The organism is Mesorhizobium sp. B2-9-1 (genome assembly GCF_006439455.1).
Lineage (GTDB): Bacteria > Pseudomonadota > Alphaproteobacteria > Rhizobiales > Rhizobiaceae > Mesorhizobium.
In genome coordinates, this window is the sequence record NZ_VFTP01000016.1 from 1 (window position 1) to 54051 (window position 54051).

58 protein-coding genes and 2 pseudogenes (1 of these 60 only partly in view) are annotated in these 54051 nt (G+C 64.0%); 25 read left to right on the forward strand and 35 right to left on the reverse strand.

What is annotated here, in order from left to right:
* Nucleotides 1-161: 161 nt before the first annotated feature.
* The 6 genes from FJW05_RS21980 to minC all read right to left on the reverse strand — a co-directional run bounded on the left by FJW05_RS21980 (nt 162) and on the right by minC (nt 5329).
* Nucleotides 162-695: a hypothetical protein gene (locus FJW05_RS21980; RefSeq protein ID WP_140635649.1), complete on the reverse strand. Its 534-nt coding sequence runs from the start codon at nt 693-695 to the stop codon at nt 162-164.
* A gap of 372 nt (nt 696-1067) precedes the next feature.
* On the reverse strand, nt 1068-1577 hold the full coding sequence (locus tag FJW05_RS27495) for a hypothetical protein (protein ID WP_181165032.1): 510 nt from the start codon (nt 1575-1577) through the stop codon (nt 1068-1070).
* Nucleotides 1578-1964: 387 nt separating this feature from the next.
* Entirely contained in the window at nt 1965-2852 is an 888-nt protein-coding gene (locus FJW05_RS21990) for a DMT family transporter (RefSeq protein WP_246673591.1), read from the reverse strand.
* Nucleotides 2853-3191: 339 nt separating this feature from the next.
* The gene (minE, locus tag FJW05_RS21995; protein ID WP_042638296.1) at nt 3192-3464 is read right to left on the reverse strand and encodes a cell division topological specificity factor MinE; all 273 of its coding nucleotides are present in this window, start codon (nt 3462-3464) and stop codon (nt 3192-3194) included.
* A complete protein-coding gene (gene minD, locus FJW05_RS22000; RefSeq protein WP_095770099.1) occupies nt 3461-4276 on the reverse strand; it encodes a septum site-determining protein MinD in 816 nt (271 codons plus the stop codon). The genes minE and minD overlap by 4 nt, the downstream gene beginning before the upstream one ends.
* A gap of 162 nt (nt 4277-4438) precedes the next feature.
* Nucleotides 4439-5329 (reverse strand): septum site-determining protein MinC, encoded by an 891-nt coding sequence (minC, locus tag FJW05_RS22005; RefSeq protein WP_140635653.1) that lies wholly within the window; start codon nt 5327-5329, stop codon nt 4439-4441.
* Between the two features lie 347 nt (nt 5330-5676).
* Between minC and FJW05_RS22010 the strand changes: the two genes are divergently transcribed.
* Together FJW05_RS22010 and FJW05_RS22015 are read left to right on the forward strand one after the other, a co-directional pair.
* Entirely contained in the window at nt 5677-6024 is a 348-nt protein-coding gene (locus tag FJW05_RS22010; protein ID WP_140635655.1) for a hypothetical protein, read from the forward strand.
* Between the two features lie 341 nt (nt 6025-6365).
* Entirely contained in the window at nt 6366-6614 is a 249-nt protein-coding gene (locus FJW05_RS22015) for a DUF982 domain-containing protein (protein ID WP_095770102.1), read from the forward strand.
* 203 nt (nt 6615-6817) lie between these two features.
* Here the strand turns inward: FJW05_RS22015 and FJW05_RS27500 are convergent, their stop codons facing one another.
* From FJW05_RS27500 to FJW05_RS22040, 6 genes are all read right to left on the reverse strand, one after another.
* Nucleotides 6818-6967, reverse strand: coding sequence for a hypothetical protein (locus FJW05_RS27500; protein ID WP_181165033.1), 150 nt, complete (start codon nt 6965-6967; stop codon nt 6818-6820).
* A gap of 118 nt (nt 6968-7085) precedes the next feature.
* On the reverse strand, nt 7086-7268 hold the full coding sequence (locus FJW05_RS22020; RefSeq protein ID WP_140635657.1) for a hypothetical protein: 183 nt from the start codon (nt 7266-7268) through the stop codon (nt 7086-7088).
* Between the two features lie 79 nt (nt 7269-7347).
* Nucleotides 7348-7620 (reverse strand): DUF1488 domain-containing protein, encoded by a 273-nt coding sequence (locus FJW05_RS22025; protein WP_140545019.1) that lies wholly within the window; start codon nt 7618-7620, stop codon nt 7348-7350.
* On the reverse strand, nt 7617-7946 hold the full coding sequence (locus FJW05_RS22030; RefSeq protein ID WP_140635659.1) for a hypothetical protein: 330 nt from the start codon (nt 7944-7946) through the stop codon (nt 7617-7619). Before FJW05_RS22030 ends, FJW05_RS22025 begins: the two co-directional genes overlap by 4 nt.
* Nucleotides 7943-8179 carry a hypothetical protein gene (locus tag FJW05_RS22035; RefSeq protein ID WP_140545023.1) on the reverse strand — a complete coding sequence of 79 codons (237 nt, stop codon included), beginning with the start codon at nt 8177-8179 and terminating at the stop codon, nt 7943-7945. Before FJW05_RS22035 ends, FJW05_RS22030 begins: the two co-directional genes overlap by 4 nt.
* A gap of 63 nt (nt 8180-8242) precedes the next feature.
* A complete protein-coding gene (locus FJW05_RS22040; RefSeq protein WP_140545034.1) occupies nt 8243-8599 on the reverse strand; it encodes a hypothetical protein in 357 nt (118 codons plus the stop codon).
* 681 nt (nt 8600-9280) lie between these two features.
* Here FJW05_RS22040 and FJW05_RS27505 point away from each other — a divergent pair.
* A complete protein-coding gene (locus tag FJW05_RS27505; protein ID WP_181165034.1) occupies nt 9281-9457 on the forward strand; it encodes a hypothetical protein in 177 nt (58 codons plus the stop codon).
* Here the strand turns inward: FJW05_RS27505 and FJW05_RS22045 are convergent.
* Together FJW05_RS22045 and FJW05_RS22050 are read right to left on the reverse strand one after the other, a co-directional pair.
* Nucleotides 9415-10272 (reverse strand): BA14K family protein, encoded by an 858-nt coding sequence (locus tag FJW05_RS22045; RefSeq protein WP_140545025.1) that lies wholly within the window; start codon nt 10270-10272, stop codon nt 9415-9417. The genes FJW05_RS27505 and FJW05_RS22045 overlap by 43 nt on opposite strands.
* A gap of 403 nt (nt 10273-10675) precedes the next feature.
* Nucleotides 10676-11779, reverse strand: a complete 1104-nt coding sequence (locus FJW05_RS22050; protein ID WP_140545027.1) for a KamA family radical SAM protein — start codon at nt 11777-11779, stop codon at nt 10676-10678.
* Between the two features lie 257 nt (nt 11780-12036).
* Between FJW05_RS22050 and FJW05_RS22055 the strand changes: the two genes are divergently transcribed.
* Together FJW05_RS22055 and FJW05_RS22060 are read left to right on the forward strand one after the other, a co-directional pair.
* Nucleotides 12037-13695 carry an acyl-CoA synthetase gene (locus FJW05_RS22055; protein WP_140635661.1) on the forward strand — a complete coding sequence of 553 codons (1659 nt, stop codon included), beginning with the start codon at nt 12037-12039 and terminating at the stop codon, nt 13693-13695.
* 90 nt (nt 13696-13785) lie between these two features.
* On the forward strand, nt 13786-14679 hold the full coding sequence (locus tag FJW05_RS22060; RefSeq protein ID WP_140635663.1) for a hypothetical protein: 894 nt from the start codon (nt 13786-13788) through the stop codon (nt 14677-14679).
* A 107-nt stretch (nt 14680-14786) separates the two neighbouring features.
* Here FJW05_RS22060 and FJW05_RS22065 read toward each other — a convergent pair whose 3' ends face one another.
* From FJW05_RS22065 to FJW05_RS22085, 5 genes and pseudogenes are all read right to left on the reverse strand, one after another.
* Nucleotides 14787-16211 carry a hypothetical protein gene (locus FJW05_RS22065; RefSeq protein WP_140635665.1) on the reverse strand — a complete coding sequence of 475 codons (1425 nt, stop codon included), beginning with the start codon at nt 16209-16211 and terminating at the stop codon, nt 14787-14789.
* Between the two features lie 442 nt (nt 16212-16653).
* Nucleotides 16654-17097 (reverse strand): annotated as a pseudogene (locus FJW05_RS22070) (Hsp20/alpha crystallin family protein); the annotation flags it as partial.
* Nucleotides 17098-17194: 97 nt separating this feature from the next.
* A complete protein-coding gene (locus tag FJW05_RS22075; RefSeq protein WP_140635669.1) occupies nt 17195-17671 on the reverse strand; it encodes an Hsp20 family protein in 477 nt (158 codons plus the stop codon).
* A gap of 243 nt (nt 17672-17914) precedes the next feature.
* Nucleotides 17915-18187 carry a protein usg gene (locus FJW05_RS22080; protein WP_140546471.1) on the reverse strand — a complete coding sequence of 91 codons (273 nt, stop codon included), beginning with the start codon at nt 18185-18187 and terminating at the stop codon, nt 17915-17917.
* A 13-nt stretch (nt 18188-18200) separates the two neighbouring features.
* Nucleotides 18201-18548, reverse strand: a complete 348-nt coding sequence (locus FJW05_RS22085) for a hypothetical protein (RefSeq protein WP_246673593.1) — start codon at nt 18546-18548, stop codon at nt 18201-18203.
* A gap of 330 nt (nt 18549-18878) precedes the next feature.
* On the opposite strand from FJW05_RS22085, the gene groES reads away from it, so the two are divergent.
* From groES to htpG, 6 genes and pseudogenes are all read left to right on the forward strand, one after another.
* Complete coding sequence (gene groES, locus FJW05_RS22090) at nt 18879-19193, forward strand: co-chaperone GroES (RefSeq protein WP_140546472.1); 315 nt, start codon at nt 18879-18881, stop codon at nt 19191-19193.
* Nucleotides 19194-19254: 61 nt separating this feature from the next.
* On the forward strand, nt 19255-20883 hold the full coding sequence (gene groL / locus FJW05_RS22095) for a chaperonin GroEL (RefSeq protein WP_140635671.1): 1629 nt from the start codon (nt 19255-19257) through the stop codon (nt 20881-20883).
* 66 nt (nt 20884-20949) lie between these two features.
* Nucleotides 20950-21171 (forward strand): hypothetical protein, encoded by a 222-nt coding sequence (locus tag FJW05_RS22100; RefSeq protein WP_140635673.1) that lies wholly within the window; start codon nt 20950-20952, stop codon nt 21169-21171.
* A gap of 61 nt (nt 21172-21232) precedes the next feature.
* Entirely contained in the window at nt 21233-21631 is a 399-nt protein-coding gene (locus FJW05_RS22105) for a helix-turn-helix transcriptional regulator (protein WP_140635676.1), read from the forward strand.
* Between the two features lie 91 nt (nt 21632-21722).
* Nucleotides 21723-21914, forward strand: a pseudogene (locus FJW05_RS27980) (DUF982 domain-containing protein); the annotation flags it as partial.
* A gap of 60 nt (nt 21915-21974) precedes the next feature.
* Entirely contained in the window at nt 21975-23867 is a 1893-nt protein-coding gene (gene htpG, locus FJW05_RS22115; RefSeq protein WP_140635677.1) for a molecular chaperone HtpG, read from the forward strand.
* A gap of 58 nt (nt 23868-23925) precedes the next feature.
* On the opposite strand, the gene FJW05_RS22120 is transcribed toward htpG, so the two are convergent.
* The 6 genes from FJW05_RS22120 to FJW05_RS22145 all read right to left on the reverse strand — a co-directional run bounded on the left by FJW05_RS22120 (nt 23926) and on the right by FJW05_RS22145 (nt 29769).
* A complete protein-coding gene (locus FJW05_RS22120) occupies nt 23926-25548 on the reverse strand; it encodes an ABC-F family ATP-binding cassette domain-containing protein (RefSeq protein WP_140635679.1) in 1623 nt (540 codons plus the stop codon).
* 131 nt (nt 25549-25679) lie between these two features.
* Entirely contained in the window at nt 25680-26423 is a 744-nt protein-coding gene (locus tag FJW05_RS22125; RefSeq protein WP_140635681.1) for a 2OG-Fe(II) oxygenase, read from the reverse strand.
* Between the two features lie 210 nt (nt 26424-26633).
* Nucleotides 26634-27197: a hypothetical protein gene (locus tag FJW05_RS22130; RefSeq protein ID WP_140635683.1), complete on the reverse strand. Its 564-nt coding sequence runs from the start codon at nt 27195-27197 to the stop codon at nt 26634-26636.
* 5 nt (nt 27198-27202) lie between these two features.
* Nucleotides 27203-27625 carry an OsmC family protein gene (locus tag FJW05_RS22135; protein ID WP_140635684.1) on the reverse strand — a complete coding sequence of 141 codons (423 nt, stop codon included), beginning with the start codon at nt 27623-27625 and terminating at the stop codon, nt 27203-27205.
* Nucleotides 27626-27682: 57 nt separating this feature from the next.
* Nucleotides 27683-28132 carry a hypothetical protein gene (locus FJW05_RS22140; protein WP_140635686.1) on the reverse strand — a complete coding sequence of 150 codons (450 nt, stop codon included), beginning with the start codon at nt 28130-28132 and terminating at the stop codon, nt 27683-27685.
* A 104-nt stretch (nt 28133-28236) separates the two neighbouring features.
* The gene (locus FJW05_RS22145) at nt 28237-29769 is read right to left on the reverse strand and encodes an acid phosphatase (protein WP_140635688.1); all 1533 of its coding nucleotides are present in this window, start codon (nt 29767-29769) and stop codon (nt 28237-28239) included.
* 204 nt (nt 29770-29973) lie between these two features.
* Here FJW05_RS22145 and FJW05_RS22150 point away from each other — a divergent pair, with 204 nt between their 5' ends.
* Nucleotides 29974-31278 (forward strand): cytochrome c peroxidase, encoded by a 1305-nt coding sequence (locus tag FJW05_RS22150; RefSeq protein WP_140635690.1) that lies wholly within the window; start codon nt 29974-29976, stop codon nt 31276-31278.
* 119 nt (nt 31279-31397) lie between these two features.
* Entirely contained in the window at nt 31398-31649 is a 252-nt protein-coding gene (locus FJW05_RS22155; protein WP_140635692.1) for a hypothetical protein, read from the forward strand.
* A 52-nt stretch (nt 31650-31701) separates the two neighbouring features.
* On the opposite strand, the gene FJW05_RS22160 is transcribed toward FJW05_RS22155, so the two are convergent.
* The gene (locus FJW05_RS22160) at nt 31702-32289 is read right to left on the reverse strand and encodes a dihydrofolate reductase family protein (protein ID WP_140635694.1); all 588 of its coding nucleotides are present in this window, start codon (nt 32287-32289) and stop codon (nt 31702-31704) included.
* A gap of 15 nt (nt 32290-32304) precedes the next feature.
* On the reverse strand, nt 32305-33192 hold the full coding sequence (locus FJW05_RS22165) for an NmrA family NAD(P)-binding protein (RefSeq protein ID WP_140635696.1): 888 nt from the start codon (nt 33190-33192) through the stop codon (nt 32305-32307).
* A 98-nt stretch (nt 33193-33290) separates the two neighbouring features.
* On the opposite strand from FJW05_RS22165, the gene FJW05_RS22170 reads away from it, so the two are divergent.
* Nucleotides 33291-33707: a helix-turn-helix domain-containing protein gene (locus FJW05_RS22170; protein ID WP_140635698.1), complete on the forward strand. Its 417-nt coding sequence runs from the start codon at nt 33291-33293 to the stop codon at nt 33705-33707.
* A gap of 47 nt (nt 33708-33754) precedes the next feature.
* Here FJW05_RS22170 and FJW05_RS22175 read toward each other — a convergent pair whose 3' ends face one another.
* From FJW05_RS22175 to FJW05_RS22190, 4 genes are all read right to left on the reverse strand, one after another.
* Nucleotides 33755-33970, reverse strand: coding sequence for a hypothetical protein (locus FJW05_RS22175; RefSeq protein WP_140541104.1), 216 nt, complete (start codon nt 33968-33970; stop codon nt 33755-33757).
* A 537-nt stretch (nt 33971-34507) separates the two neighbouring features.
* Nucleotides 34508-34654 carry a hypothetical protein gene (locus tag FJW05_RS22180; RefSeq protein ID WP_140541103.1) on the reverse strand — a complete coding sequence of 49 codons (147 nt, stop codon included), beginning with the start codon at nt 34652-34654 and terminating at the stop codon, nt 34508-34510.
* A gap of 207 nt (nt 34655-34861) precedes the next feature.
* Entirely contained in the window at nt 34862-35056 is a 195-nt protein-coding gene (locus FJW05_RS22185) for a hypothetical protein (protein WP_348639831.1), read from the reverse strand.
* 525 nt (nt 35057-35581) lie between these two features.
* Nucleotides 35582-36124 carry a phosphatase PAP2 family protein gene (locus tag FJW05_RS22190; protein ID WP_140635699.1) on the reverse strand — a complete coding sequence of 181 codons (543 nt, stop codon included), beginning with the start codon at nt 36122-36124 and terminating at the stop codon, nt 35582-35584.
* 81 nt (nt 36125-36205) lie between these two features.
* Between FJW05_RS22190 and FJW05_RS22195 the strand changes: the two genes are divergently transcribed.
* From FJW05_RS22195 to FJW05_RS22215, 4 genes are all read left to right on the forward strand, one after another.
* Complete coding sequence (locus FJW05_RS22195) at nt 36206-36646, forward strand: DUF2127 domain-containing protein (RefSeq protein WP_348639832.1); 441 nt, start codon at nt 36206-36208, stop codon at nt 36644-36646.
* Nucleotides 36647-36967: 321 nt separating this feature from the next.
* On the forward strand, nt 36968-38824 hold the full coding sequence (locus FJW05_RS22205; RefSeq protein WP_140635703.1) for a DUF4396 domain-containing protein: 1857 nt from the start codon (nt 36968-36970) through the stop codon (nt 38822-38824).
* A gap of 466 nt (nt 38825-39290) precedes the next feature.
* Complete coding sequence (locus tag FJW05_RS22210; protein WP_246673595.1) at nt 39291-40820, forward strand: tlde1 domain-containing protein; 1530 nt, start codon at nt 39291-39293, stop codon at nt 40818-40820.
* Nucleotides 40821-41051: 231 nt separating this feature from the next.
* On the forward strand, nt 41052-42299 hold the full coding sequence (locus tag FJW05_RS22215; protein ID WP_140635707.1) for a glycosyltransferase: 1248 nt from the start codon (nt 41052-41054) through the stop codon (nt 42297-42299).
* A 2-nt stretch (nt 42300-42301) separates the two neighbouring features.
* Here the strand turns inward: FJW05_RS22215 and FJW05_RS22220 are convergent, their stop codons facing one another.
* Nucleotides 42302-43060, reverse strand: coding sequence for a DUF4239 domain-containing protein (locus tag FJW05_RS22220; protein WP_140635709.1), 759 nt, complete (start codon nt 43058-43060; stop codon nt 42302-42304).
* Between the two features lie 338 nt (nt 43061-43398).
* Between FJW05_RS22220 and FJW05_RS22225 the strand changes: the two genes are divergently transcribed.
* Both FJW05_RS22225 and FJW05_RS22230 read left to right on the forward strand, forming a co-directional pair.
* Nucleotides 43399-44184, forward strand: coding sequence for a ThuA domain-containing protein (locus FJW05_RS22225; RefSeq protein WP_140635711.1), 786 nt, complete (start codon nt 43399-43401; stop codon nt 44182-44184).
* Nucleotides 44185-44284: 100 nt separating this feature from the next.
* Entirely contained in the window at nt 44285-45343 is a 1059-nt protein-coding gene (locus FJW05_RS22230; protein WP_140635713.1) for a Gfo/Idh/MocA family oxidoreductase, read from the forward strand.
* A 216-nt stretch (nt 45344-45559) separates the two neighbouring features.
* Here the strand turns inward: FJW05_RS22230 and FJW05_RS22235 are convergent, their stop codons facing one another.
* The 3 genes from FJW05_RS22235 to FJW05_RS22245 form a co-directional block, all read right to left on the reverse strand.
* Nucleotides 45560-46282, reverse strand: a complete 723-nt coding sequence (locus tag FJW05_RS22235) for a 3-keto-5-aminohexanoate cleavage protein (protein ID WP_140635715.1) — start codon at nt 46280-46282, stop codon at nt 45560-45562.
* A 166-nt stretch (nt 46283-46448) separates the two neighbouring features.
* A complete protein-coding gene (locus FJW05_RS22240; RefSeq protein ID WP_140635717.1) occupies nt 46449-47381 on the reverse strand; it encodes a dimethylarginine dimethylaminohydrolase family protein in 933 nt (310 codons plus the stop codon).
* Nucleotides 47382-47415: 34 nt separating this feature from the next.
* The gene (locus tag FJW05_RS22245) at nt 47416-49008 is read right to left on the reverse strand and encodes an amidohydrolase (protein ID WP_181165035.1); all 1593 of its coding nucleotides are present in this window, start codon (nt 49006-49008) and stop codon (nt 47416-47418) included.
* 82 nt (nt 49009-49090) lie between these two features.
* On the opposite strand from FJW05_RS22245, the gene FJW05_RS22250 reads away from it, so the two are divergent.
* From FJW05_RS22250 to FJW05_RS22270, 5 genes are all read left to right on the forward strand, one after another.
* Nucleotides 49091-49978 (forward strand): LysR substrate-binding domain-containing protein, encoded by an 888-nt coding sequence (locus tag FJW05_RS22250; RefSeq protein ID WP_140635721.1) that lies wholly within the window; start codon nt 49091-49093, stop codon nt 49976-49978.
* 367 nt (nt 49979-50345) lie between these two features.
* The gene (locus tag FJW05_RS22255; RefSeq protein ID WP_140635723.1) at nt 50346-51440 is read left to right on the forward strand and encodes an ABC transporter ATP-binding protein; all 1095 of its coding nucleotides are present in this window, start codon (nt 50346-50348) and stop codon (nt 51438-51440) included.
* Nucleotides 51441-51511: 71 nt separating this feature from the next.
* Nucleotides 51512-52627: an ABC transporter substrate-binding protein gene (locus FJW05_RS22260; protein ID WP_140635725.1), complete on the forward strand. Its 1116-nt coding sequence runs from the start codon at nt 51512-51514 to the stop codon at nt 52625-52627.
* A 118-nt stretch (nt 52628-52745) separates the two neighbouring features.
* Nucleotides 52746-53579, forward strand: a complete 834-nt coding sequence (locus FJW05_RS22265; protein WP_140635727.1) for an ABC transporter permease — start codon at nt 52746-52748, stop codon at nt 53577-53579.
* 5 nt (nt 53580-53584) lie between these two features.
* Nucleotides 53585-54051: the 5' portion of an ABC transporter permease gene (locus FJW05_RS22270; RefSeq protein ID WP_140635729.1), read on the forward strand. It continues 340 nt past the right edge of the window; only the first 467 of its 807 coding nucleotides appear in the window; its start codon is at nt 53585-53587; its stop codon lies beyond the right edge, outside the window.

Consider the following 54051-nt stretch of genomic DNA (forward strand, 5'->3'; position numbering starts at 1 on the left):
CTGGGGAACTGGGGAACTGGGGAACTGAAGAGCCCTCTCTTCTTTAATTCTTCAATTCTTCAATTCTTCAATTCTTCAATTCTTCAATTCGTCAGTTCTTCAGTTCCTCATTTCCCCAGTTCCTCAGTTCTTCAATTCCCCAGTTCTTCAATTCTCAACCCTCACAAGTTCAGCAGGCGCGACAGGTCCTCCTCCGTCGCTTGCCGTTCGATGATGGTGCGGCCTTGCGCATCCGTCATCTCGAAACGGCCGTTCCGGACCTGCTCCTTCATACCGTTGCGATGAATGACGGTGACCTTATCGCCGTCGATCGAAAGCGTGTCGCCGGTCGCGGCGTTGGTGTAGCTATTCTTGCCGCCGGGATTGGTGTTGCCCTTGCCGCTGTTGTTGCCCGGCCCGGCATTGGGGTTGCTCCCGCCGGCATTGCTGTTGCCGTTGTCGCCCTGGCCATTGCTGTTGCCGTTGTTGCCACTATTGCCGGAATTCGAGCCGCCGGCCGATCCCGAATTGCCGCCGTTGCCGCTTCCACCACCGCCGTTCCCCCCGTTACCGCCGTTGCCGTTGCCGGCGGCGGTGGCTGCGGCAATCCTCGGCGCGCCGTCAAAGGTGATGTGCCAGGGCGCAAACGTCAGCGCCAGCGCGCTAAACACACGCAGCGCGAGCCAGGCGAGCCTGCTGAAGGGGCGGTTTCGCATATCTTCTCTTCGTTCCGGTCCCACTTCCGCATGGCTGAAGCTCCGCTCACGGCACAGACGAGGCGGAACCGGTGTCTTGACCTGGGCAAGAATTCATATCCGGCGGGGCGACGAAAGCGGCCCACGACCCTTGCCCCCACCCGTCGGACCATTTTCAGGCGCCATGGCTGACCAATGTCGCAGCGGACAGGCTTTGCCGGCGCAAAAAATTACCCCCGCACGAAGGCGGGGGCAAGGTGAGTAGCCAAGTTCTATCGCAAGACGATCAGGACCGCAGAGACGAAGCAAAAGGTGGCAACCTGATTTTGCAGCGCTGACCTTCGGTCCCTTAAGATCTAATCCGGATAAAACCTCACTCCCACAAACTCTGTCTCACAAATTCTTCAGGCGATTGAGATCGGCCATGGTGGCCCTGCGGTCGACGATGGTGCGTCCGTACTTGTCTTCCATCCTGAACCGGCCGTTCTCGATCGTCTCCTTCATTCCATTGCGGTGCGTGACCTGGATGCTGCTGCTGGTGGCCTCGACCTTGTCGCCAGTAACGGCGTTCACATGGCTATCGACATCCGCGGTGCTTGCCGCGCCGGCGCTGCTGCTCGTGCCGTTATTGCTCTTGCCGTTGTTGCCGCCGCTATTGCTGTTTCCGTTGTTGCCGCCGCTATTGCCGCCACCGTTGCCGCCGCTATTTCCGCCACCGTTCCCGCTGTTGCCGCCGCCGCTTCCGTTTCCACCACCGCCGCCGCCATGACCACCGCCGCCTTTGTCGGCATAGGCCTTGGCCACGACGAGACCATCGACGGAGAGACTGACAGGCGCGACGACAAGCGCCAACGCAGCCAGCGCTGGCAAGACTAGCCTGCAGCCCCCGCGCGATGCGCGCATTCGGTTCTCCCCATGCCAGCCCTTCAGCCCGTCGGCCAAACTACCCACCGGCAATGTCGCAGCATAAGCATCCCCAATCAGCAGCGCATAAGGAAGTGGCCCACGACCCTTGTCTTGTCCACTCGGACCTATTGTAATTTTGTTATAGGACTTAAGTCGTATTTCAACCACCGGATGCGGTCGGATGTTGCCCGCCACGGGGGTGTTTTTGCGAAGCCAACCAATCCCTTAACGAGCTGCGGGTGCCGAAGCGGTTCACCGTTTCACGGAAACGGCAAACCATCGCACGTCCTTGCTTCGAAGCAGCTCAGGATGGATTACGGCGGCGAGGCGCCGAGCCTGCCGTTTCGCGCATTTTCCGAGATTGCCCCGGTCCGAAAGATGGATTCAGGCCGGCAAAGGCACCGGCCGCCGCGCCGCGACCGCCGTGCCGAAGGCGGCGGCAATGACAGCGGCGACGCCCGCGCATTGCAAAAGGTTGAGCTTCTCATGCAGAAACAGGAAGCCGGTCAGCGCGCCGCCCGCCGGCTCCAGGCAAACCAGCATGCCGTAGACCTTGGCCGGCATGCGCGCCAGCACCAGCATTTCCAGATAGAAGGGCAGCGCGCTGGAGAACAGGCCGACCACGGCCGCGCCCGCCATGATGTGCGGGTCGGTGAGATAGGGTTGAGCGGCGCTGAAGCCGAAAGGCAGCGCCAGCATGGCGGCGATCGCCATGCCGTAGGCGGAGGTGCGCACGCCGAGCTCGGCGCCGGCCTTCTGCGCGAAGATGATGTAGAGCCCCCAGCAGGCGCCCGCTGCGAGCGCCAGCACCACCCCCAGCGGATCGAGCCCGCTTCTGGCATCGGCAAAGGGCGAGAGCAGCACGATGCCGGTTATCGCCAGCGCCACCCAGACGAGGTCGAGCAGGCGCCGGGAGCCGAGCATGGCGACGAACAGCGGCCCGGTGAATTCGAGCGCCACGCAGATGCCGAGCGGAATGCGCTGGAGCGCCGCGTAGAACAGCATGTTCATGGCACAGACCGTGATGCCATAGGCGGCGAGCCAAGGCAGGGTTTTCCGCGAGGGCAGCACCTTCCAGGGCCTCAGCACCGCCGCCAGCATCAGCGCGCCGATGGCGAGCCTCAGCATGGTCGTGCCTTCCGAGCCCAGCACCGGGAACAGCCCCTTGGCAAAGGCGGCGCCGACCTGAACCGACAGGATGGCGCCGAGCAGCCCCAGGACGGGCATTGCGCCGACGTGGGTTTCCGGCTTCGCGGTCTGCGTCGAGGTCAATCCTGGCTCCATCCCTGGTTCGGGAATGGAGATAGGGCGCGGGCACCGCGCTGTCGTGAGGCAGTGCGGGGCGGATGGTGGGACAAGAGAGTGAGGTTTATCGCTTTGGTCATCCTGGTGCGGAGCAAGGAGCGAAGCGAGCAGGCCGAGGGTCATGCCATAGCGCTAAAGCCTTGCAACGCGTATGGAGTTCTGTACCGCCGCGCTCCAAGTCGAAGGCAACGGCGTGGATCCTGGGGTCAAGCCGAGGATGACGAAGCGTTGGCGCAGGCCTCCACTCCGGCCGCAGCGCGGCCACCTCTCCCCCGCCTTTGGCGAGGGAGAGAAAATGCGCCGGCGTTATCCCGCCATGGCGAGCGGCGCGGCGCTCTTGTTGGGGATCTGGATGTCGATCTCCAGCGTCGACATGGTCGCGCCGCGGTCCATCGAGACCTGGAGGTAGTCCTGATCGATCTGCACATGCTTGGCGATGACCGCCATGATCTCCTCGCGCAGGATGGAGACGAGATCCGGCTGGCCGCGGCTCTGGCGCTCATAGGCGAGCAGCAGCTGCAGCCGCTCGCGCGCCACCGGCGCGCTGGTGCGCCGCTTGAAGAGATCGAGGATGCTCATGCGGCCCTCCTTCCGAGAAGCCGGTCGAGGAAGCCCTTGCGTTCGAAGGGGACGACCACCGGCAGGTCCTCGCCTTCCAGGCGTCTTGCCGCTTCGAGGTAAGCCTTTGCGGCACCATTGAGCGGCTCCGAGAGCGTGACGGGCGAGCCGAGATTGGAGGCCCGCAGCACATCCTGGCTTTCCGGGATGATGCCGAGCAGCGGCGTCGAGAGTATCTCCAGCACGTCGTCGATCGACAGCATCTCGCCGCGCGCGGCGCGCGCCGCGTCATAGCGCGTGACCAGCACGTGTTTTTGCACCAGCTCGCCTTGCTCGGCCTTCATGGTGCGGGCGTCGAGCAGGCCGATGATACGGTCGGAGTCGCGCACCGACGAGACTTCCGGATTGGTGACGATGACCGCCTCGTCGGCGAAGCGCATGGCGAGCTGGGCGCCGCGCTCGATGCCGGCAGGGCTGTCGCAGAAGACATAGTCGAACACCGATCGCAGCCGGGCGATGACTTCCGCCACGCCCTCTTCGGTCAGCGCGTCCTTGTCGCGCGTCTGCGAGGCGGGCAGCAGATAGAGCGTCTCCAGCCGCTTGTCGCGGATCAGCGCCTGCGAAAGCTTCGCCGTGCCCTGGATGACGTTGACGAGGTCGAACACCACGCGGCGCTCGGCACCCATGATGAGGTCGAGGTTTCTCAGGCCGACGTCGAAATCGACCAGCGCCACCTTCTTGCCTGTCCTGGCCACGGCGGCGCCGAGCGCGGCCGTCGAGGTTGTCTTGCCGACGCCCCCCTTGCCCGATGTGACCACGACTACCTTGCCCATATATCCAGCCTCCATTGGCGGTTTTTATTCTCTGGCCGTGCCAGGCACGGCGGGATCTTTCGCTTTTGGTGCATGCCGTTCTCCCAAAACCGCTGCACTTTGGGGCGACATGCACCGATAACCTTCGCACGCGAAACCGGTCCGAAGCTTGCGGCCAAGAACTCAGCCGAGCGGCACCACGCACAACGCATCATTGTCGAGGAAGGCCTGCACGGCCTTGCCGCGCGACACCCCTTCCATCTCCTCGGCCGTGGTGTACCAGCCGTCGACGGCAAGCAGCTCGGCCTCGTTCTTGCGGCAGAAAATGCGCGCCGAAATATTGCCTTCCGAGCCGGCGATCGCCCGGCCGCGCAGCGTGCCATAGACATGGATCGAGCCGCCGGCGACGATTTCCGAGCCGGACGCGACCGAGCCCAGCACGATCACGTCGCCATGCGGATGGAAGACCGACTGCCCGGAGCGGATCGGCGCCTTGATCATCAGCGTGCCGGAGGCAGGCGCCGGCACGGCGCCCTGCCCTGGCTTTTCCGGTTCGGCCTGGGCCGGCTCGATCCTGACCGCTTCCAGCCTTGCCAGTTCGGGATCCACCGGCTCATCGCCGGTCGCCTGCAGAACCTCGGCAGGCGCCGCCGCCTGGATCGTTTCCCGGGTCACCTCGGCCCGCTCCCCGGCGGCGGCCATTTCCAGCTCTTCCGCCCGCGCCTTGCGCGCGGCCCGGCCAAGCAGGCCCTCGGCGGTCGCCTCCTTGGCGCCGGCCAAGAGCGGCGGCAATTCGGACCCGAGCTCGGCGCCTTCGAGCTCGATGGCATAGACGCGGATGCCGCGCGAGCCGAGCACGCCGACAAGTGCTGCGATCTCCTCCGGCCCCGGTTGCAAGGTGTTCAAATCCAGCACCACCGGGCGCCCGTTGAAATAGCCGGGCGAATTGGCGATCCAGTGATCCAACCCCTCCAGCCAGTCGGCGATCGGCGCTTCCGGCGTCAACGTGAAAGCGACGAAGGAACGGGCGCGAAAGCGGATCGATTTGTTGTGCAAAGGGGCGGCGAAGGTCACGTCCGAGCGAATCCTTACTCAATGATTAAAGGGTGCCGGGCTAATGGTTAACAAAAGGTTAATTTCGCGGGTGGCGACCGTTAAGGATATGGCGCGGCTAAGTTTTGTGGCGGGGCGGTCACAGGCTCCGCGTGGGCGGTCGCGAATGCTGGCAGCGCCATGCGCGGACGAGTCGGGCGTGTGAAGCGGCTAATATACGCAGATATGAGCAGCGGGCATCCTCCGGACCGAGACTTTCTACTCTTTCCAAGCCAAGGGGGATGAGCATGGGCTTCAATCGGCAAGACAGCAAGCGAGCAGGCGCGACAACCGCGACAATGGCGGCGCTGATGCTGCTTGGAGGATGCATGACGCATTCGCCGAGCGGACCAGCGGTCAGCCGCGACGAATGGCTTACAACGTCCGATGCGGACAAGGTGGTCAGCGCGATGAGCGCCAAGGGAATGATGCCGGCGACCATCGACTGCCGGTTCGACAACACCGCGCCAGGCCAGGTGGCCTACCGCTCGAAATTCACCTGGAAGCAGGCGCCTGCCAACACGCGCTACCACTGGGAAGTCGGCGACCCGACCTACCTCGCAAGCAAGGACGTCGCATCCAACAGGGCTGGTCTGAGGCGGGTGTTCGCGAAGACCGTGCGGGATGCGGCGACGGGACAGAAAGTCGGCTGCTCGATCTGGGCGAGCAGCAGCTAGAGAGAAGCGACTTGCCGATTGGCGATCGAACCTCTGCACAAGTCGCGGTCGGCAGCTCAACGGCTCTCATTTGCTGCGGTTTCGCTGGCCAGACAGGAAACAAAGGCGCACGATACGATCTCGCTGGTGCGGCGAGGACAGTCCGGCTTGATCTCTTGCTGAATAGGTCGGGCTGTCCAGGAGCCTCTCCTTGGTCTTGCATGCGAACGGAGCTTTTGCTTGCGGCTGGTTTCCCGCCGGCTGCCTAGACATCGCCCATTCAAGCCACTTCCCGTTCGCCCACCCGTTCGCCCACAACAAACAGTGCTTGCTATGTTGCGCGCCCCGGCCTAAGCGCAGTGATGGCAAATGAAAAATTCGACCAGTCGGTGACGATCATCGTTGATCCGGCCGGCGGACGGGAGGCAATCGGCGATGCCGCCGCCTGCCTGGATTTCCTGCTTCGAAGATGGCGCGGCAAGCGAAGCGACAAGCACCGTGCAGCCATTCAGGCCTGCACGGATGTAAATAGCGGGCGCCGACCGGCTTCATTCGCGCGCAAGGCGTTCATAGCGGCCGCCCGCGAGGCGGCCATTCTTGTGACGCCTTAAGGCTGCTCGCGCGGTCTGAAATTCTTGCTTTCGATGTCGATGATCTCGCCGCAATTTTCACACTCCATCTGGGTGTGAGTGCGTATCCAGCCCACACGCGTTTTCGCCTGGTGATGGCACCGCGGGCACTCCACATCGATTTCGAAGTGATCGGACTCTCGTTGTGTCATTGCGGTTCCAAGGCCGGCCTGCCTAACGCGACATCATCGGTTGTCAGCGCTCCCCTCCCGCTCGTCTTCCGGATCCACCACTTTCTCTTTCGCCACCTTGGCCGCGAGCTTCGCCTCTTTCTTTGCCGCCTTCGCCTGATCGCGTTTGCTGCGCTCGTATCGGTAGTTGGGTTTCATCGCCATGGTGTTTCTTCCGGTTTAGGCAATTTGCGCCTTGGGATTGGACATGCCCAGGAGCGGGAAAGACAGTTCGCGAGACACAAGGCCCAAAATAAGAGGCACTTGTCAGGTGGCCATCATGTCAAATGAGGCGATTGCGTTCTGCGATCTGACGTGCCCGCCGCAAGGTGCCGTCAGTGTCGGCGAGCTTGCGCCTTGCTGCCTCGTCCTTCCTGACCGTCAGCCGCGCGGACATGATGGTTGAGGACCTGACGATCGGCTTGATCACGGCGGACGGCGTCTCGGGGGTTTTCATGGAACGCATCGGCATTATCCTTTCTTGTAGCAGCCAGGGCTAAGGCTATTCGCGGCTGCGCGCTTTCCCTACGACATTGGCTTCCTGCCTATCGGAAGCCGGAAGCCGTGAGCGTGTAGGAGTTTCGGCGCTCGCGCGCATATGCTTTGCTGGCGGCATCCTGGATGGAGCTGCGCAAGGCGTCGAATGCCGAAAGGTATGCCATCTCGGCCGTTTCCTTGCTCCCAGCATCGCCAAATGTCCCAAGGACCTCGACCTCGACGAAGAAGCGGACCTGGAACATACCGTCATGGCCAATGAAGCAGACGGCGCGGCGCGTTTGATCGAAACTCCGGCTGGGATTTGGAAAGGCGAGCGTCATGGGTGGCCCACCCGTGTTTCAGCGTATTCAGCTGCTGCCGGCCGGGTGCTATTCCATTCCTTTCGAGCCTCGACGTTGCGACGGTTGAGATCCAGCATGCTCGTCGTCGCATGCGCACGTGTCAGCCCGACCATCGGTGCGCCGTCGACATGCGCCGGAATTCCAGTGAAGACATGGTAGACGGTCCAAGAATGATCCACTTCGACGCGGCGGCCGTATTGACGATCCCTGAAGGCGTGGCCCGACCAGCTTCTGGTGTTTGGCGAACAGCCGGATACGGCCTTGTGGCCCGCCTCGGTCTCGCCGTTGGCCATGGACCTGTTCATACCTGTCTTTCCTCGCCTTCCTGCGCGGCGATAATCTCCGAATAAAGCGCCGCGCCGTCAGCTTCGGAGATCGTGACCGCATCCGGCCACTGCGGCATGTTCAGCGTCCTCGCCAGAAGCCGCGCAATCTCGATTGCATCCTCGAGACCCGTTGCCAGCACCGTCTCGCGGCCGATGACGGCATGCGCGTCATCGCTGACGCGCGTGCGATAGAATTCGATCACGACCTTCATCGAAACCAGCGCAATGGCATCGAGCCCTTCGCGCTGAGGCCGGCGCCTTGATTGAACAGGCTCTCAGGCCTGGTCGGAATTCTTCCCTGCTTCCGCGTCCTCATCTCGCGATTGGAGCGCTGCCGTCTCTTGGCCATGTCCGAACGTCCTTTCGATCAGCATCAGGCCAGGGTCCGAGGCCGGGGTTCCGGCCGATTCCAGCCTGTCCTCGGTCACCACGCGCTCATGCGGTTCGGTGTCGCTGCGGATGCGGTATTGCGGCGAGTTTTCTTTTGGCGGCAGCGTGCCGGTGACGTGGTAGACCTCCGCGGTCAACGTCCGGAAATCTCCCTTCAGACGGACCGCCTGTCCGATGTCGAACAAGCGCGGCGGGGCGCCGTGCCGTATCGGCCGTGTGTTGCGCTGCATAAGGCTTGTCATGATTGTCTCCGGTCGTCTTCGAGCGCCGCCTCGAGAGAGGCCGGTTGATGCTTTTTACCGTGCGAACCATTGTGCGGAGGATCGCCGGCAGGTGAATGAAAGAGGCCGCGTCGCGGGAAAGGCCCCTCCAGGCCTCCTCGTCGAGATCGGTAAGATACCCTGCGGTCGCGGCGCGCCTGAAGCGCGACAGCACCAAGGAGAGCCGAAGCAGACGACGACGGTGGACGCAATGCGAATGGCCACGATTGCAGCTTTCCCGTGAAAACATGCTAGGATGGACTTCCGCGTTATTTCAGTCGAACCGCTGGAACGATTTGCGGTGCTGCCAGTACATCCGTGGTCAGCGCCCTGCGTCGTTCCAGGGTTCAAACGAGCAAGCTGCCGCGCCGGACCGGCGCAACGCTTCGCTATCGAAAATTCGGAAAGGATTGGCGCGGCTCCGACGGGGCGAAAGCCAAACTCAACCAAATCAACACTTTTTGTATGCGCCTCAATTGCGCTCAAAGCAAGACTTACGCGCCTGATATTTTTTTCCCGGGTAAATAGAAATCTCAGGTCCGGGCCTGAAACAGCGGTAAATCGATTTGCGGGCGCTGACCTAGTTCCTGAAATCTTCCGATTATTTTACCGAAGCATTTTTGGGCTTCCCGGCAGTTAGCGGCGACCGGGAGGAATGCAAGCATGACAAACCGCTACGCACTGACGATGGATAAGCCGAACAGCTGGACCGTTTTCGACGTCTTTAGCGGCCAACCTGCCGAATTCAAGCAGAAGCCGACAGTCGCGCGCTGCTTCGCGGCAACGCGGCGCTTCACCTACTCGCACTGGCGGCGCGGGCCGCCGTCGAAGGGCTGGTAGGTGTTGTCCTGCGGATCGTAGGAGCGGTAGCGGCTGAAGCAATCGTCGACGTGGGCGGCCGAGATCTGCCGGCCCTGTGCCCGCACGGCCCCAGCCTCGGGCGAGATCTCTTCCGGCGGGCCGCCATAGGTGGTGGCGTAGCCGTCGCCCGACGGGGCGTAGCCTTCCATCTCGGCCTGGTCGTCGCTCGTCTGATCATCGGCCGCGGCGGTTTGCCGATCGTTCCCGACGGCTTGGCCATCCCGGCCTTGCCGATCGTTTGAGCCGGTCGAGGCGGTGGGGTCGCCCATCGGATCGTAATAGGGTGAGATGCAGGGGCGCAGCTCGCCGCTGTAGGAGCGGTAGCTGTTTTCCGCCGGACGGTAGCTGCGATAGCGTGCCGAGCACCATTGCAGATGGGCCACGGGCAATTGCTGCTGGGCCTGCTCATCGGCCGGAGCCGGTTGGGAAGGCTGGATCGCGTCAGGCTCGGCTGCGGGCTGGTTCGGCTGAGCGGTCGTGGGCTGCAACTGCTGCGGCTGCGCGGGTGCTGTTGGAGCCGCGAGCGTCGCCGTCTGCACTGCGCTGTCGGTCTTGGCCGGCTCGCCCCCTGGGGCGGGCGCGACGGCAGCCTGCTGGGCAGGAATGCGCTGAAGATTCTGCTTTTGCGGATCGACCGGCTGAGCGTCCTTGGTCCAGAGCTCGGAAACGCCGATCGCAGGCGTCAGCTGGCGCACCGGCTTGGCAGCGAGTAGCCAGGTGGCGAAGGCGAGCCCGCTGGCGAACACGGCAAGGGTCAGCACGAAGCCGCCGACGATACCCAATAAAGCCTTCATGCCGCGCTCCTTTAGTCCCCGCTGATAGAATGCGGAGCGTGGAATCCGGTTCCCACAGGAAGAGGGCGATGTTGCGACCCGGTGGTAACAAACGAACGGCCCCGCGTGCTCCGGGGAGGAGCACGCGGGGCTTCGAGAGGATCGCTAGGTGAACCCAGCTGGGGACTAGGCAGCTAAGGACTTTACGATGATCCAAACGGATCGATGACAGTGTCGCCCCTTTGGCAAGACGCCGCATCGTGCAAACAGAGGAATAAACGCAGGTCGTTCACATGGCAGTCCCAACGCCTCGGACCGATGTTTGTCGCAGCCGGCGGCCACAAACTCCCGTCGGTCAGGCCCGGCAACCGGCTGATTGTCCCCAACGAGACGGCCGGGCCGCGCTTGAGCGACCTGCGGGCGCTCAGCAGTCCGCCACCACCTCGCTGTAGCTCCTCGCCTTCCCGTCCTGGCCGCGAATGCGCCAAGTCTGGCCGTCCCGCCCTTCGATATGGCTCGCTGCCAGCGGCACCTTGCCGCCGCCGTCCGGCAGGTCGATGACGTAGGTCGGGTTACAGATGCCGGAGAGCCGCCGGCGCAACTCCGCGACCAGCGCCTGGCCTTGGGCAATCGTCGTGCGGCGGTGCGCCATGCCGCGCGCGAGGTCGCCGTGATGCAGGTAATAGGGTTTTACGCCGAGACGGTACATCAGCTCGAGGCAGAGCTCCTCCAGCACCTCGACCGTGTCGTTGACGCCTTTGAGGAGAACGCTCTGGTTGAGCAGCACGAAACCCGCCAGGCGCATCGTGCGGCAGGCCGCCTCGGCTGCGGCGGTGAGCTCGCGCGGATGGTTGAAGTGCGTGACCACCGTCACCATCAGCCGGCCCTGCAGCGCCTCGATCATACCGGGCGTGACGCGCGACGGCAGCACCACCGGCACGCGGGTGTGGACGCGCAACAGCCTGAGATGGGGGATCGCCTCCAGCCGGGCGCGGATATCGGCCAGCGCCTTGTCCGGCAGCGACAGCGGATCGCCACCGGTCAGGATCACCTCGCGGATTTCCGGGTGCCCGGCTATGTAGGCCAGCGCCGGCTCCAGCGCTTCGCTGGTGTAGCCGCGGCCGATCGAGGTCAGCGATTCCTTACGGAAGCAGAAGCGGCAATAGACCGCGCATTGATAGGTCGGGAACAAAAGCACGCGGTCGGCATGGCGGTGCGTCAGGCGCGGCACCGGGCCGAAGGCATGATCGCCGATCGGGTCGTCGAGCTCGCCTTCGGTGGCGACGAGCTCGCCCGGCGACGGGATCACCTGGGCGCGGATCGGATCGTTGGGGTCGCTCCAGTCGATCAGGTCGAGATAGGGTTTGGGCACGCGCACCTTGTGCGCCGCCGCGGCTTCTTGCATGACGGCGCGCTCGGCGGCCGAAAGCGGCAGGGAAGCGAGGTCGCGGACATGGCGCACGCCGGCGCGGACTTCGGCTTGCCAGGCGGCGTCGGGGGCGGCCGGTTGTTTGAGATCGGTGGTCATTGCGGTTCTCTGGTTCGCCGTCCCTATCGGCCGGATGGTCGATGCGGTCAACCGCATACCGCGTTGGGAATTTGGAGCACCCTCACCGCTCGAATGGCTGGAAAGGCGTTGAGCGGCGAAGCTTGCGTTCCTTCGCGCAACCGTCGTCGCCTGACTCACTCTCGACTTTCGCGGCAATCGACCAGCGCCGTCTTTTCAGGCAATCTCGTGCCAACGGCGATCATGGGGAGATGGTCTGCCGGCGAGGGAGGGTTGTCATGACCAAGACGCAGGCGCTGCCGCGCTATGAGGATGCCGTTGCGCAATTCCGCATCGAGGACGAGATCGCGCGCCTTCATGGCGATCCGGCGACCGGCATCAACGCCTATGTCGAATGCTGCGGCCGCTATACCGGCGACAACCGGCTGGCGCTGCGCGCGATCTCGGCTGCCGGTGAATTGCGCGAATACTCCTTCGACGATCTGGCCGACATGGCGGGCCGCGTCGCCACCTTGCTCAAAAGTCTCGGCGTCGGTCCCGGCGACGTCGTCGCCGGCATGCTGCCGCGCATCCCTGAACTGGTGGCGCTGATCCTCGGCACATGGCGGGTCGGCGCGGTCTACCAGCCGCTGTTCACCGCTTTCGGGCCGAAGGCTATCGAGCATCGCCTGAGCTACAGCAAGGCGAAGCTGGTGGTGACCAACCCCGCAAACCGCGCCAAGCTCGACGAGGTGGAAAACCATCCGCGCATCGCCACCATTCTTGGGCCCGGCGACACGCTGCCCGCCGGCGACGTCGATTTCCGCGCGGCGCTCGCGGCTGCCTCCCCCGACTGCCAACCGGTCATGCGCAAGGGCACCGACCTGTTCATGATGATGTCGACCTCCGGCACGACCGGGCACCCAAAGGGCGTGCCGGTGCCGCTCAGCGCACTGCTGGCCTTCGGCGCCTATATGCGTGACGCGATCGGGCTTCGGCCCGACGACATCTTCTGGAACATCGCCGATCCCGGCTGGGCCTATGGGCTCTACTACGCCATCACCGGGCCTTTGCAGCTCGGCATCGCCACCACCTTCTACGAAGGCGCCTTCAACGCCAAATCGACCTACGACCTCATCGAGCGTCTGGGCGTCACCAGCCTGGCCGGCTCGCCGACAGCCTATCGCCTGCTGATGGCGGAAGGGCCCGAGGCGGCCGCCCGCGTCAAGGGCAGGCTGCGCGTGGTGAGCAGCGCCGGCGAGCCGCTCAATCCGGAGGTGATCCGCTGGTTCGACGCGCATCTTGCAGCGCCGATCCACGATCATTACGGCCAGACCGAGAACGGCATGATGGTCAACAATTATCATGGTCTGGCGCATACGGTCCGCGCCGGCTCGGCCGGCTTTGCCATGCCCGGCTACCGCATGGTGGTGCTGGACGAGGCAGGCAACGAGCTCGGCCCCAACCAGCCTGGCGTGCTGGCGGTCGATATCGCCAGATCGCCGCTGCGCTGGTTCGACGGCTACCACCAGGCGGATACGCCGGCGATCGCCGGCGGCTACTACCGCACCGGCGACACGGTGGAATACGAGCCGGACGGCTCGGTCTCCTTCATCGGCCGGGCCGACGACGTCATCACCTCGTCCGGCTACCGCATCGGACCGTTCGATGTCGAAAGCGCGCTGATCGAGCATCCGGCGGTCAACGAGGCGGCGGTCGTCGGCGTGCCCGATCCGCAGCGCACCGAGATCGTCAAGGCGTTCGTGGTGCTGGCGCCCGCCTTCAAGGGCAGCGAGGCGCTGGCCGAGGAACTCGCCCAGCATGTGAAGCAGCGGCTTTCGGCGCACTCCTATCCGCGCGAGGTCGAGTTCGTCAGCGAACTGCCGAAGACACCGAGCGGCAAGATCCAGCGGTTCTTGCTGAGGAAGGCCGAGGTGGAGAAGCTCAAGGCGGAATAAAGATTTGGCTCTCCATGATTTCCGCCACGCAAAAGCCGCCAAGTCGGGCGATGGCTCCCAAGGGCTTTGATCGCTAATTGGGGTTGCAGCATGCGGTTGGTCTTGACGCTTCTCATTGCGCTGGCGGGCAGCGCGGCATATGCCGCCTCGCCGGAAGACGATTATATCGCCGCGCGCGACAAGGCGATCGCCGATATCACCGCGCAGGAAAGCGCCAATACGGCGATCGAAACCATCGATGCCCAGAACGACAAGGCGCTGGCCGACCTCCAGCAGCGCCTCGCCGCCATTCTCGGGCCGCTTTCCGTCAAGGATTTCCCGGCGACCGGCACCTTCAATGTTCAAAGCCTCAACGCCTCCGATATCGGCTACGGCATGCTGGACGGGCTGCGATATGCGCAGAGCGACGACGGCCCAAGCATTGTCGCCTCGACGCGCGGGTTGACCGAGCGCTGGCTCAAGTCCAAATCGAGCGAGGCGGAAGCGGATTTCAAGCTGCCCGCCGACATCGGCGCGGCGTTGAAGCTCGACAGTTTCTACACCCAGGCCATCGGCAGCGACGCGGCATTCTCGGGCACGCTCGACTTTTCGCTGAAAAAGCCCGACGGCGCCGATGCGGTGGTCGCGCGGCTCGGTGGCTGGACCCAGGATGTGGGACCGATCTATGATCAGCACCTCGTCGTGGCAGTCGTGAAAGGCGACCGCGTGCTGATCGCCGAGGCACCCGCCTCGCCCGCCGTGCCGAAGATCGCGGCTTGCGATTCAATCTGGGCAGCCGCCGACGCCGCCGCGCAGAAAGCCCAGCAGGCCGATCAGGGCTCGGACCAGGACGATCCGCAGGCCTCCGATCCCGCCAACGCCGCCTGGGAAAAGGGTGATGCCGACTACCGCGCCTGCATGGCCCAGCGCCTGCCCGGCGACCCGTCCTTCCCGGCGCTGCTCAAGCAGGCGCAGGACCTTGCCGACGACATGGCTGGGAAATAGTCCGCCAGGGCAATTCCAGGAAAGCGCAGCGGCTCTCGAAGTGGAACGGCTTCAAAACACGGAGATAGAGCGGGCCGGCGCTGTCGAAGCCGAGCCGCTCGAAATCCTCAGCCTCCGTTCGCCCGCATGTTGCGCCGAGAAACGCGCCGTGCGACGGGGCGCGCCGCTTCCGCGATGATCCCGTTGGTTTGAGGCGCGGCATCCTTGCGCGACCTTGCGTCGGTCACCCGATGCAGGCGCTCGTAAGGCAGCAATTCCCGGATGCGGGCGTTGAGCGCTTCGACTTCGGCGTGCAAATCCTCGCATTCCTGCTTCTGGATATCGAGCTGGATCTGCTCCGACGCCTGCTGCAGCGAAAGCCGTGAGAAATTGGTGCTGACCTCGGACAGGTTCTTCTTGTCGGCTTCGCTCTCGTCCTTGAGAACGGCGAGCCTTTTCTCGGCAATCTGGCGTTCGGTGACGGCGTCGTTCAGCTGCGCCTTTAGCCTGGTGATCTCGGCCGTGGCTTCGCCATTGTCGGTCGAGACCTTGTCCAGACGCGACTGCAGGTCCTGGATCTCGGCACGCAAACCGCGCATTTCCGCCTGGCTGCGTGCCAATTCGGCGGTGCTGTCGCTCTCGGCGATCCGCGCCGCCTCGGTTGTTTCGGCAAGCCTGGCCTGCGCTGCCTCGAGGGCTTTCTGCAGCCGGGTTTCTTCCTTTTCGTGGTTGCCGATTTGAGCCATCAGCTCGGCGATATGGGCGGTTTCGCTGGCGTGGGTTGCCGCGAACTCGTCGAACTTGTGCCGGGCCTCCGCCTCGCGCTTTTGCGCCTGCTCCAGATCGACAGAAAGGCCGACCTGCTTTTCGCGCAGCAGCTTGTTCTCGGCGCCGCGCCTGTCGACTTCGACGGTCTTGGCCGTCAGGGCTTTGACGATCTCGCCGAACTCCGTCTCGCGCCTGGCGGTCTCATTGCCCATCTCCACCAGCTCCAGGCGCACCGCCGCAAGGGCCGAGCGCAGCTGTTCCCGGTCCTGGACGAGGTTCGCCTCGCGCTGCTGCCACGCTTCGGCCGCGCCGTCGCGTTCGCGCTGCCGGCGGGCGGCGTCAAGCAATTGTTCCGACAACGTTTTGTGTTCGGCGGTGAGAGCGAGGTTTGCCAGCTCCAGCTCGTTGGAGCGCAACACGTCGCGATGGAAGACGTTGAGGACTTCGCGCGTCATGTGATGCGCAGTGGCGATCTCCGCCAGCTTTGCCTCGATCTCCTGCAGATGACCCTGCCCGTCCCGGAAAAGCCCGGTGACGGCCTCCAGGGCGGCCAGCCGCGTCTGGGTATGCGGCGTCAGCCGCGATGCCGTTGCGTCGGACGGCTCTTCGGCCGGCGGATTCTCGTCGCTTGCCACCAGTTCCCGGCCGGCGACGGCATCGTCTTCCGACGGCGGCTGTTCGTCATCTTTGAGAACGTCCTCGAACGCCTCCGCCAGATCCGATTGGAGTTCCTGAAATTCCTTATCGACGTCCTCGGCCCGCTTGATCAGAGACTTGAAATTCATCACGGCACATCCCTTACGCTCGACGACACATCTTTTACGCTCGCCCCCGGGCGTACTTAACGAATTGCTAATCTATCGCGTTACCTTCCGTTCGGGAAGCCTATGCAAAGGAAACCATAATTAAGGTTATCGCCGGTCCCAACCTTATGCGGATCCGCCCTAGGTGGTCCCTTCTTCGGTTCCTAACATATGTTAGTTTTCTCTCTGGGTAGGTGTTGAAAGCATGCGCAGCAGAAGGGAAAGACAGCGAGCTGCTTGTCATCATTCACATGAGCGATGCGAAGACTTCTGGACGGAAAAAAGAAGCTCCCGCCGTATAAATTTTCTCTTCCTCGGCCGCCCATGATCGATCGAGTGGAGTTGCTTGCGCGAGCATCGGGTTGCCGTGCCTCTATGGGAGTCGACGCGGGAGGCGGATCGGCCGACCTCCCGCGTCGATGCATCAACTCTTGATGTCGATGCGCTTGACCTGCGACTGCGCCTTCTCGCTCTTCGGCAAGGTGACGGTCAGCACGCCATTCTTGAAGCGGGCATCCACCTCGTCTTCCTTGACCTCGTAGCCGACCGGGATGCGGCGCTCGAAGCGGCCGTAATAGCGCTCGGAGAACTGCCTATCCTTGTCCTCCGTCTCGGAGCGCTTCTCGCCTCTCAGCGTCAGCACGCCGTCGTCGAGCAGGACCTCGATGTCTTTCTGTTCGAGGCCCGGCACCTCGGCCATCACCTTGATCTCCTTCTCGCCGTTGGAGATCTCGACGCTCGGCCAACCGGCGCCGAGGGAGGAGACCCCGCCAAAAGACGGCAACCGGCTGTCGAAGCCGCGGAAAACGTCGTCAAACAGGCGGTTCACCTCGCGATGCAGCGACAGGAACGGATCGCGCTCACCGTCACACTCATGGTTTGCTCCTTTCTGTTCATCGGCTCGAAAAGCTCCTACGCGCCGGGCAGTGCCCGGCGCATAGCGCGGATGCGCTCACAAGAAGCCCTCAGGCGGCGTGCTTCTCGGCTTCGATCTTCTTTGTCGTGCCTTTGAGCGTTGCCTTGTCGGCTGCGATCTCGATCCGCCGCGGTTTCATCTCTTCCGGGATTTCGCGCTTCAGATCGATCGTCAGCAGCCCATTGACCAAGCTGGCGCCAACGACCTTGACGTGGTCGGCAAGCTCGAAGCGGCGCTGGAATGCACGGCCGGCGATGCCACGATGCAGGTACTCGCCCTTGTCCTCGCCGGCTTTCTGGCCAGAGACCATGAGCATGTTCTGCTCCTGGGTAATGGCCAGTTCGTCCTGCGAGAACCCAGCCACCGCCATACTGATGCGGTAGTCGTCTTCCGCGGTCTTGGCGATGTCGTAGGGTGGCCAATTATCGACGGTCTCGATCCGGCTCGCCGTCTCGAGCGCGTTCAACATTCGATCGAAGCCGATGCTCGACCGGAACAGGGGACTGAAGTCAAACGTGGTTCTCATAGCTACATCCTCCACTGAGCAACATAGATACGAGGGGCGCCAAGGAAGCGGTGCCCCTTGACCTTGCCGGTCTCTCTCAAGCACCGGCGTAATCGATCTGGGAATTCAACACGGGCACGTCAAGGTCCCGCTCCGAAGCCGCCTTCACGGTCGTGAAAGTCAGCCCCTTCGTCTGCATGCAGGCCAGGCAAATCATGAGTTGGAGGCGGCCGCACAACCACGACCGCCTCGGGGAGCTGATCTTCAATGGATCGCGATGATCCCGTCGACGGCCCGCCATTCCGATGCCCTGATGAGCCGATGGTGGGCGACACGGACGGAATGCAAGGCGCCAGCCAGCTCGCGCTCCCAAAAGCCCAGAAAGCCCCTCAGCGCCGGGAAATCCGGGGCAAGATCATAGTCCTGCCAGACGTAGAGCTGGAGCAGGCTGGGATGGTCGGGCAGATGATAATGGATCTCGGCAGTGGTCAAGCCATAGCCATTCATCTGCAAGCGGAATTCCCTGCTGACCGCCATCGCCTTCGGGCCTTCACGCGCTCAGCCGGTCGACCACCTGCCGGTGGTCGTTATCGGCAGGGCCGCTGGGCGGCGGGGCCAGCGCATCAAGCCGGCGCAGCGCATCCATGATGTCGTCGAAGGAGACCGGCCGCTCGGTGCCCGGCGGCTGGCGCAGCGCCGGCATCGATTCCACGGCGCAAGCATCGGACGCCCAGGACGAAAGGATCGCCCGCTTTTCCCATATGTCGAGCGAGCCGTCCTCCAGCACATCCCGCGGGTGCTGAAAATGGCTGGCCGGCGACAGCAGCCAGTCGAGCGAAAGGTCTGATAGTTCGGGAGCTAGGGAAGGAATGATCGGCGAAAGCGTCTGTCGGTCCATTTCTGTCCTCCGTCTCCAAAAACTCCTTGCTTCGGGTTCCAATTTCTCAGCGGTCCCGGCGCTGCCGGGCGCCGATAATCTTGTTCAACTCAATCGCGAATTCAAGCCTCTCCGTTATCGCAGCGGTCCAATTTACCGCATGTTTTCAGCGCGCTAGCACTCAACGGTCGAGAGTGCCAAAAAATTTGCGGTACCCCCTTGAAAGTAGAAGAAGGCAAAATTAGCTCGACATGCGCGCGATGCCGAAAGGGTCGCGCGAGCCCCGCTCCGGTCCTGCCGGTCCGGAGCGGAGGAACCGTTCGCAATCTGTTTGTCCTGAAGGAGAACGATATGACGTTCCGTCCATTGCATGACCGCGTGCTCGTGCGCCGCATCGAGGCCGAAGAGAAGACGGCCGGCGGCATCATCATCCCCGACACGGCCAAGGAAAAGCCGCAGGAAGGCGAAGTCATCGCGGTCGGGCCAGGCGCCCGCGACGATAGCGGCAAGCTCGCGCCCCTCGACGTGAAGGTCGGCGACCGCATCCTGTTCGGCAAGTGGTCCGGCACCGAGATCAAGCTCAACGGCGAGGACCTGCTCATCATGAAGGAAAGCGACGTGATGGGTGTGATCGAGCAGGCCGAGACGCTGAAGAAGGCCGCCTGACCGGGGCTTCGATCGAACCGCAACCCAGTCAATGAAAGCTGCCTAAACAAGGAGTGATCCAATGGCTGCCAAGGAAGTCAAATTCCATTCCGACGCCCGCGAGCGCATGCTGCGGGGCGTCAATATCCTCGCCGACGCGGTGAAGGTGACGCTCGGTCCGAAGGGCCGCAACGTCGTCATCGACAAGTCGTTCGGCGCGCCGCGCATCACCAAGGACGGCGTCACCGTCGCCAAGGAGATCGAGCTTGAGGACAAGTTCGAGAACATGGGCGCCCAGATGGTTCGCGAAGTCGCTTCGAAGACCAGCGACCTCGCCGGCGACGGCACCACCACGGCCACCGTGCTTGCCCAGGCGATCGTTCGCGAAGGGGCCAAGGCCGTTGCGTCAGGCATGAACCCGATGGATCTCAAGCGCGGTATCGACAAGGCGGTGGATGCCGTCGTCGCCGAACTCAAGGTCAACGCCCGCAAGATCACCAGCAACGACGAGATCGCACAGGTCGGCACGATCTCGGCCAATGGCGATGCCGAGATCGGCCGCTTCCTGGCCGAGGCCATGGAAAAAGTCGGCAACGAAGGCGTCATCACGGTCGAAGAGGCCAAGACGGCCGAGACCGAATTGGAAGTCGTGGAAGGCATGCAGTTCGACCGCGGCTATCTCTCGCCCTATTTCATCACCAACCAGGACAAGATGCGCGTCGAGCTCGAAGAGCCCTATGTGCTGATCCACGAGAAGAAGCTCGGCAATCTTCAGGCCCTGCTGCCGGTGCTGGAGGCCGTGGTGCAGTCCGGCAAGCCGCTGCTGATCATCGCCGAGGATGTCGAGGGCGAGGCTCTGGCCACGCTGGTGGTCAACAAGCTGCGCGGCGGGCTTAAGGTCGCCGCCGTCAAGGCTCCGGGCTTCGGTGACCGCCGCAAGGCCATGCTGGAGGACATCGCCATCCTGACCGGCGGCACGGCCATCAGCGAGGATCTCGGCATCAAGCTGGAGAACGTCACGCTGGAGATGCTCGGCCGCGCCAAGAAGGTCGCGATCGAGAAGGAGAACACCACCATCGTCGATGGCGCCGGCAAGAAGGAGGAGATCCAGGGCCGCATCACGCAAATCAAGGCGCAGATCGAGGAGACCACCTCCGACTATGATCGCGAGAAGCTGCAGGAGCGGCTGGCCAAGCTCGCCGGCGGCGTTGCCGTGATCCGCGTCGGCGGCGCGACCGAAGTCGAGGTCAAGGAGAAGAAGGACCGCGTCGACGACGCGCTGCACGCCACGCGCGCCGCGGTAGAGGAAGGTATCCTGCCCGGCGGCGGCGTTGCCCTGCTCAGGGTGGCCAAGGCGCTCGACGCGGTCGCCGTTGACAACCCGGACCAGAGATACGGCGTCGACATCGTGCGGCGCGCGATCGAGGCTCCAGTGCGCCAGATCGCCGAGAACAGCGGGTCGGAAGGTTCGATCATCGTCGGCAAGCTGCGCGAGAAGACCGAATTCGCCTATGGCTGGAACGCCCAGACCGGCGAATATGGCGACCTCTACAAACAAGGCGTCATCGATCCCGCCAAGGTCGTGCGCACCGCGCTACAGGATGCGGCCTCGGTTGCCGGACTGCTCGTCACCACCGAGGCCATGGTGGCCGAGAAGCCGAAGAAGGAGGCCGCTCCGGCCATGCCGGCCGGCGCCGGCATGGACTTCTGAGACGCCGACGGGAGCCCGCTTCTGGCAACGGGAGCGGGCGTTTCGAAACGCACGATGGAGGCCCTTATGGATATGATGAGCGGCAATGGCTCGGTTCCGGCGCCGACGCATCCGGCAAGCGAATTCCTCGCTTATGAAGCCGAATGTCGAAGCGCATTGAAGCCGCTGCTGGCAGGCTTGCTCGACACCGCCGAATCGGCCGGATGGAACCGGCGGACCGTCGCCTCAACGCTGATGTTCCTTGCCGCACAGCACGTGTCGGCCACCGAAACATCCGCGGGCGGCTAGCGAAGATCGGCCCCCGCCTCCAGGGCGGGGCCCTTGTGACTGCGAACGGACGAGGATTGCCATGATTGCAGGACGATTGCGCGAATGCCTGAAAATCTTGCGATGGGAAGCTGCCGACGTCGCCGAGGAGCTCGGCTGGCCCAGAAACGACGTGACGCGCTGGCTCGAGGGGCGCGCGCCGGTGCCACTGGCGGTCGCCGCCTGGATCGAGGCCCTCGCCAAGGCACACAAGGTGCTGCCCCCGCCGCGCCTTAACCGGCAGAATTCAGCGATGCACGCGCCGGCAGGCCCGGTGGTTGTGCAGGCGTTCAACGGCATAGGCCAGCCGCGGCCGCGCGGCGTCGTCCTGCAACCGCCCTACCCGCGCCGACATGTGCTGGCCGGGACGACTGGCCTTCGTCCGGGCGCCATGAGCATGCACCTGAATGAGGGTTCTGACCATGAACCACGGCCGCTTTGAAGACCCTGTTACCATTCTTGTCGGAATGGGTTTGCCGGTCCGGCTCGAAACCGTGATGGAAGCCTATGCCCTGCTGTAGGATTGGCCGGCCGCGAGCAGGAGCAGCGCGCATGCGATCGCGCTCAATTCCTGCAAAGCCGGCATTGCCGGCGAAATCGACGCGGAAACAGTGCGGGCAACCCTTGTTGCTTTCGCCCGCCGCCACGATATCCTGGCGCCGGACATGGTTTCGCTGGCGCCTGCGGCGCTGGCAGGGAGCGCATCCACAAGCGACAATGGCTGAAGATTTGAAAACCGGCGCGTGCTGGCGCGGCGGACGACGCAACGAGCGCAGGAATTCTGAATGACGACTGACACCAAGACCACGGAAACCAGGACATTCGAGGCGGACGTCTCGCGGCTGCTGCATATGATGGTGCACTCGGTCTATTCGGACCGAGACGTTTTCCTGCGCGAGCTGATCTCCAATGCGGCGGATGCCTGCGAGAGGCTGCGCTTCGAGGCGGTGAGCCGGCCCGAGTTGCTGGGTGACGATGCCAAGCCGCGCATCACGATTACCGCCAATCCGGACAACAAGGAGCTTTCGGTCGAGGACAACGGCATCGGCATGAGCCGCGACGAGATGGCGGAGGCGCTGGGCACGATCGCGCGCTCCGGCACCCGCGCCTTCATGGAGCGCGTCGAAGCCGGCAAGGCGGCGGAAGACACGCAGCTCATCGGCCAGTTCGGCGTCGGGTTTTATTCGGCCTTCATGGTCGCAGACCGTGTCGACGTCATCAGCCGCCAGGCCGGCAGCAATGAGGCTTTCCGCTGGTCGTCCGACGGCAAGGGCACCTACGAGATCGCGCCGGCGCCGCTCGAGGCAGCACCCAAGCGCGGCACGCGCGTCGTGCTGCATCTGATGGAAGACGCCTCTTCCTACACCACGCCTTACCGGCTCGAGGGGCTGGCGAAGTCGCAGTCGGGCCATGTGCCGGTGCCGATCACGTTCGTCGAGAAACCCGGCGCCGAACCGCGCGACATCGCCGACGGCACGGCGCTTTGGGTGCGGCAAAAGAGCGAGATCAAGCCGGAGGAATATACCGACTTCTACCGCAGCATCGCCGGCCAGTATGACGAGCCGGCTTCCACGATCCATTTCCGCGCCGAGGGCCGGCAGGAATACAGCGTGCTCGCCTTCGTGCCGGGATCGCGGCCGTTCGACCTGTTTGACCAGGACCGCAAGGGGCGCATGAAGCTCTATGTGCGGCGCGTCTTCATCACCGACGAAGCCGATCTGCTGCCGCGCTACCTGCGCTTCGTGCGCGGCCTGGTCGATTCCGCCGACCTGCCGCTCAATGTCTCGCGCGAGATGATCCAGGAGAGCCCGTTGCTCGCAGCGATCCGCAAGGGCGTGACCAACCGCGTTCTCGGCGACCTCGCCAAGACGGCCGAAAACGATGCCGAAGCCTACGCCAAAATCTGGGAAAATTTCGGCATCGTGCTGAAGGAAGGGCTCTATGAGGATTACGAGCGACGCGAGCAGCTGCTGAAGCTTGCCCGCTTCCGTTCGACGACCTCAGGCGAAGGCTGGCGCAGCCTTGCCGACTATGTCGCAGCGATGAAGGAAGGTCAGAAAGCGATCTTCTTCATGGCCGGTGACGATCGCGCCCGTCTCGAAGCCTCGCCGCAGCTCGAAGGTTTTCGCGCACGCGGCATCGAGGTGCTGCTCCTCACCGATCCCGTCGACAGCTTCTGGGTGACGATGGCGCCGGAATTCGACGGCAAGCCGTTCAAGTCGGTGACGCAGGGCGCGGCAGAGCTCGCCGATATCGCGCTGCCCGAAGATGCGGCGAAGCCCGACGCGGAGACGTCGTCGGATATCGCCGCCTTCCTGGCTTTCGTGAAGACGACGCTCGGCGAGGAGGTGTCGGATGTGAAAGCCTCCGACCGGCTGACGGAAAGCGCCGTCTGTCTCGTCGCGCCCGAGCATGGCCCGGATCGCCAGTTCGAGCGCCTGCTCAACGCCGCCGGCCGGCTCGACAAGGCGGCCAAGCCGATCCTCGAGATCAACCCGCGCCACGAGCGCGTGGCGGCGCTGGCAAAGCTCGGCGACGACGAGAAGGCGTTCAAGGAAGACGCCGCGCATCTGCTTTACGACGAGGCACGCGTGCTCGACGGCGACAAGCCGGCCGACGCCAAGGCGTTCTCGGCGCGGCTTGCGCGGCTGATCGATCGCGAGCTAGCGAGGGGGTAAGCGCCGGCGCTCGCCCGACAGGGGGAATGCGCCGCCGCCAATTGCGTAGGGTCTCGCCCTACCCTCTCAGCCCCGGCGCTTCCTGGCCGGTGCGGGCGACATATTCGGTGTAGCCGCCGCCATAAGTGTGGATGCCGTCGGGCGTCAGCTCCAGCACGCGGTTCGACAGCGCCGCCAGGAAATGGCGGTCGTGCGAGACGAAGAGCATCGTGCCTTCATATTGCGACAGCGCCTCGATCAGCATCTGCTTGGTGGTTATGTCGAGATGGTTGGTCGGCTCGTCGAGCACCAGCAGGTTGGGCGGATCGAACAGCATCAGCGCCATCACCAGCCGCGCCTTCTCGCCGCCCGAGAGCACGCGGCATTTCTTCTCGATCTCGTCGCCGGAAAAACCGAAGCAGCCGGCCAAAGCGCGCAGCGGCGCCTGGCCTGCCTGCGGAAACGAGTCCTCCAGCGTCTGGAAGACGGTGCGCTCGCCATCGAGCAGTTCCATGGCGTGCTGGGCGAAATAGCCCATCTTGACGCTCGGGCCGCGCGCGACGGAGCCCCCGTCCGGCTCGGAGGCGCCGGCGACCAGCTTCAGAAGCGTCGACTTTCCGGCGCCGTTGACGCCCATCACGCACCAGCGCTCGCGGCGGCGGATCTGAAAATCGAGGCCCGAATAGATATTGCGGCTGCCATAGGCCTTGTGGATGCCTTTCAGCGTCGCCACGTCCTCGCCGCAGCGCGGCGCCGGCTGGAATTCGAAAGTCACCGTCTGGCGGCGCTTCGGCGGTTCGACGCGGTCGATCTTGTCGAGCTTCTTCACCCGGCTCTGCACCTGGGCCGCATGGGAAGCGCGCGCCTTGAAGCGCTCGATGAAGGCAATCTCCTTGGCCAGCATCGCCTGCTGGCGCTCGAACTGCGCCTGCAGCTGCTTGTCGGCCAGCGCGCGCTGCTCCTGGTAGAATTCGTAGTTGCCGGAATAGGAGGTCAGCGCGCCGGCGTCGATCTCGATGATCTTGGTGACGATGCGGTTCATGAACTCGCGGTCGTGCGAGGTCATCAGCAGCGCGCCGTCGTAATCCTTGAGGAATTTCTCCAGCCAGATCAGGCTTTCGAGATCGAGATGGTTCGACGGCTCGTCGAGCAGCATGACGTCGGGCCGCATCAACAGGATGCGGGCAAGCGCGACGCGCATCTTCCAGCCGCCGGAAAGTTTTGAAACGTCGCCGTCCATCATCTCCTGGCTGAAGCCGAGGCCGTCCAGCACCTCGCGCGCCCGGCCGTCGAGCGCATAGCCGTCGAGCTCCTCGAAGCGGTGCTGCAACTCGCCGTAGCGCTCGATGATCTGATCCATCTCGTCGGCGCGGTCGGGATCGCCCATGGCGTGCTCAAGCTCGCGCATCTCGGCAGCGACCGCGCTGACCGGTCCGGCGCCTTCCATGACCTCGGCGACGGCGCTCAAGCCGCCCATATCGCCGACATCCTGGCTGAAATAGCCGATGGTGACGCCGCGATCGACCGAGACCTGGCCTTCATCGGGCTGCTCCTGGCCAATGATCATGCGGAACAGGGTCGTCTTGCCGGCGCCGTTCGGGCCGACAAGCCCGATCTTCTCGCCCTTCTGCAAGGCGGCGGAAGCTTCGATGAAGACGATCTGTCGGCCGTTCTGCTTGCCGATATTTTCGAGACGGATCATGGGCTCGTAGGGAGTAGGGAGTAGGGAGTAGGGAGTAGGGAGTAGGGAGTAGGGCCAATAAGCGAATGCGCGGGATAAAGGAACCCCTCTTCGCTTCTCGGCCTCGACGTAACCTACTGCCTACTGCCTACTCACTTCGCGTCGTGGAAGATGATGCCGACCGTATGCCGCTGCCCCGAACGCAAGCGGCTCACGCCGTGTCGCAAATTCACCCGGTAATATCCCTTGGTGCCTTGCACCGGCCGGTTGTGCACGGCGAAAATCACCGCGTCACCGCGCCTCAATGGCACCACTTCGGCGCGGCTTTGCATGCGCGGGCGCTGTTCGGTGAGCACGAACTCGCCGCCGGTGAAATCCTCGCCGGGCTCGGACAAAAGGATCGCCACCTGCAGCGGAAAGGCGAGCTCGCCATAGAGGTCCTGGTGCAGGCAGTTGAAGTCGCCGGGGCCGTATTGCAGCAGAAGCGGCGTCGGCTTCACCTGGCCCTCGTCGTGGCAGCGTATCAGGAAGGCGGCGTGCTCGGCCGGATAGCGCTGGGCAACACCCATCTTCTCGTTCCAGTCATTGGCGACCGTGGCGAGGCGTGGATACAGGGCTGAGCGCAGGGCCTCGATCAGGTCCGGCAGCGGATATTTGAAATACCGATATTCCCCCTTGCCGAAGCCATGACGCGCCATCACGACATGGCTGCGGAAATGCTCTTCATGCGGGTAAAGCGCGGCGATGTCGGCGCATTCTTCCGCCGACAGCAGGCCGGGCATGACCGCGCAGCCATGGGCGTTCAGGTCAGAGACCAGCGCGCGCCAATCTTGTGCTGCGACGCGGGATTCGGCGGAGCGGCCGGCGCGCCAGGTGTTGAGGGAATGGATGGTCATGGGTGTGCCTCCTTGCTTGCCGTCAAAGTGGAGCGAAGGATGTGCATCGGCCACCCGATTCCTGCGGAGGTGGGTGCCGGCTTTCCCTTCTCCCCTTGCGGGAGACGGTGGCCTCGCGAAGCGAGGTCGGATGGGGGGTGCTGGAAGGAATGAGGCGGCGGCGATTTCAACCTTATCGCCAAGCTGGAACACCCCTCATCCGTCTCGGCGCTAACGCGCCGATCCACCTTCTCCCACAAGGGGAGAAGGAGAAGGTCTGCGATACATCTCCAGCTCCGGATCGAAATCCACCTTCACCGCATTGGTGAACACGCAGGTCGCCACCATGATGCCGGCGAAGGCGGTGAGGTTGACGAGCAGCGTCTCGTCGTAGCGCGCCTTGAGCGCGGCCCAGGTGTCTTCCGGGACGGCATTGGCATCGGCGGCGACCGCGATGCCGAAGGAAATCAGCAGCGTCTCGTCGGCGGTCGGTTCGATCGCTTCGGGGTCGAGCCCGTTCTCGATTAGTGCGCGGCGAAAGAAGGTCACGGGAATCTCGGCGCGCATCGTCTCGGCTATCGCTTTCGACAACAGCCAGATGGTGCGGTCGTCGAGCGTGGGCTTGAGAAGGTCGCGCAGCGTGAACCATTCGGCGTAGATGCGGTGGGCGGCCGGCGAGCGAAGCAGGATGCGTTTCATGTTGGTCATGCGGCCGCGCAGCGCGAGCTCGCGGTCATGCTCGGCGCGGATGTCGTCCGAGGCGGTCGCGTAGTCGATCGGCGAAAGATGCGCCATTGCGCTCACCCCAGCGTGGAACGAAGCGCCGGCGCGCCGCGCAGCGTGTTGGAGACGGTGCAGATGTCCTCGGCGTCCGCCAGGATTCGCTCTTTCGTCGCGTCATCAAGGTCGCCGGTGATCTCCAGTTTGACGATGAATGTCTCGACCCGCGAGGGCTCGTCCTTCGCCTTCTCGCCGCTGACATCCGCCCTCACCTCGCCGAGCCGGTCGGCGACGCCGAGGCGGGTGGCGGCGATGCGGGCGCTGAGCACCATGCAGGCGGCTAAAGAAGCATGGAGCAGGTCGAGCGGGCTGAAGCCGGGCGCGCTGACCTGCGTGACCACATAGACCGTGCCGCCGGTCGGGGTCGTGACCGCCGGCAGGCCGCCCGGCGGCAGGACGGCGAGCGCGCCGACGTTGCGGGTTCTGATCTTGAGGTCCGCCATCGTGCTTCCTTCGTTCTGCTCAGCAGCTCGGTTGGTCTGCCTTGGCGCTCAGCTGGCTCAGAGATGTTGCCAGATTACCTTGAGCGGCGAGCCAATCGCCTGCTCAATCCTTCGCCGTTCCTCGGCGCAGAGGGTGGTCGCGCCAGGATTGACGACTGTAAGCGAGCACATACCGAACGCGGCAGGCCATACATAGCGGAGGTCGTTGAGCGACGTGGATTTGCTACAACAAGGCGTCACGATGGCGAGGTCGCTAAAATCCGAAACGGCTGCCTGATCCATGGCATTGCCCCACCAATCCTCCAGTTCGCTCCCGCAGAAGGCGCAGTAGACGCTTTCCGTATTCGCGCCTGCATCGAAGAAGGTCACTGCTTCCTTGTATTCGATTCCGACATGCTCGGCTTGGGGGAACAGTCCGCGCACCAAGTTGGCAGCCTTTTCCGCCGCCGTCCTATCGGGACGCCAGTATGGATCGTCAGGAACCATGTGCAGATAATTGTCGGACATAACACCTTGTGTGGCAGGGGGACCGATCGTGGCAAGTACCCTTGCGATGCCCCAACAAAAAAAGGCCCGCCGGAGCGGGCCTTTTGCAAGAAGGGCTTCGACGATTACTTCGTCAGATCGAGCGCTGCCGTCAGATCGCCCATCGGCGGCTGGTCGTGGTTGCGCAGCGCCTTGTCGCGGGCGACGATGCCAGGCAGCACAGGCAGGTCGTAGCGGGCGGTGATGAAACGCAGGATCGAGGTTGTGTCGTACTGCGTGTGATCGACCATCCCCATCTTCGCATAGGGCGAGATGATGAAAGCCGGGATGCGGTTGCCCGGGCCCCAGCGATCGGCCTTGGGCGGCGCGACATGATCCCAGAAGCCGCCATTCTCGTCATAGGTGACGACCACCAGCATATGCGCCCATTGCGGGCTCTTCTCCAGATGCGCGACGAGGTCGGCCAGGTGCTGGTCGCCGGAGGTCACGTCGGCATAGCCGGCATGTTCGTTGAGGTTGCCCTGCGGCTTGTAGAAAGAGACCGCCGGCAGCTTGCCGTCGTCGATCGCCTTGATGAACTCGGTGCCGCCGAGCCCGCCATCCTTGATGTGCTCGGCCCGCGCGGCCGTGCCCGGCGCATAGGCCGCGAAATAGTTGAAGGGCTGGTGGTGGAACTGGAAGTTCGGCACGGGCGTCGCGTTCTTGCCGTCGAGCGCCGCCTGCCAGGCGCCCGAATACCACGCCCAGGAAATGCCCTTGAGCGACAGCAGATCGCCGATGGTGATCTCGTGCTGCGGCGGCAGCGTGTTCGGCTGCGCGGGATCGGCGAGCGCCTTGTCACCGCCTTCGGCCGGCTTGTTGTTGCTCGGCTGGTATGGCGGCTGCATGGTGTTGACGGCGTAGAAGTCGGGCGTGATGGCGCCGTCATTGACGAATTTCGGCACGCCGCCCAAGGCCGAGGGCGGCGCATTGTCGGCTGCTTTCAGCGTCACGCCGTCCGGCTCGACGACGGCGATCTGGCCCTTTGCCGGGCTGGTGTCGGCATTCGGATAGAAGGGCGCGCAGGCGCAGGCGAGCATGAAGTGGTTGAGGAAGGAGCCGCCAAAGGCGCCCTGGAAGAAATTGTCCGCCAGCACGTATTTTTTGGCGATATTCCACATCGGCAGGATGGAGCCGTCATAATGACCCATCACCAACGAGCCGGAATCAGCCCAGGCGACGAACTTGTCGTTCCGGCCGCCGTCGATCTGCATCTGCTCCTGGTAGAAGCGGTGCCAGAGATCATGGGTGACGACGCCGGTGTTTTCGTTGAAGCCCTTGGGATCGTCGATGGCGAAGACGGCATTGGGCAGATGCGCGGTCTGCGCTTCGGTCACCGCGGGCGTGACGCCCTTGCCGGTCAGTCCGCCCCAGGCCGGCGGCAGTTCGGAAAGCGGCTTGCCGTCGCGATCGAGCTGGCGCGCCTGGTCGGGCGAAACGTTGGCCAGGCCGTTGGCGCCGGGGAAGCCGCCATAAAGGTTATCGAAGCTGCGGTTCTCGGCGTAGATGACGACGACGGTGTCGATCTTGTCGTAACCGGGAGGCGCCGCTTGGGCAGCGGCAGAGAGCGATGCCAGCGCCGTCGAGGCGAGGCAAAGGGAGAGAAAGGACCGGATCATTGGGAAATGCCTCGTGGCTTGGGGATGGCTGGAGGACGGCAATGCAGGAACGCGACTGCATCAATGCCCAGCTACTTCGACGCCTTGTCACCTTTGTGACAGTTCCGCCCCGGCCGAACACGGTTTCGTGAGCGGGAAGACCGGTCATCAATCCGTTGCACTCGATCCTTACGCCGCCAAAGAAACCGGGCGAAGAAATCAGGGATGTCGCCGAAGACGATGGGACGTCGGAAAAATCACGCAATCGCCATTGCAGCGGCCACGATCGTCGCCTCCACCGCGCCCGCCAACACCGAGGAGCGATCCGGTGTCCATCCCGGCCCGATGACGCGCCAGGAAGCCTTCGCCCGCGCCGAGGCGCTGACGGCGCTCGGCAGGCAGATGTTCTTCGACCCTTCGCTCTCGGCCTCGGGCAAGCAGGCCTGCTCATCCTGCCACGATCCCAACCACGCTTTCGGGCCGGCCTCGGCGGCGCCGGTCGAAATGGGCGGAGCCAATCTTGATCAGCCCGGCGTTCGCGCCGTGCCGTCGCTGCGCTACCTGCAGGCGGCGCCCGCCTTCACCGAGCATTTCTATGACTCCGAGGACGAAGGCGACGAAAGTGTCGACAATGGCCCGACCGGGGGCCTGACCTGGGACGGTCGCGCCGACCACGGCAAGGACCAGGCAAGCATCCCGCTGCTGTCGTCCTTCGAGATGGGCAACAAGGACGCGGCCCAGGTGGCCGCCAGCCTGCGCAAGGCTCCCTATGCCGGCGCCTTCAAGGCGGCCTTCGGCGCCGATGTCTTCGACCATCCGCAAGACGCCTTCGACGCCGCTGTGGAAGCGCTCGGCACCTTCGAGCAGAGCAGCGCCGATTTTTATCCCTATTCCAGCCGCTACGACGCCTTCCTCGCCGGCAAGGCGCAGCTTTCCGCGCAGGAATTGCGCGGCCGCATGCTGTTCGAGGACGCTGCGAAGGGCAATTGCGCGAGCTGCCATCTCAGCGAACCCGCCAATGACGGCGAGCCGCCGCAATTCACCGATTACGGCCTGATCGCGATCGCCGTGCCGCGCAACCCGGCGATTGCGGCCAACGCCGATCCCAATTATGTCGATCTCGGCCTGTGCGGTCCGCTGCGCACCGATCTCAAGGACCGCGCCGAATATTGCGGCCTGTTCAAGACGCCGACGCTGCGCAACGTTGCCTTGCGGAAAAGCTTCTTCCACAACGGCTATTTTCACACGCTGCGCGACGCGGTCGCCTTCTATGCCAGCCGCGATACGGATCCCGGGCGCTGGTATTCGAAGAAGACGAACGGCACGGTCGACAAATTCGACGATCTGCCAAAGGCTTACTGGGGAAACCTCAACACAGACCCGCCCTTCAACGGCAAAAAGCCCGACGACAAGCCGGCGCTGACCGACGCCGAGATCGACGACATCGTCGCCTTCCTCGGCACGCTGACCGACGCCGACCAGGCCGGGCAGCAGGACAAGCCGCCAAGGCAAATCGTCAGAAGCAAGTGACCCGCTTCCGGTTGGAGCGGACTGCTATCCACCGTAAATGTGTGCCAATGTGAGCCACGTCATAGGAACGCCAAGTCGCGCCTGCTATATTGCCCGTCTGTTCACAGATGGAGTCTCCTATGAGGTTCGTCGCGGTGCAGGAGCCGCCGGGGAGCAGCTGGGCGGTGTTCGACGCGGGCAACGGCGCGCCGGCCGAATATGCCGGCCGGGTGCTTATCGGCCTGACATCGCGCGAAGCCCGTTGGTTCGCCGCCGTGGGCAACGACCACGCAGCCTGGCCGCGGCCCAGCCGACCGGCCGTACACCTGCGGCTGGTCAGCGGAGACGGTTGCCTGCCGATCCGGGAAAGGCAAACCCAGGCAGACAGTTAAGAAGGCGCACTGCCGGATTGATTCAAGGCGGTGCGCCCTTGGTTGCTGCCTCTCATTGCACCGGCGCGTAGCGACTCACGACCATGCCGCAGGCATAGGGCTTCGAGCCGAGGAGCTTCAGCCTGCTAAAACCGCCCTTGTCGAATATGCGGCGGCCGCTGCCCAGAACGGCCGGATTGATGAAGAGCTGGAACTCGTCGATAAGGCCGGCGGCGATCAGCGCCGAGGCGAAGCCGGCGCCGCCGAACACGGCGATGTCGCCGCCCTCGCCTTGCTTGAGCACGTTGACCTCACGCGGCAGGTCGCCGCTCACGATGCGCGTTCGTTCCCAGCGCGAGGCCCCGAGCTTATCGCTCGCCACCACCTTTTCGGCCTCGATGATGCGCTGGGCGAAGGCAAAGAAGCGGTCCTTCGGATATTTCCTCGCCGCATTGCCCCAATGGGTCAGATAGCCCTCCTCAGCCATCTTGCGGCTCAACAGGATGGTGTCGATGGTCTCGAAAATGGCGTTGAAGTCCCGCTTGAGCTCCTCGTCCCAGGCGCTGTCGTCGCCCCATTCCCAAAGCTGCCAGCGATGGTCCTCGTCGGCGCCGACAAAACCGTCGACCGACATCTGCATCTGCAGGATGAGCTTTCTCATGTCCGGTCTCCCTTGTCAGGAATTGCTGCCTGTGAAGGCTCGGGCCGCGGCGGGCGAACGGGCGAAAGCCTGCGCCCAGGCTTCGAAGCCGGTCGGGGTGGCATTTTCGGCTGAGGGTGCTTCCAGCGCCCAGCGCTCGCCTCTGTTGAAGCTTGCCGCCGTCTCGCCCAGCGCATCGGCAAAACTCGCCGACATGCCATTGGCGACCATACCGGCCCGCGCGTCGGCGAACGACGCTTCATGGTACACGACCTCCTTGCCGATCGCCCCGCCCAGGATCGCGGTGGCCTCTTCGAGCGTGTAGGAGCCACCGCCGTGCAATTCGACAACGCGCTGGATCGGAAAGTGTTCGGTACTCAATAGAGCGGCGGCGCGTTCGCCAACGTCCTTGGCGGCAATCAGCGGCATCGGCAGGTCGCCGCGGAAGGGCGAGGCGAAGACGCCGGACGCCGCCTGCTCGACGAAGCCCATGCCCTTGATGAAATTCTCCATGAAGAAGGAGGCGCGCAGATAGACGAGTTCCTCCAGGCCCAGCGCGGCAAGCCGCTTTTCCATCAGCGCGGCGCCAAGCGAGGTACCCATTCTGAGATGGGCATTGAGGCCGCTGAGCAGCACGATCCGGCGCAGGCCCGCCTGGGCGATGGAGGATGCCAGCCGTGCGCCGACCTCGTCCTCAAAACGATGCAGATCGGGCGCGGTGACATCGAAGGGGATCATCACGTAAGCGCTGTCGGCACCCGAGAAGGCGGCGTCGAGCGCCGCCTGATCGTCGAGTGCGACGCCGAGGCTACGGGCGATGCCGCGCACCTCATGCCCTGCCCCGGTCAGTCTGGCCGAGACCTCGGCGCCCACTTCGCTGGTTGCGCCGACGACCACCATGGTACGCTTGACTTGTCGGTTCATATCGATCTCCTCTCATCAAATGATTTACTTCTGGAACCATTTGACGCAAAGCAAGAACGATGTCAATAGTAAAGTGATTTAAAAATGGAACCATACTGATGTCGACCAAGGAACGATCCGGCTGCCCGATCAGTCTCTCGCTCGAACTGCTCGGCGACCGCTGGACGCTGCTCATCATTCGCGACCTGGCCTTCGCCGGGAAAAAGCATTTTCGCGAATTCCTGCAATCCGACGAAGGCATCTCGTCGCGCACGCTGGCCGAGCGGCTGCAGACGCTGGTCGACGAAGGCGTCCTCACCCGCAGCGACGACCCGAGCCACGGACTGAAGGCGATCTACCGGCTGACCGAGGCCGGCATCGACCTTTTGCCGGTGCTGGCAACGCTCGGCGCCTGGGGCAGCAAATACCGCAAGGCCGACGATAAGCTGGCCCGGGTCGCCAACGATCTGGCGGCCGGCGGTCAGCCGGCGCTTGAACGGATGAAAGAGAGGCTCAGAGCCGAGCACCAGGGATAGGTCTGTTCCGACCTCGGCGATTGGCGTGGTCCGGCTACCCCTCGCCGTCAGCGAGCCCGCCCGTGTGGGAGCGGTCCGACCGGCTCTTCGGCCGGCGGCTCGCCCGGCAGCCCCAGTCGCAGCCGCTCCTCCTCGGCGAAGGTCTCGGCCTGCGCGTGAATGTCGAATACTTGCTGCGTCAGCCTGCCGCCGTCGACGACGCGCACGATCCATTGGCCATTGACGGTTTTTACGCGGACACTGTCTGGCTCGCTCGTTACCATATACAGCTCCTGCTCTTCATTCGAAGAACTGCCTATCTCCGACCCACAATACATCTAACGCGTCTGGAATTGCCGAAAAGCGTGGCTTATTGGTCTTTAGTGCAAGAGCACCCGCCGTTATTCGATATATTTGCGACGTTTCACGAATAAAAACGAGCATGGCGGCGAAGGCATGCCATTACGCCCAGGTGCAGCCGAATTCGACTTCGATATGGCGTTCGGTCTGCGAGACGATGAAGCAACGGAATTCGAAAGCGTCCGAGCGGTACCGCAGATTACACCGCGCCGCAGTTGGCGTGCGCGAGCGCGGAAGAATTCGCCGCATGGCGGCGGCCCGGCAGCCTTTGGGGGGTGATACTGGGTTCGGCGGCCGGGCCTGACCGGAGTTTGCGAGGCCGCCGGCTGCCACCAGCATGCGCTTGGGCCCGGCCAAGGACAAGAACGACCTAGGCCCTAGGACCAAAGCTGCAAGGAGGATGGTCGAGACGACAATTGCACTTGGACCGACTGGAAACAGCGTGCCGGACGCCGGCCGCGTCAAAAGCCGAAGAAATGCCGGCCGACGAGATAGCCAAGCGCCGCGACGACCAGCGGAAACAATGCCGGCGCGGCCTTGCCGAACAGCGAGGGGTTCATCTGCTTGGCAGGAGCGCTGGGTTTGGCATTGCCGAGGTTCTTGGTCATGGCTCATTACCGGTGGGGCCAGGGTGCGTTGATATTCAGGTGATGCCGGCCTGCAAACGGCGGTTCCCTGCGCTTCCGGTGCTCGCAATTCCGGACGGAAAACCGTGACACACTTTTCCTGGAATTGCTCCAGCTGCCGGCTGAACCATTAAATTAGAGATCGCTTATTAAGTTTCCGGCAAGCCGAGCACTACAATTCGCGGCAATTTATTCCGATTGCTGGGTACGCTCGGCAAGCGCGAAGGCCTGAAGGTTGCGCGACTTGCCGGGATCCTGGTCGGCGTTGGCGATAATGGCGTGGAAGGCCGCGCGGGCAATATCCCTCTTCTTGGCGTCCGGGTGCAGTTTTCGCACCGCCTTGAGCAGGTCTTTCGGTTTCATATCGGGGGTGACGACCCGCATCAGCGTATCGCCTATGGCCTGCAATTCACTGGCATCCATAACGATGAACCCTGCTTTAGCGCATCCAGCCTAGCATATAGCGGAGCGAGCGCGTCATTTTTGTGATGCGCGCCGCGGGCTCGGAGCCGCCTCTGCAAGAATTTCGGCGAAGCGTCGGCCTTGACGCCGGTGAGGCGTGGGAACCCTGGCGTTGTCGCCGAGTTTAGATTGCAAGGCTAATTGCCATGGAAGACAGACCGCCAGCCGAAAACCCTGGAAGGACCCTCGTCACGGTGCTGGTAATCTGCGTTCTCATCGTCGCCCTGTTTTTTATCGGCTTCAAATGTTCGGGGCCGGACCAGGGAGCGCTAATCGTGCCGGGCGCAGTACAGCAAGGCAGCAAGTGAACGAGCACCAAGGCCTGACCAAGCTGGGGCGAGCGCCTGGCGATCCCGGAGGAGTTCGCGCGGTTGCGACGCCAGGCGTCACTTTTGTGATGCGCCGTCCCATCATCCCGTTCCGCAGTCGGGCGCCTTGGCGGCGCGTTCAGAGGAGCCTTGTGGCGAAGGCGTCGAGCCGCGAATTCTCCTTATAGGCCAGCCGGACCGCCAGCGCAGCGATGGCGGCGATGGCGGCGCCGCCGATCACGTCGCTGACATAATGCGTTCCGATGAAGATCCTGGACCAGCAGATGACGAACGCAAGCACGAACAGCACCAGAGTGCGGCGCGGCAGCGTCTGCAAGGCGAAGGCTGCGACGACGGTCATGCTGGCGGTCGCGTGGTCGGACGGGAACGACCAGTCGGCGCTGGGCGCGATCAGAAGATGCGTGACGCTAGCGTCGTAAGGCCTGATCCGGTGGATGAACAACAGGATCGCCTGGTTGATCGCGAGCCCCAGCAGAAAGGAAAGGCCGGCGGACAAGCAGGCATGGCGCACATGGGTGCGGTCGGTCCTCGACCACCATTGCAGGGCCACCGCAATCACCATCAGCGGCACGCCGATTTGTGAGATGGTGATCATTGCCCTATCAAGAAGCGGGCTGATGCCGGCGGCGGAGTTGATCCAGTGCGTGAGAGAAGCGTCCATTCTTTGTCTGATTTCCCTGGCCTGACGTGGGGTCGATCGTTGAAACCTGCCGACGAACATCGCATTCACCAGCTCTTTGAGGTGAGCGTATGGCTAAAAGGTGCCCACGCCTTGATCGAGTGCGTCGGCGGCATCCTGCTTTACCTCGTCACCACCGAAACCATCGCTTCCTGGGTCAACATTTTAACCCAGGAGGAACTGATCGAGGATCCCAACGACTTCATTGCCAGTTACCTGTCGCGGACGGCCGCCGAATTCTCTGTCGCGAGCAAGGAATTCTACGCCTTCTACCTGCTCAGCCACGGGCTGATTAAGCTTCTGCTGGTCGTCGGCCTGCTGCGCGGCAAGCTGTGGTCCTACCCGGCCTCGCTGGTGGCGCTCGGCGCCTTCATGGCCTATCAGATCTATCGATACTCCTATACGCATTCGCCTGGCCTGCTCGTGCTGACGATTTTCGATGCGGTCGTCATGTGGCTGATCTGGCAGGAGTGGAAGACGGTGCGCCACCATATCACGCCCTGATCGCGTCCGGCCTCATTCGACTTCCGCCGGAACTTCGAATGGCAGTTCGTGCAGTCCTGCAGAATGAGGTGCAGGAGATGCTCCGCCGGCATTTTTGCCGGATCGGCGACGCCCTGGCGCTTGCCGAGCAGATTTTCCGCTCCTCGATCTCGATTGGGAGGCCCGCCAGGGTTCGCGGCGACGCTAAGGGTTCCAGTTGCTGGAAGGTCAAGCTCGATCGAAGGCTGGGGCCGCAAATTCCGCAAGATGGATCGTAGTGGCCCCGGCCGCGTTGCTCCGCGGGGGATGCAACCAGCCGTTTCATCGAGCAGAGGCCGCGTCATGCTCATCCAACCGATCGATTATTTCCTCGTTGCCTGGTTCGTGCTCGCGGCCGCTTCGACGCTCTATGTCGGCTTCGACCAATACCGCAACAATCCCGAGCCGGTGGTGATGAAATGGGGCTTCATCCTGGTGACGCTCTATATGGGCCCGCTCGGTCTGCTGCTTTATGTGCTGGCCGACAAGGAACCGCGCCCCGGCGAGCATGAGGCTTTCACAAAGCCCCTTTGGAAGCAGGGCGTCGGCTCGACCATCCACTGTGTCGCCGGCGACGCCACCGGGATCATCCTTGCCGCGGTCGTCACCGCCACCCTCGGCCTGCCGATGTGGCTCGACCTCATCGTCGAATATCTCGCCGGCTTTGCCTTCGGGCTGTTCATCTTCCAATCGCTGTTCATGAAATCGATGATGGGCGGCAGCTATTGGGAGAATGTGAAGAAGAGCTTCCTGCCCGAGTTCATTTCCATGAACTTCATGATGGCCGGCATGGCGCCGGTCATGAGCTTCCTGATGATGGGCCGCGACATGCGCGCCATGGAGCCCACCGAACTTCTGTTCTGGGGCGTGATGTCGCTGGGCGTCATCGCCGGCTTCACGCTGGCCTATCCCGCCAATGTCTGGCTGGTCGCGCGTGGTCTCAAGCACGGGCTGATGACCGAGCGCCCGCAACCGGCCGAAGCGAGCGGGCACGGCCATGCCCGACAGGGCCACGAACCGGCGGGCGAACAGCGCGCCGCCGGCCATCACATGCGCTCGGATGCGACCACACCGCAAATCGCGGCACTCGGTACGGTGTCTGCGCTCGCCCTGGCGATCGGCATGGGCGCGCCTGCGAACTGGCTGAACCTCAGGCTCTCGGCCCGCGACGTCGGCGGAGTGATCATGCCGCAGGGCATGATCATGGACCGTGACACGCCGGCCGATGCCATGCGCGACATGGCGGCGGCCGATCCTCGGCTGGTGAGCGCGTCTTACGGTCTGGCTGCGAAGGGCGACCAAGACCTGCCGTTCCGCATGGAAAACGGCGTGAAGGTGTTCGAGCTGAGACCGTCGGTGATCCGCTGGCACATCCTGCCGGACGTGACGGTCGACGCCTATGCCTATAACGGTCAGATTCCAGGCCCGCGCATCCATATCCGTCAGGGCGACCGGGTGCGCATCAACGTCACCAACGCCTTGCCGGAGGAAACAACGGTGCATTGGCATGGCCTGATCCTGCCCAATCAGATGGACGGGCCGGCCGAGATCACCCAGGCGCCGATCGAGCCCGGGCAGACCTATTCCTACGAGTTTACCGCCACCCAGCACGGCACTTACTTCTATCATCCGCACGCCAAGCCCGACCGCACCCAGGCACTCGGCCTCTATGGCGCGCTGATCATCGATCCCGCCAATCCCGCCGACGAGGTCGCCGCCGACCACGACTATGTCATCGAGCTGCAGGAATGGCTGGTCCGGGAAGGCCTGACCTATCCATCGATGCCGATGGATGGCGGCATGCCGAACTTCTTCACCATCAATGGCAAGGCCTATCCGTCGACCGATACGATCCATATGAAGGTCGGCGAGACGCTAAAGGTCCGCTTCATCGGCACCAACAACGGCTTCATACACCCGATGCACATCCATGGCGGCCCGTTCGAAGTGGTCGCCCGCGACGGCGAGACGGTTCCCGCCACCGCACGTTTCCTTGCCGATACCGTCAATGTCGGACCGGGCCAGCGATATGACGTCGTCTGGACAGCGAGGCGTCCGGGCAAGTGGCTGATTCACTGCCACATCCCGCATCACACCACGAATAACAATGCCGAGGAGAAGGGCGGCGGCGGTCTGATGGTCGTCATCGACGTTCGTTGATGAAGACCGGACCCGTCGGTCGGCCACAGGTTTTGCGACCGGCTTGTTCCGCAATTCTTCAGACCGTCGCATTTTGACCCCAATCGGCCTCTAGCCGGCTGGAGATGCTGCGGTTCCAGCCTTCACGTTTTCTTGACAGAGGCCGGAAAAACGGGCAGCAAAGCGGGTGAGGAAGAGCATTTTTACCGTGGCATAGACCGTGGAGGGCTCTTTTTTCGTATGGACCATCGCCAAATCGGCGATTGGTGGAGGGATTGGTTAACCAACTTTGTCCATCTTTTGAATCAATCGGCAACAGACGCGTGAAGGTGCAGGGGGCACCAGCGAACTGTGATCGTGACGGGTGCCAGGTCCGCAAACCGGCATGCCGATTGAGAGTGGTCGTATGGCGTTTTTGCGTTTGAAGAACCGGGGTGACGCTCCTCAAGGGGGGGTAACTTCGAAAAAGTCTGGTCATCGTTGGGTCGTGGTGCCTGCTGTCGGCGCCGCCCTCGTGCTGTGGTCCGCCGCCACCTTGGCGGGGCTCCATTCGGTGAGCACCTCGCTGACCGCCGCTTCCAACGGATTGCCGCAAGGTCTGCTTTCGCCGCGCAACATCGCGCTTGGCGACCAGCGCCGGCAGATCGCCAACGCCTGGGCGCCGCACCTTGCCGCCCATGACGGCTACAAGGCAGGCTCGCTCACCGGCGGCTGCGACTCCGGCTGCTTCAGCCTCGCGACAAGCTTCAGGCATGACGGCCAAGCTCCTGAAAAATTGAAGAAAGAAGGCCACGCTGGTAAGATGGCGCGCCTCAGGCTGCCGGCGCCCGACAGCGTCGCGCATGAAAACGTCGTGGTGGCTTCGGCCGCCGGGGCCGTCGACCCGTTCGACGGCGTGGTGAAGCGCGCCGCGCTTTCGCCGCAAAAGCTTGCCGATGCCTTTGCCCGCGCCGAGAAGGCGCCGTTCCTGCTGGCCAGCCTGCCTTCGGCGAGCCGCTTTGGCGGCGCGCTGCCGGGAGCCCCGGCGGAAGCCCGCTTCGGTTCGCGGCCGGCCGAAATCGCCGGCGCTTCTGACTTGGCGCTGGCGCTCGCCAACATAGCGCCGGAGGACACGGCCGACCTTCCGACCGCCGTCGCGCTCGAAAACACCGACGCGCCCGATGTCGCCGCCAAATCGGACAACGGCAAGGACGGCACGTACCAGGTCGCCTCGCTGCCGCCGCAGGACGATCTGCCCGACACCATTGCTGTGCCCGGCCTTCGCCCGCGCGCCACGCTCGAACGCGCTACCGAAGCGCCCGAAGAAAATGCCGCCAGGGCGCAGAAGCCCGAAACCCCGAAGCCGCCAGTCGCCAGGGCCAAGCCGCAGCCGGCCGCCGCAGATACTGCGCAAAGCGCGCCGACGGCGGTCTCGCCGAGGAACGGCGACCAGGCCCTGCCGGGCGTGACAGGCTCGAAACCGCTCGTGACCGACTCCAAGCCAGGCAAGCGCAAGGCGCAGGCGTCCGAGATGCTCGCCTATGCCAAGCCCGACACGCCGGAGCGCCGCGGACTCGGCAGCGCGTTCCGCAACCTTTTCAACGGGCCCTCGACGGGCAATGGCGTTGCCGTCTACGATATTTCGGCGAGGACCGTTTACATGCCCGACGGCTCGAAACTGGAAGCGCATTCAGGACTGGGCTCGATGGTCGACCAGCCGCGCTTCGTCAACCGCAAGAATGTCGGCCCGACGCCGCCCGACACCTACAATCTGTCGATGCGCGAGTCGCGCTTTCACGGGGTCGAGGCTATCAGGCTCACGCCGACCAGCGGCAACAACAAATACGGCCGCAACGGCCTGCTCGCGCACACCTATATGCTGCGCGGCGGCCGTGCGGAATCCAATGGCTGCGTCGTCTTCAAGGACTATCACCGCTTCCTTGCCGCCTACAAAAACGGCAAGATCAAGCGTCTCGTCGTCGTCCCGCGCCTGACAAGCTCCCCCACCCGGGTCGCCCAGGAAGGCCGCCAGGGTTAAGCCCTATCCGGCCGGCGAGCTTGTCGCCGGCACTTGCCGATCCCCACTTGCCGATCCGAAAGGCTTCGCGCCGACGTGCGCGGATGCTTGGCATGTCGTCGCCGCTTCGATAGCGACGAGGACGCAACAACGACCCTTCCCAGAAGGTAGATATGGCGCAGCCCGGGCTTGCGGCAAGCCCCCGGCCATGGCGTATCAACGCTGCTCCGAAAAACGACAACGGAGCATGGAATGCGTATCTTGTTATCGACTTACGGCTCGCGCGGCGACGTCGAGCCTTTGGCGGCGCTGGGCGCGGCGTTGCAGGCGCATGGCGTCGAGGCCAGCGTGAGCGCGCCTGGCGACGAGGAGTTTGGCGCCCTTCTGGCCCGCGCCGGCGTGCCGCTGGCCCCGGCCTTCGCGCCGGTGCGCGAATGGGCGAAGGAAATGATCAACCGGTCGCGATCGGCGTCGCCCGAGGACCGGGCCAGACTCATTTCCGGCCAGGCGGCCGAGATCGTCGCCAGGCAATATGAGGCGCTGAGCGCGGCCGCCGAAGGCTGCAACGCCGTGGTGGCGTTCGGCCTCTTTCCATCCTGCGCCGCCGCGCGGCTGGTCGCGGAGCAGCGGGGCATGCGCTACATGTTGGGCACATTCTGCCCCATCTGGCTGCCGTCGCCGCACAACCGGCCGCATGAATATCCGAGCCATCCGCTGCCGGCCGGCGTGACCGACAACCGGCTCCTGTGGGAAATGGACATCCGGACGAAGAACGCCCTCTTCGGCGAAGCGATCAACGGCCATCGCGCATCGCTGGGGTTGTCTCCGGTGCAAAATGTTCGGGACTATGTTTACGGCGATAGGGTGCTGCTCGCCTGCGACCCGACGCTGGGACCATGGCCGGGCTCGGACCTGATCGACGCCGTGCAGACCGGCGCCTTTATCCTGCCGGACGAGCGGACTCTCCCCGACGGGCTCAAAGCCTTCCTCGATGCCGGCCCGCGGCCGGTCTATGTCGGCTTCGGTTCGATCGCGGTCGCCAGGGATGCCGGGGCCGCCGCCATCGAGGCGATCCGCGCCAAGGGCCTCCGTGCGGTGCTCGCGCATGGCTGGGCCGAGCTCAGCCCCGTCGACGATGGCGACGACTGCTTCGCCGTCGGTGAGGTCAACCAGCAGGCGCTGTTCGGCCGCGTCGCCGCCGTCATCCATCACGGCGGCGCCGGCACGACCGTCGCCGCCGCGCGGGCGGGAGCGCCGCAGGTGATCGTGCCGCAGATCGGCGACCAGCCCTATTGGGCGCGACGGGTGGCCGAGCTCGGCATCGGCGCCGCGCATGACGGTCCGGTGCCGACGGCGCAGTCATTGTCGAGGGCGTTGGAGACGGCGCTGGCACCCGAGACCGGCGCCCGGGCGAGCAGTATCGCCGGCAGGATCCGCACCGACGGCGCCGGGGCGGCGGCAAGGTTGCTGATTGAATTGCTGGGCCGGTCCAGCCGGTGAACTCATTGCGTCGTCAGTTCCGCCAGCGCCCTTTGCAGGGGCGCCGGCGAGACCTGGATCGGGCCCGAGAACGGGCTGTCCATGTCGACGATCAGATAGACCGCCGCGGCGACCAGCGCCCCGGAAACGAGGCAGGTGAAGACGACGGTGCCGTTGCGCGGCGCCCGGAAGCCGAAGCTGGCGAAGATCAACGTCAGCCAGGCGACGAGCAGAACGATCAGCGGCGTGGGTATGGCGCCCTCGGACTGTTCGGCCAGTATCCAGCGCTGCTCGATCAGCTTTTGCAGTTGCTGTGTAGCGGCCTGTTGTGCGGCGGTCTGCCTGGCATCCGCCGGCGTCAATCCCGCCAGGATGTCGCCGACCTGGTTGAGCAGCAGTTCCGCCAGCCTGTTCGGGACGACAGTCGTGTCGCTGTCGGCGGCAGAGGTGTCGACGACGCGCTGGACGTATGCGGTCAGCGATTGCCGGGCGCTGTCCGCTTCCGGTCCGTAATGCCGCAGCGTTCGATCAAGCAGGATGAGATCGGTGGCGAAGGTGTGGACGTTGCCGTTGATAGCCTCGAAGGTGTTCTTGGCTGAATTGATCATCAGGCCGAGCATAAGCGACGACATCACCACGAACAGGTTCGCGGCAAGCCGCACCACCGCGCTGGTGTCGTCCTGAAGGTGGTGAGCAGGGAAGCGCTCGTGCAGCATCAGGCTGACCAGCGAGGCCCCGGCCAGACAAGCAAAGATCGCTGCTCCTACAAGCACTTCGCCCATGGCTAATATTGCGCACGGGAAAGGAAGCTTGCCAATCGGCTTCGTAAGTTCGTCATTCTAGGGCGGAGCGACGCGCAGCGGAGTGAAGACCCTAGAATCCATGCCGTTACCTATGAGCATCACGGCGGTTCAGGCTGATCCTTTGTTCTGCAACGCTCTTACACCTCGGCAAGGGTCGCGGCATGGATTCTAAGAGGGTCTGCGCGCGTCGCTTCGCTCCTTGCTCCGCCCTAGAATGACGAAGTCAAAAATTCGCCACCGCAAAGCACCTTCCAATACAGTCCAAAGCCTTTATGTATGAACGTCGGGGCGGCTCCCAATCACTCACGAGGCAATTCATGACAATTCGCGCTGTCGTCTGGGGCGAGAACATCCATGAGCGGACCAATGAGGTGGTGGCCTCCATCTATCCGGAAGGCATGCACGCGACCATCGCCACGGCGCTGAACACCGACGCAGGCATATCAGCCTCGACCGCGACGCTGGAGCAGCCGGAGCACGGCCTGCCGGAAGCTCGCCTGGCGGAAACCGACGTGCTGGTCTGGTGGGGTCACAAGGACCATGGCGCGGTGGCCGACGAGGTGGTCGAGCGCGTAGCGCGCAGGGTCTTCGAAGGCATGGGGCTGATCGTGCTGCATTCCGGCCATTTCTCGAAGATCTTCAGGCGGCTGATGGGCACGCCCTGCACGCTGAAATGGCGCGAGGCCGGCGAGCGCGAGCGGCTCTGGGTAACGAGCCCCAGCCACCCGATCGCCGACGGCATCGGCGAGTTCTTCGAGCTCGAGAACGAGGAGATGTATGGCGAGCAGTTCGCCGTGCCCGAGCCGTTGGAAACCGTCTTCATCTCCTGGTTCCAAGGCGGCGAGGTGTTCCGCTCGGGCCTGACCTACCGGCGCGGCGCCGGCAATGTCTTCTACTTCCGCCCCGGACACGAAACCTATCCGACCTATCACGACGCCACCGTGCAGAAGGTGCTGCGCAATGCGGTGAAGTGGGCGCACAACCCGCAGGGATCGAAGCCCGCCATCCTCGATGCGCCGAACGTGCCGGTCGAGAAGGCGCTGGAGCCGATCGAGGAGCGCGGGCCCAAGCTGCATGCGCGGGGCGAGGCCGGCTTCCGCTAAAAAAGCGCCTCTCCGCTTCGTTTGGGATTGCGCGCAAACAGCGCCCGGGTCACATTTGCCCCGTTATTGAATCGAACCAAATCGCTCAAAGGGACAGAAAATGCGGCTTTTGATACTTGGTACCGGCTGGATGGCGCAGGAACATGCCCGCCGCTTCGGCGCGATCGAGGGCGTCGAGATCGTCGGCGCGGCCGATGTCGATGCGGCCCGCGTCGGCGAATATGCCGACGCCTACAAGATCCCGAGGCGCTTCACCTCGCTGGAGGCGGCTCTCGACTGGGGCGATTTCGACGCGGTCGCCAATGTCACGCCGGACCGCATCCATCATCCGACCACCATGGCGCTGGTCGCAGCTGGCAAACCGGTTCTGTGCGAGAAGCCGCTGGCGGAAAATTTCGGCAAGGCCAGCGAAATGGCCGATGCCGCGGAAGCCGCCGGCATCGTCAACATGGTCAACCTCACTTATCGCAATGTCGCCGCGCTGCAGAAGGCGCGCCGGATGGTGCAGGCCGGCGAGATCGGCACGGTGCGCCATGTCGAGGCGTCCTACCTGCAGAGCTGGCTGGTGTCGAAATTCTGGGGCGACTGGCGCACCGACCCGAAATGGCTGTGGCGGCTGTCGCGCGGCCACGGCTCGAACGGCGTGCTCGGCGATGTCGGCATCCACATCCTCGATTTCGCCAGCTATGGCGCGGCGCTCGATATCGACCATGTCTTCTGCAGGCTGCGCACCTTCGACAAGGCGCCGGGCAACCGCATCGGCGAGTACGAGCTCGACGCCAACGACAGTTTTGCCATGACGCTCGACTTCGCCAACGGCGCCTTCGGCGTGGTGCATGCCAGCCGCTGGGCCACCGGCCACATCAACGAGTTGCGCCTGCGCATCCATGGCGACAAGGGCGGCATCGAGGTGGTGCACAATCTCGACGGCTCGATGCTGAAGGCTTGCGTCGGCGAAAATGTCGAGAACGCCAAATGGGAAGAGCTCGACGCCGGCACGGTGCCGACCAACTACCAGCGCTTTGTCGAGGCAGTGAAGGGCGGCGTGCAGACCGAGCCGACGTTCCGCCACGCGGCCGGCTTGCAGAAGGTGCTGGATCTTGCCGTGGTGTCGGACGAGAAGCGCGCCGAGTTGAGGGCGCACGCGGACACGCAGTGAGGCCTCGCTCGACGCAGGGAAGCGTGGCGTTCTACGGCGCCCCCCTCTGGCCTGCCGGCCATCTCCCCCCACATGGGGGGAGATCGATGTCGCACCGGCTTTCGCCTATTGTTGGCGTCTAAAGAAGCGCAGCCGCGAAGCTGCCAATCTCCCCCCTTGTGGGGGAGATGTCCGGCAGGACAGAGGGGGGCGCTGTCTCGCCAGCCTAGCCATGTTTTATCGAGACCGATAAATCCCGACAGCCGCCGCAACCAGCGCCGCATTGCCATCCGCGACACTGCCGTCCGGCAATTCCTTGCCATCCTCCAGGCCTACCCGCGTCGACAACTTCCTTGCCGCCGCGCGCTCGACAAATGGCCAGACTGTGGCGTTCTCGCCATGCAGCAGGATGGAGCGACGAATGCCGGCGCGTTCCAACACCGTCTCGATGCCGTCCGCCACGGCAAAAGCTTCATCCAGCGCCTGCTCGGAAATCTCGACCAGCACGCGCAGCACCCGGCCGCCATGATCGAGGCCGACCAGGCGCTCGGCGTCGGCAATGGAAGCGAGCCCAGCTTCGATGCCGATGCCGCGCTGGCGCAGGCTTTCCATGACGACGGGCGCCGGCGTCTCGCTGAGATTGACCGAGGCATAATCGGGCAGCTCGCGCCAGCCGGAGATGGCAACCAGCGTGCGCAAATCGTCGTTCTCGATCCAGGCGCCGGTGGAGACGCCGATCAGCGTGCCTGGACAGGCGCGGCGGATTGCTGCGACCGTGCTGTCCATCGCCTCCGGCGCAAGGCTCTCTCTTCCGTCGGCGCCGCGCGCGTGCACATGCAGCTCGGCCGCACCCGCCGCGATCGAGGCTGCGGCGTCGCGCGCCATCGCGTCGGGATCGAGCGGCAATGCGGGGTGGAAGTCGGCGGCTCGGGCGCCGTTGATGCAGGCCTGGACGATCATCGTTGCGGCAATCCTGTTTCGGCTGGCCAGAGCCTAGCCCAGGATCGGATTGGTCGGAACCGGAGCGTCGAAATCTCCTGACAGGCCGCGCGCGGTCATATCCCTCTGGCCTATCGGCCAAAGGGATAGACATTCTTCGTGGCGATTGCCGAACTTCGAGAGTCCGTTATGCCGGCACGCGCTTCAGCGCCTGCGCCATGCAGTGGATGCCGCCGCCGGTCTTGGAGATCTCGCTCATGTCGACGGCCGCGACCTCGAAGCCCTGTGCCTTCAGCTTTTCGATCAGCGTCTTGCTCGACGTCGGTGCGATAACCCTATCCTTGCCGAGCGACATGAAGTTGCAACCCAGCGCCATCGTGTCCTGGAAGGGCACGTCGATGATCTCGTGGCCCTTGCCCTTCAGCCAGTCGACGATGCCGGGCTCGGTGCAGGCGAGGCAGACGGCGGTGAGCTTCTCGGCGACCGGCACCACCATCAGGTCGATGTGGACGTAATATTCGTCGATGAAGGCGAGCCGCGTCTCCCAGCCTTCCTTGTCGAACCAGGCCTGCACCTGACGCGCGCCTTCTTCCTGCGTGCGGGCGCCGCCGCAGCCGATCAGCACCACGCCCTCCTCGATGACGTTGAAATCGCCGCCCTCGAAAGTGCCGGCGGTCACCATGTCGTAGATCGGAATGCCGAGCTTTTCATAGGTGCGGATGGCGGCGTAGTTTTCGCCGCGCCGCCACCAATTGGCCATGGCGGTTATGAAGGCGCCATAGGGCGTCATGACGCTGGAATCGCGCGAATAGACCTGCATCGGCAGCTCCGGTGTCGGCTCGTGCCAGTGGATGTTGACGCCGAAATGCTCGTAGGCCGCGACAAGGTCCTTGTGCTGCGCCTGCGCGATCTGGACGTTGCAGGGCGCTTCACGCAGATGCTTTCGCGACAGCGAGCTGGTCGACAGGTGGCGCAGGAAGTTCGGCGAGCCGAGCAGCACGTCGGTCAGCACATCGGTTTCGTTGGCGAAGCCCCAGGCGGTCAGCGGCTTGGTGCCGCCATTGGGGTTGCGGCGCTGCAGCGAGAACGGCTCGGCGACGATGCGGTCATGGACGGTCATGGTGTTCTCCTCGGGATGGATTGTCGTTGGTCGTTCATGCGGTGGAGGCGGCCGGGATCCACCAGTCGCGCCCACGCGGCGTGGTGACATATTCCGGCCAGCGGAAGTTGATCGGCGGTTCGTAGTCGCAGAGCGGCGCGATCCAGTTTGAGCCGCCGACGCCGCCGCCGGTCCGCCTGACGAACTCGTCCATGGCGGCGTCGCGCGCGGCCTTGTCCTCGAGCAGGCGCAGCGCCGTCAGCGCGACCGTCTTCGCGGCGCAGGTTACCATAGGGTCGATGGTCGCCGGAATGCCGCCCAGCGCGTTCATCGCCCAGGACGGATAAGTATGGCCCGTGACCGCGCGCAGCGCTGGGCGTGCAACGTAGAAGCGCGATGTCGGCGCGTGCCAGCTCATATCGGTGTAATCGTCGGAAGTGGAATTCACCTGCGATGGCGGCAGGTCGCGGCGCAGGATTGCTTCGGCCTCTTGCGGCGAAATCAGCCGCTCCAGCTCGTCGATGAACGGGTTCTCGGTCGCCTCGCCGCCGGCATTGACCTGGACCTCGCGGGCGATCGCCCTCGCCTCTTCGTTCCAGCGCGGCGCGCCGACGGTCGACAGCGCCTGATAGGTGATGCCGGCCATGGCGTGATTGGCCAGCCCCGGACGCGACTTCGACACCCAGTGGCGCTCATGGCGGCAGCCGCTCATCGTCGCCGCGGCTTCGGCATTGCGGTCGAGAACGGCGGTCACCTGCTCGGCCATGGCAATGGTCGGCACGCGGATCATGTACTGGATTTCGGCAAGGCCGGCCGGGAGGTTGTCGGCGGTCGCCTGCCCCGCGGTCAGGATCGCCTCGCTGATCGACCAGCCGCCTTGATGCGTGAGCATGGAATCGCGCAGCGCCTTGGAGGTCATGTACATCATCATCAGCGCGTCGTTGGCGCCGGGCGCCCTGACCGCCGAATGCGCCTGCGGGATGGGTGCTGCGTCGCTGGCGCGAACCCAGTTCTCCGGTTCGTCGCAGATGAAGCGGTAGATCATCGCATAGGCGGCGCCGCAATGCGTGTCCCAGCGCGCCGTGTTGCAAAGCGGCAGCATGTAGAAGGGATGGAAGGAGATCATGCCGGCAAGGCCGTCATAATAACCCTTGGCAGCATGGATAGGCTTGGAGCCCCGCACCTTCTCGGCCGGCTCGCCGGTGAAGCGCAGCGTGCCTTTGATGCCGTGCTCCAGCATCGCCGCCTTGGTGGCCAAAAGTCCGCCGAGGCCGCCTATGCCAAGGCCTGAATGCGGATCGGTATGGCCACCCGCCTCGACGCCGAGGCCTTCACGCGGCCGTTTCACCGAAGCGGCGTCCTGGCAATTGCCGGGCACGGCGTCGTATTCGCCATACATGCCGATCACGGGGCCGTCGCCGTTGGTCCAATGGGCGCAGAAGGCCGTGGGCATGCCGCCCGAGCCTTCCTCGACCGAGAAGCCTTCGCGCTTGAGCCGATCCACATACCAGGCCGCCGACTGGTACTCGCGCCAGGCGGTCTCGCCGAAATCGAAGATGGTGCGCGTCCAGGCCGACAGTAACGGCTGGATGCCGTCGATGCAGGCAAGCGCCGTCTCCTGCGCTGAAGTCGTCACCGGTTCCTCCATGCCTTAAAGAAAGCAGTGAAGCGGCGCATCAAAAAGTGATATGTTTTCCCGGCTCGTGCAAATTCGGTTCACCTGAGGCCTCTTGCGAATACCTTCCACGCAGGCGCTGCGCGCCCTCGACAGCTTCGCCCGTCACGGCAGCGTCTGGCGCGCCGCCGACGAACTCCACCTCACCCGCAGCGCCGTCTCGCATCAGCTGCGGCTGCTCGAGCGTGACCTCGGCTTCGATCTCCTGCAGCGCATCGGCAAGGGCGTGGCGCTGACGCCGCGCGGCCAGCGCTACGCGGCCGACGTCAGAAAGGCGCTGACAGTGCTCGGCGATGCGGTGACGCAGGGCGGCGGCGCCGGCGTCGGCGGCTCCTTCGCCATCTCCTGTCCGCCGGGCTTCGCCTCAATGTTCCTGTGCACCCATATCGGCGAGTTCCAGCAGATGTATCCGGACGTCGCGCTCTCCGTGCTGACGCCACGGCGGCTCGACGATGTCAGCAATGCGGAGGCCGACGCCTTCATCGCCTTCGGCGTCGGCAATTGGCCGAACCGGGCGGTGGAACTGCTGTGCGAGGTCTCCTTCACGCCGCTCTGCAGCCCGACGCTGCTCAACAAGGTCGGCGGATTTTCCAAACCAGCCGACGTGCTGCGAGCCAACCTGCTCCATCTCAGCGATACCGAGGACTGGGCGCGCTGGCTGGCGCTGTCTAAGGTGGAAAATCCCGACACCGAGGGCGGCATCTTCTTTTCCGATATGAATCTCGTCTTTTCGGCTGCGATCGCCGGCCAGGGAATTGCGCTCGGCGACGAACTGACCGGACGCCGGGCGCTGAGCGAGGGCCGGCTGGTCAAGCCGTTCGAAGCAACCGTGCCCTCGCCGCGCGCCTATTTCCTGGTCTTCGAGCATGCCAAGGCCGGACATCCGGTGCTCAACGCCTTCAGCGACTGGCTGCGGGCGAAGCTGTCGGAGAGCAGGCTTTAGGCGGATTGAGAGCCACCGCCCTCTCCGGTCGTCATCCTCGGGCTTGACCCGAGGATCCATGCCGTGGCGTTGGCCCAAGGGTGCGGCGGGTGAGAATTCTGGACCGTTGCAACGCTCGTAGGTAACGGTATGGATTCCAGGGTCTGCGCGCGTCGCTTCGCTCCTTGCTCCGCCCTGGAATGACGACGGCACGCACGCTTTGGCTAATCGCGAACGTTCGTGAGCACGTCGAACGCTCATAAACGCTCCGGCCGCCCACCAACCCTCGCCACCCGTGAATCAAATTTGCCGATCGGGCGAAAACTATTCGGTTGCGGTGAGCCGCAGCCGTGCCTACGATTTGATCGACCGTGAGGAAAGAGGCAGAATGCAGCAACCCGGCCGGGCCGCAGAGATCAAGGCGAACGGGATAGGCAAGAGCTTCGGCTCGTTCCGGGCGCTGGATAATCTGACGCTCGATATCGGCCGCGGCGAGTTCCTGACGCTGCTTGGGCCTTCCGGCTCCGGCAAGACCACCTTCCTGATGATCCTGGCCGGCTTCGTGCAGCCGAGCGAAGGCAAGCTTTTCAGCGACGGCGTAGACATCACCAATCGGCCGGCCGAGCAGCGCGCCGCCGGCATGGTGTTCCAGGGCTACGCACTATTCCCGCATATGAGCGTGGAGCAGAACATCGCCTTCCCGCTCAAGGTGCGCAAGAAATCCACTTCCGAGATCAAAAACCGTGTCGGCGAGATGATCGAACGCGTCGGTCTCAATGGCCACGAGAAGAAGCTGCCGGCGCAGCTTTCCGGCGGCCAGCAGCAGCGTGTGGCGCTGGCCCGCGCGCTGGTGTTCGAGCCGGGCGTGCTGTTGCTCGACGAGCCGTTCTCGGCGCTGGACAAGAGCCTGCGCGGCCAGATGCAGGCCGAGATGAAGCGGCTGCACCAGGAGACCGGCACCACCTTCGTCTTCGTTACGCACGACCAGAGCGAGGCGCTGGCACTGTCGTCGCGCGTCGCCATCTTCAACCACGGCAAGCTGTTGCAGGTCGGCAGGCCTGACGAGGTCTATAACCGGCCGACCAACCGGTTCGTCGCCGAGTTCCTGGGCGAGATCAACATGCTGCCGGTGAAGGGCGTGCGTCCCGCCGACAATGGCGCGACCGGGCTCTGCGAGGACCGCGCGGTCAACATGCGATGCAAGGCCGAGGCGATCAAAGGCGACGCCATCCTCGCCATCCGCCCCGAGGACATGTCGATCGCGCCGGAAGCGTTCGCCAACCAAAACGGCATCGCGGCGACCGCTGTCGCCTCGACTTATCTCGGTGCCGCAACCAAGCTCGACCTCACCACGCGCCAGGGCGCCAAGGTCACCGTATCGGTGCCGAACGAGGTCGCGGCCGCGGCGCTGAGCAAAGGCAATTCCGTCTGGCTGACCTGGCCGGCGGAAAAGGGTTTCCTCCTTCCGGACGGAGGACAATAGAGAGCGCCGCCGCGGCCTTAATTCGCCGCCCGGCTTCCGGTTCAAAATCAACGACAACAAGGGGAACTGACATGACGAACGAAACCAAGAAACAGACGATCGAATCCCTCGCCGAGCGGGCCAAGCGCGGCGAGATCTCGCGCCGGCAGTTCGCGCAGCTTGCGGGCCTCGTGCTCGCCGGCACGCCGATGCTTTTGCGCTCGACCGGCGCTCAAGCCGAGACCAAAGGGCTGGTGCTGGTGAACTGGGGCGGCGACGCCATAACGGCTTACGATGCCGCTTACGGCCAGGCCTTCACCAAGGAAACAGGCATCCCGGTCAAGATGGACGGCTCCGGCCCGACCGAAGGTGCTATCGCCGCGCAATACAAGAGCGGCGCGCCGACCTGGGACCTGGTCGACGTCGATCCGTTCTCGGCCATCACACTCGGCGGCCAGGGCATGCTCGAGCCGATCGACTACAAGGTCGTCGACAAGAGCAAGATGCGGCCGGGCTTCGGCTGGGAATATGCCGCCTCGACCTACTTCTTCTCCTATGTGATCGCCTATGACTCGCAGAAATTCGGCTCCAACGCGCCGACCGGGATGGCCGACTTCTTCGACGTGAAGAAATTCCCCGGCAAGCGCTCGCTCTACAAATGGGGCGTGTCGAGCTGGGAAGCGGCGCTGCTGGCAGACGGTGTGGCACCCGCCTCGCTCTATCCGCTGGACCTAAAGCGCGCGCATGACAAGATCGCCGCCTTCAAGGAAAACGTCGTCTCCTATTGGGGCGGCGGCGCCGAAAGCCAGAGCGTATTGCTCAACGGCGAAGCCTCGATGGCGATCGTATGGTCGACCCGCGCCTCGTTGATCGAGCAGGACTCCGGCGGCCAGATCAAGTTCGTCTGGGACCAGGGCCTGATCTCGCCCGGCGCGCTGGCGGTGCTGAAGAACAATCCCGGCGGCAAGGACGCGGCGATGAAGTTCATCGCCAGCACCCAGGATCCGCAGAAGGAGCTGGTGATGTTCGACAAGCTCGGACAGGGCCCGGCCAATCCGGCGGCCGATGCGCTGATCCCGGCCGACAAGAAGCGCATCAACCCGGTCGATCCGGACAACATGAAGAAGCAGATCCCGCTCGACATGGATTGGTACGCCAAGAATTACGGCGCCGCGCTCGACGAATACACCAAGATCATCTCGGCCTGAGAGCGGGATGCATTTTGATGGATTGGGGCATCCCGCTCTGTCTTTTTGTTGGTCGCATTTGTGCGACGCCAAGTGATTTCACTTGGCTGCAAAATGCTCTGCCGAGATTTTCCGACCGATGAGAGGCCCCCTCTCCGACAGGATGGGCGCGGCGCTGTTGATGGCGCCGCTGCTCCTGTTTTTGCTCCTTGCCTATGCCTGGCCCTTCCTCGGCGTGGTGAAGTGGAGTTTTACCCTCCCAACGCCAGGCCTCGGCCAGTACCACGCCTTGCTCACCGACGACCTTGTGCAGTCGGTGTTCATCCGCACGCTGCGCATCGCGGCGATCGTCACCGTGGTCTCGGTGACCGCAGCCTATGCCATCACCGTGGTGTGGGTGCGCGGCAGTCCGGCGCAGCGCGTGCTTGCCGAGTTCTGCATCCTGGTGCCGTTCTGGATCTCGGTGCTGACGCGCGCCTTCGGTTGGGTGGCGTTGCTCTCCAATCGCGGCCTGATCAACACCTGGCTGCAATCGATCGGCTTCATCTCGGAGCCGCTGACTTTGGTGCGCAATGAATTCGGCGTCATCGTCGGCATGTCGCATTTTCTCGTCCCCTTCGCGGTGTTCCCGCTGGCATCCGCCATGCGCAGCCTGGACGAGCGTGTGCTGCTTGCGGCGCGCGGCCTCGGCTCCAGCCGCATGCGCACATTCTGGACGGTGTTCGTGCCGATGACGCGCTCCGGCATCATCGGCTCGGCGCTGATCACCTTCGTCTTCTCGCTCGGCTTCTTCGTCACGCCGGCAATCCTGGGTGGCGGCCGCAGCGTGATGATCGCGGAGCTGATTTATCTGCGCATCTTCCAGAGCCCTGACTGGGGGCTGGGCGCGGCGATCAGCGTCGTGCTGGTGGTGTTCGTCGGCGCGCTGATGGCGCTGCTGTTCCGCTACGTCAAACCGAAGCAATTGGTGTAGCCAAGATGCCGACCTACCGCCCCGGCCCCGTCTCGCTGCTCCTCGCCGTGCTGGTGGCGCTCTTCCTGCTGATGCCGCTGCTTGCCGTCATCCCGGTGTCGCTGACGCCGAGCCGGATGCTGACCATGCCGACGGGTGAATTGTCGCTGCGCCACTACCGTTCGCTGATCGAGGATCCACGCTGGTTGGACTCGATCCTGCTGTCGCTCAGGATCGGCATCGTCAGCAGCGTTCTCTCGACGGCACTGGCGCTCACCTTCAGCCTCGGTGTGTGGATGTTCCAGCCGCGCTTCACCGCCGCTCTTGTCGGCTTCGTGCTGTTGCCGATGGTTGTGCCGCCGGTGGTCTCGGCGGTGACGCTCTATTTTCTGCTCACCTCGGTCTCCGGCCTCACCTCCTTCTTCGGCTACGATACCTGGCTGGGCGTCGCCATGGCGCATTCGGTGATGACCGTGCCTTTCGCCACAGTGCT

Excerpts from the sequence above, each read along its gene's own strand:
- FJW05_RS21980 (WP_140635649.1), bottom strand. The coding sequence starts at position 695 with ATGCGAAACCGCCCCTTCAGCAGGCTCGCCTGGCTCGCGCTGCGTGTG.
- FJW05_RS27495 (WP_181165032.1), bottom strand. The coding sequence starts at position 1,577 with ATGCGCGCATCGCGCGGGGGCTGCAGGCTAGTCTTGCCAGCGCTGGCT.
- minE (WP_042638296.1), bottom strand. The coding sequence starts at position 3,464 with ATGAGCATCCTCGATCTCTTCAAGCGGCGCACCAGCGCGCCGGTGGCG.
- minD (WP_095770099.1), bottom strand. The coding sequence starts at position 4,276 with ATGGGCAAGGTAGTCGTGGTCACATCGGGCAAGGGGGGCGTCGGCAAG.
- FJW05_RS22010 (WP_140635655.1), top strand. The coding sequence starts at position 5,677 with ATGACGCATTCGCCGAGCGGACCAGCGGTCAGCCGCGACGAATGGCTT.
- FJW05_RS22015 (WP_095770102.1), top strand. The coding sequence starts at position 6,366 with ATGGCAAATGAAAAATTCGACCAGTCGGTGACGATCATCGTTGATCCG.
- FJW05_RS27500 (WP_181165033.1), bottom strand. The coding sequence starts at position 6,967 with ATGGCGATGAAACCCAACTACCGATACGAGCGCAGCAAACGCGATCAG.
- FJW05_RS22020 (WP_140635657.1), bottom strand. The coding sequence starts at position 7,268 with ATGCGTTCCATGAAAACCCCCGAGACGCCGTCCGCCGTGATCAAGCCG.
- FJW05_RS22025 (WP_140545019.1), bottom strand. The coding sequence starts at position 7,620 with ATGACGCTCGCCTTTCCAAATCCCAGCCGGAGTTTCGATCAAACGCGC.
- FJW05_RS22030 (WP_140635659.1), bottom strand. The coding sequence starts at position 7,946 with ATGAACAGGTCCATGGCCAACGGCGAGACCGAGGCGGGCCACAAGGCC.
- FJW05_RS22035 (WP_140545023.1), bottom strand. The coding sequence starts at position 8,179 with ATGAAGGTCGTGATCGAATTCTATCGCACGCGCGTCAGCGATGACGCG.
- FJW05_RS22040 (WP_140545034.1), bottom strand. The coding sequence starts at position 8,599 with ATGACAAGCCTTATGCAGCGCAACACACGGCCGATACGGCACGGCGCC.
- FJW05_RS27505 (WP_181165034.1), top strand. The coding sequence starts at position 9,281 with ATGACAAACCGCTACGCACTGACGATGGATAAGCCGAACAGCTGGACC.
- FJW05_RS22045 (WP_140545025.1), bottom strand. The coding sequence starts at position 10,272 with ATGAAGGCTTTATTGGGTATCGTCGGCGGCTTCGTGCTGACCCTTGCC.
- FJW05_RS22050 (WP_140545027.1), bottom strand. The coding sequence starts at position 11,779 with ATGACCACCGATCTCAAACAACCGGCCGCCCCCGACGCCGCCTGGCAA.
- FJW05_RS22055 (WP_140635661.1), top strand. The coding sequence starts at position 12,037 with ATGACCAAGACGCAGGCGCTGCCGCGCTATGAGGATGCCGTTGCGCAA.
- FJW05_RS22060 (WP_140635663.1), top strand. The coding sequence starts at position 13,786 with ATGCGGTTGGTCTTGACGCTTCTCATTGCGCTGGCGGGCAGCGCGGCA.
- FJW05_RS22065 (WP_140635665.1), bottom strand. The coding sequence starts at position 16,211 with ATGAATTTCAAGTCTCTGATCAAGCGGGCCGAGGACGTCGATAAGGAA.
- FJW05_RS22075 (WP_140635669.1), bottom strand. The coding sequence starts at position 17,671 with ATGAGAACCACGTTTGACTTCAGTCCCCTGTTCCGGTCGAGCATCGGC.
- FJW05_RS22080 (WP_140546471.1), bottom strand. The coding sequence starts at position 18,187 with ATGGCGGTCAGCAGGGAATTCCGCTTGCAGATGAATGGCTATGGCTTG.
- FJW05_RS22085 (WP_246673593.1), bottom strand. The coding sequence starts at position 18,548 with ATGGACCGACAGACGCTTTCGCCGATCATTCCTTCCCTAGCTCCCGAA.
- groES (WP_140546472.1), top strand. The coding sequence starts at position 18,879 with ATGACGTTCCGTCCATTGCATGACCGCGTGCTCGTGCGCCGCATCGAG.
- groL (WP_140635671.1), top strand. The coding sequence starts at position 19,255 with ATGGCTGCCAAGGAAGTCAAATTCCATTCCGACGCCCGCGAGCGCATG.
- FJW05_RS22100 (WP_140635673.1), top strand. The coding sequence starts at position 20,950 with ATGGATATGATGAGCGGCAATGGCTCGGTTCCGGCGCCGACGCATCCG.
- FJW05_RS22105 (WP_140635676.1), top strand. The coding sequence starts at position 21,233 with ATGATTGCAGGACGATTGCGCGAATGCCTGAAAATCTTGCGATGGGAA.
- htpG (WP_140635677.1), top strand. The coding sequence starts at position 21,975 with ATGACGACTGACACCAAGACCACGGAAACCAGGACATTCGAGGCGGAC.
- FJW05_RS22120 (WP_140635679.1), bottom strand. The coding sequence starts at position 25,548 with ATGATCCGTCTCGAAAATATCGGCAAGCAGAACGGCCGACAGATCGTC.
- FJW05_RS22125 (WP_140635681.1), bottom strand. The coding sequence starts at position 26,423 with ATGACCATCCATTCCCTCAACACCTGGCGCGCCGGCCGCTCCGCCGAA.
- FJW05_RS22130 (WP_140635683.1), bottom strand. The coding sequence starts at position 27,197 with ATGGCGCATCTTTCGCCGATCGACTACGCGACCGCCTCGGACGACATC.
- FJW05_RS22135 (WP_140635684.1), bottom strand. The coding sequence starts at position 27,625 with ATGGCGGACCTCAAGATCAGAACCCGCAACGTCGGCGCGCTCGCCGTC.
- FJW05_RS22140 (WP_140635686.1), bottom strand. The coding sequence starts at position 28,132 with ATGTCCGACAATTATCTGCACATGGTTCCTGACGATCCATACTGGCGT.
- FJW05_RS22145 (WP_140635688.1), bottom strand. The coding sequence starts at position 29,769 with ATGATCCGGTCCTTTCTCTCCCTTTGCCTCGCCTCGACGGCGCTGGCA.
- FJW05_RS22150 (WP_140635690.1), top strand. The coding sequence starts at position 29,974 with ATGTCGCCGAAGACGATGGGACGTCGGAAAAATCACGCAATCGCCATT.
- FJW05_RS22155 (WP_140635692.1), top strand. The coding sequence starts at position 31,398 with ATGAGGTTCGTCGCGGTGCAGGAGCCGCCGGGGAGCAGCTGGGCGGTG.
- FJW05_RS22160 (WP_140635694.1), bottom strand. The coding sequence starts at position 32,289 with ATGAGAAAGCTCATCCTGCAGATGCAGATGTCGGTCGACGGTTTTGTC.
- FJW05_RS22165 (WP_140635696.1), bottom strand. The coding sequence starts at position 33,192 with ATGAACCGACAAGTCAAGCGTACCATGGTGGTCGTCGGCGCAACCAGC.
- FJW05_RS22170 (WP_140635698.1), top strand. The coding sequence starts at position 33,291 with ATGTCGACCAAGGAACGATCCGGCTGCCCGATCAGTCTCTCGCTCGAA.
- FJW05_RS22175 (WP_140541104.1), bottom strand. The coding sequence starts at position 33,970 with ATGGTAACGAGCGAGCCAGACAGTGTCCGCGTAAAAACCGTCAATGGC.
- FJW05_RS22180 (WP_140541103.1), bottom strand. The coding sequence starts at position 34,654 with ATGACCAAGAACCTCGGCAATGCCAAACCCAGCGCTCCTGCCAAGCAG.
- FJW05_RS22185 (WP_348639831.1), bottom strand. The coding sequence starts at position 35,056 with ATGCGGGTCGTCACCCCCGATATGAAACCGAAAGACCTGCTCAAGGCG.
- FJW05_RS22190 (WP_140635699.1), bottom strand. The coding sequence starts at position 36,124 with ATGGACGCTTCTCTCACGCACTGGATCAACTCCGCCGCCGGCATCAGC.
- FJW05_RS22205 (WP_140635703.1), top strand. The coding sequence starts at position 36,968 with ATGCTCATCCAACCGATCGATTATTTCCTCGTTGCCTGGTTCGTGCTC.
- FJW05_RS22215 (WP_140635707.1), top strand. The coding sequence starts at position 41,052 with ATGCGTATCTTGTTATCGACTTACGGCTCGCGCGGCGACGTCGAGCCT.
- FJW05_RS22220 (WP_140635709.1), bottom strand. The coding sequence starts at position 43,060 with ATGGGCGAAGTGCTTGTAGGAGCAGCGATCTTTGCTTGTCTGGCCGGG.
- FJW05_RS22225 (WP_140635711.1), top strand. The coding sequence starts at position 43,399 with ATGACAATTCGCGCTGTCGTCTGGGGCGAGAACATCCATGAGCGGACC.
- FJW05_RS22230 (WP_140635713.1), top strand. The coding sequence starts at position 44,285 with ATGCGGCTTTTGATACTTGGTACCGGCTGGATGGCGCAGGAACATGCC.
- FJW05_RS22235 (WP_140635715.1), bottom strand. The coding sequence starts at position 46,282 with ATGATCGTCCAGGCCTGCATCAACGGCGCCCGAGCCGCCGACTTCCAC.
- FJW05_RS22240 (WP_140635717.1), bottom strand. The coding sequence starts at position 47,381 with ATGACCGTCCATGACCGCATCGTCGCCGAGCCGTTCTCGCTGCAGCGC.
- FJW05_RS22245 (WP_181165035.1), bottom strand. The coding sequence starts at position 49,008 with ATGGAGGAACCGGTGACGACTTCAGCGCAGGAGACGGCGCTTGCCTGC.
- FJW05_RS22255 (WP_140635723.1), top strand. The coding sequence starts at position 50,346 with ATGCAGCAACCCGGCCGGGCCGCAGAGATCAAGGCGAACGGGATAGGC.
- FJW05_RS22260 (WP_140635725.1), top strand. The coding sequence starts at position 51,512 with ATGACGAACGAAACCAAGAAACAGACGATCGAATCCCTCGCCGAGCGG.
- FJW05_RS22265 (WP_140635727.1), top strand. The coding sequence starts at position 52,746 with ATGAGAGGCCCCCTCTCCGACAGGATGGGCGCGGCGCTGTTGATGGCG.